Genomic DNA, 57,671 nt, shown 5'->3' on the forward strand with positions numbered 1-57,671 from the left:
TCTTAAGTACCTTTATTCAACCGATTGTCACATTTATTTCTCTTGCCTTTAACTTCACACTTACTTAGCATTGCGTTGTTGATTAGTTGGGCTATTTATATAATCACATTGAGGTTAATGTTGTGAAATAGTTAATTTAACTATGTTTAATATGTTCTGCTTAAAAAAGTGAGTGAGAGCTTAGTTTTATTTGTTATGAGTTTTTTTGCTATTTTTTAGCGTTAAGTTAATTAAGCGTTACTTATTTTCTGTTTTATTTTTCATTTACTTGTGATTTTTAAAAGCGTGTTTAATTCTCGTTTTTATAGCGTGATACGCAATATTTCTAGCCTTCCCAGATTGACCTCACATAAATATTAAATACATCAATATTCAATTCTTCAGCAAAAGAATTGAAGTTTACCTAATGGAAATATACGCGATGCTTAGAAAAACAACCGTTGCAATCGCTTTAGCCTCTTTATTTTGTGCTACAGGCGCCAGCGCAGTCGCATTACAACAAAGTGATAATGGCGATTATATTCGCCTTTATGGTGAAGTGGGGGTTGGAGGACATTTTGCGACCAATCCAGATTACAACCATGATGAATTTTACGATACCAAAGGTTTTGTCGATGACAGCTTTGCCACTATGGGGGTTAAAGGTGAGCGCAGTAACTTTATTTATCGTTTAGAGCTTGATTACCAACGTCGTAATTGGCTTGGTGGTGACGGTGAGTTTGAACTTGCCATTGACAAAATGTACTTAGGTTATCGCTTTGATGAATATCAATGGGTTCAATTTGGGTTAACCGATACTGCATTTGACCGATACGACCATTATGGCGACTTCACCTTCAACAAAGCGGTTGAAACAGGCGAAGCGGGCGATCAAGAAAACACCATTAAATATGAAGCAAAGTTCAATAACGTGTTTTATGGCGTTTCATATTCTTATGACGGTAAGCACAAAAGTGGCGCCGCCCAAGGTGACATCGTTAATGGTTATGTTGGCTGGAAAGCCGATATGTTTTCAGGTGTATTCGGACTTGAAAGCCGTGCTGGTTCTGATGGTATATCTAAATATGGTGAGCAAAAGTTAATGGGTTTTGGTGTACGTGTAGAAGTGATGCCAAAACTGACTCTTGGATTTAATGCCTTTCTTGAAGATGAAGATCTCGCCACTCGTAAAAGTGGTGATGTTTATCTTGCCTATGAAACCTTTCGCAATGTGGGTGCGACCTTAAGCGCCAAATATGACTACAGCCAGTCTACACAAGTGATTGCTTCAATTAACCACGAAGAATATGAAAGCTGGGATATTGAAGGGCCTAATTTTGATTATACCCAACTGCCTTATGCATTTGGTAAAGAGCGCCGCTGGGCCAGTCTAGGTGCTAATTACTACCCAGCTAAAGGTATCGTTTTGTCAATTGAAGGTCGTGTTGGTGAGGCGCCAGAAGCCGCATATGCCTATGCACGCATGTACTTCTAGCCCCTTTGCAAGTTAACTAAATAACGAGTTTACGATGAAGAAAACTTTATTATCACTGGCACTGGCCAGTATGTTCAGCACAACGGCTTATGCGGGTGTTGACGATCTAATTTTTACCGAAATGGTACAAGCAAGCACTCAAAATGTAGACAATGCGATTGCGCTAGGTTCGGTTGAGATAACTAACACCCATGCAACGGAATCTTTTACTTTTACCGATGATACGGCGCTGTATATTTTAGGTAGTGGTAGGCATGAAAATAAGTTGTCGACCGCTAACGGTGCCCCTTTATTAACCGGGCTGACCATTGCTCCTGGCAAGTCTTTAGTTGTGTTGAACACTGGCGCTACTGATGAATATAAAGACACGATTACTGCCAATGGTGGTGATTTTGTTATCGGTGAAGGTTCAGCTAGGTACACGAACTTTTTCATTAATGGTGATGACGGTGTTTATCTAAAACACAATGGTAGTGTTATCGATCGCATTGGTACTGTAGGCAATAGCAGTTATTGGGCGGTTGATACCACATTGCGCCGTCGCCTAGACAGTGAAGGAAATATTCCAGTACAAGCTGCTACCTTTGATGCGTCACAATGGGAAGTCACTAGCCCGTTAGATACTTCAACGGTTGGTAAAGCAAATTATGCTGAAGCGTTTACGCCTTTTGTATGTGAAAACTTAACGACTATTGGTGAGATCCAAGGTCCGGGCAGTGTTTCTCCATTGGTTGGCCAAAGCGTTGCTGTAGAAGGTGTGGTGTCAGCGGTAGTGAGTCTGCCTGCTAGTGGCTTTTATATCCGTGACTTAGTACCCGACGGTAACCCACTCACCTCTGATGGTATTTTTGTTAAAAGTGGTAGCGCCAATACCAATATGGTTGGTCAAACCGTCTGTTTAGGCAGTGTGGTTGCAGAAAGTTACGATCAGACTCAACTTGATGCTGAAGTTTGGGAAGTCACTGATACAAGCTATACCCCAACATTAGCCACTGATATTGAAGTGTTAGAGTCAGACGGTGGTTTGTTTGCGACAACGCTTGAGCGCTATGAAGGTATGTTAGTCAATCTTCCTCAGGATATAAATCCACTAGAAGATGGCGATCAAAACATGCGCGTCTCGCGTAGCTTCAGTTTTAACTATGATAGCTATCGTAACAATATTACCTTGGCATATAAGCGTCCTAACTTACAGCCTAATCAAAAATTCATCGCCGGCTCTCCAGAGTCTGCTGCTGCAGCAGCGCAAAATGATGATTATCGCTTAGTGGTTGAAAGTGCGACTAAAGCCGCTAATGGTGTGATTCCATATTATCCAGATTTCCTTAATTCACCCCATACCGATTACATTCGTATCGATGACAGTGTTGTCGGTATGGAAGGGGTAATCAGTTACAGTTATGGTGATTATGCGTTAACTGTTACCAATGAACTGAAAAGTCATAACTTTATCAAAAACATACCGCGTACTGACAGTCCCGATCTTGATGAGACAACAGCAGCGGATCGTTTCGCTATCCGTATTGCGGCACAAAACTTATTTAACTATTTCAACTCACCATTTGGTGGCGCGCAAAACCAGTTTGGTCAAAGCCGCGGCGCTGATACTCATCACGAGTTTATCCAACAAAAAACCAAACTTGTTGCAGCTATCCGTGCCTTAGATGCTGACGTTGTTGGCCTAATGGAAATGGAAAACAATGGCTTTGGATTAACCAGTGCCATTGCTGATTTAGTCAATGAAGTTAACGTTTATTACAACGACGAATGGGCGAATAACCACGACAAGCCTTACTCAACTGAAAACCGTTATGTGTTTGTGGGATTTGACCACAACGGTAACCAAATTCTTGATGAGCTTGATGCCTTAGGTTCTGACGCTATTGCAACCGGTATTATTTATCGTCCTAGCAAGTTAAGTATTGAACGTACTCGCGTTGTGACGATGCCACAACAAAAAGCGCCAACCATTGTTAATGACAACAACGAAGTGATTAAAGATGGTAAAGACGAGATCTTAGAAAGCGGCCAAAACTATCACCGTGATGCATTAGTGACTACCTTCCTTGTTAACCAAACCGGTAAGCGTTTAACGTTAGCGGTGAACCACTTTAAGTCAAAAGGTTCAACCTGTTGGGAAGATTGGCAAGGGGTTGAGTTTGGTGACGCAGTTAAATGGACTAGCAGTGCCCCCGATCTTGATAAACAAGGTTCATGTGCTGAGTTCCGTGTTTCAGGAGCGGTGCAATTAGCTGAAGAAATGGAGAAAATCGACGGTGATAAAATCATCTTAGGTGACCTTAACTCTTATGCTAAAGAAGATGCCATTTTGGTATTGACTGAAAACCCACGCAATAAAACGCTAACGACAGCAAGCCATACCTTTATTGGCACTAAACCACAATTTAACCTTGATGGTTCGCCAGTGAACATTAATAAGACATACGGCTATGTCGACATTTTGTCTAAAGTGTTTGAACAAAAAGGCAAGACTGCTTGGAGTTATTCATATAACGATGAATTAGGTTCTCTTGACCATATTCTTATCTCTCCCTCACTAGAAGAGCGTGTTCTTGATGCAACCGATTGGCACATTAATGCTGCTGAGTCGAGCTTGTATGACTACAACATGGAATACAAATGTGATGACGATGAAGATAGTGAAACCGATAATAAATGTGATGACAATAATTTAGTGAATAAATTCTATGCACCGGATCACTTCCGTTCATCAGATCATGATCCTGCATTGGTGTCATTAAGTTACTTACCCGGTGAAACTGACGCTGGCCGCTCTATGTACCTCACTAAATTGAACAAGTTAGTGAAAGTGCCATACAGCATTCCAGAAGCGGCAGGCGCACTGGCAGGTGACGTTGCTACCATCAAGATCACACCTCAAAACGATGACGACAGACTCGACTTAGGGCAATTAGTCGAGCCTAACGTGGTACTGACAAAAGACGGCACAACATTAGTCAACTTTGAAGTATTCGGTGCACCTTCTGCTGAATACAGCGCCAAAGTTGAGCTACTACGTGATGGCGAAGTGGTTCCTGGTTCAGGTTTAACATTTGACCTTGAAATTGCTAACCGTGACACCTTAGTTGCTGAAATTAAGCAAGAAGAAAAAGATAACTCAGGTGGAAGCATGGGCTTCATTAGTTTGCTTTCGTTATTGGGATTATCGGCTCTTCGTCGCCGTAATCGTAAATAAAGCCATTAAATGACTCTGCGCGTTAGCCCTAAAGCGGCGCGCTTTGCATTAACAACTTAAAAAGATACGACTATGAAAAATAAAATAACTGCAGCTGCAAAAGCGGTCACCTTGTTATTGGCCACGGCATCAACTGCTGCACAGGCTAACTTGGTCATTACTGAGTACATTGAAGGTTCAAGCAGTAATAAAGCGGTAGAAATTTCAAACTTAGGCACGAGTACTGTAGATTTAGATGCTGCTCAATACGCGATTACACTTTACTCGAATGGTTCAACTGAAGCGGGTAACTCGTCAATTCTAACCGGTACATTAGCTGCTGGCAGCAGTATTGTTTACCACAATGGCAGTGCCGATGACGCTTTTAAAGTGGGTATTGAATCAACTGTAACCTACTTTAATGGTGACGATGCGTTATTGCTAACAAAAGACGGTGCCATTATTGACCGTTTTGGCAAGCTTGGCGAAGACCCAGGTTCTGAATGGACCGATGCAAACGATGCTAACTTTTCGACTAAAGATAAAACGTTAAGACGCAAAGCCAGTATCACTGCAGGTGATACCAATGCCTCGGCTGATTTCCCTGGTACTGATAACCAGTGGCTAGTATTCGATAAAGACACCAGTGATGGCTTAGGTTGTCCTGGTGAAGGGGCTTGTACTGCTGAACCTGGTGTATTAATCATTACCGAATACGTAGAAGGTGGTGGCAATAATAAAGCTGTTGAATTATCTAACGTAGGTGGCAGTGCAATTGATTTAGATGCTGCTGTATACACGTTAAGTTTATATGGCAATGGCAGCACTGATGCGGGTAATACCGAAACATTAACGGGTATGCTGGCTGCTGGTGAAAGCATTGTTTTCCATAACAGCAGTGCCGATGATGCATTCAAAGTTGGCACAGCTTCAACTGTTACTTATTTTAATGGTGATGATGCGCTGGTTCTTTATAAAGATGATGTAGTTATCGACCGTTTAGGTAAGTTAGGTGAAGATCCTGGTTCCGAATGGACGGATCCGAACGATGCAAACTTTTCGACAAAAGACAAAACGCTACGTCGCAAAAACAGTGTCACCGCTGGTGATACTGATGCAACAGCAGCATTCCCTGGGGATAACAATCAGTGGGTGACATTTGATATTGACACTGCTGATGGCCTAGGTTGTGCTGGGGAAAGTGCATGTGGCGAAACGCCAGTTGAGCCAGACCCAGATACGCCTTGCTCAGGTTGTGAAGAGTTAACTCCTGTTGCAGACCCCACCACCTTTGACGGTAACGTTTATTATACTAACGTGCTGACGGGGAATTTCGATGATGCTGAAGCAATGAAAAATGCTATTTCTGTTGCTATTACAGCAGGTCATCAACAGCTAACTTACAAGCAAGTTTGGACAGCACTGTCTTATTCTGATGAAGATCCTGCTAACAGCAGTAATGTTATTGAGCTTTACACAGGCCTATCTGTGTCTAAGCAAAATAATGGCGGCAATACCGGTGACTGGAACCGTGAACACGTTTGGGCTAAAAGCCATGGCTTCCCAAGTGAGTCGCAATTAGGTTACACCGATGCGCACCATTTACGTCCAACGAATGTAAAGGTTAACTCAACTCGCAGTAACTATGACTTTAATGAGTGTAGCGATACTGGAACTGAGGTGGCAGAAGCACCAGGCAATTACGTTGATACTGCGGCACGTTGTTTTGAGCCTCGCGATCAAGTTAAAGGTGATGTCGCACGTATGATCCTTTACATGGATACACGTTACCAAGGCAATGACAGTAACATGCCTGACTTGGTTGCAGTGGATCGCATTACAACGGCTGATGAAATCAGTAATAACGACCCTTTGCATGGCAAGTTATGTACACTTTATGCTTGGCATCAACAAGATCCAGTTGATGCTGCTGATACACAGCGTAATGATGCCGTGTATAAGTATCAAGGAAACCGTAACCCGTACATTGATTACCCTGAGTGGGTTCAACAAGTTTATGGTGACCAATGTGGTGATCCAGCTAAGCCGAGCTTAGATGTTGACGTAATTATCGATGCACCAGAGCAAGTGAATGAAGCTGAAACACTGGTTATTGATGCATCAGCTACGGTTGCTGAAGATGGTTCAGAGCTTAGTTTCAGCTGGGAACAAACAGCTGGACCAGAGTTAACCTTTGATGGCTCTAAGGCTATATTATCTGTAACCGCACCAGAAGTGACAGCAGATACAGCAATAGCATTTACTTTAACGGTCAGTGACGGTGTACTGGATAAAACTCAAGTGGTTAATGTGTCTGTTATCAATGTGCCATTAGCTTTTGATGTTAGCTTTAGTGGTAACACTGAACTAAATGAAGGTGAAAGCACGGTTATCACTGCTGAGATTGCTAATGAGCCAGCTGGATTAACTTACACTTGGCAACAAGTCTCTGGCGCTGAAGCTAACTATAGTGCTCAAGGATTAGCGCTATCGGTCACGGCTCCTGATGTTTCAGTTGACCAAGATATCGTATTTGAGTTGGTTATTAGTGATGGTGTAGAACAAACATCAACTATGGTTAGCATTAATGTTAAAAACACCGTAGAAAGTGGTTGGACTAAACCAGATGGTGCAGGCAGCTTAGGTCTTGGCCTATTTATGTTATTGCCGCTTGCGGCATGGCGTCGCCGTCAAAACAAGTAACCGCTTGTGTATTGTTATCGATAGATGAAGTCCAGTAGTGCCTGAGGGTACTACTGGCTTTTTTGTTTCACATATAGATTCAACAACCTGATTTAGCTAAACACACAAACTGAATAAATGGATCAAAGGCTCAATATCGCCTTATGTCACCAAGCTTTATTGTTGTTGAATAGACTTTTTATTGGATGCCTTATGAAATACACATTTAAATCCTTCAGCGGACTTTCAATGACACTATTAACTGCCATGTTTGCACTTAATGGTTGCTCAAGTGATGAGCCGCAATTTGAAAATTGCCAGCAAGCTGGGGATGCTTGTGTCCGTTTTACTTTATTGCACACCAACGATCACCATGGACGATTTTGGCAAAGTGATAAAGGCGAATATGGCATGGCTGCGAGAAAAACCTTAATTGATGAGATTCGCCAACAAGTAAAAGCCGAAGGTGGTCAGGTATTATTACTTTCTGGCGGCGACATTAACACCGGCGTTCCTGAGTCTGACTTACAAAGCGCTGAACCTGATTTTATGGGGATGAACCTGCTTGAATATGATGCCATGGCAGTAGGGAATCATGAGTTTGATAACCCATTGGCCACGTTAGATAAGCAGCGTGAATGGGCAAATTTCCCGATGTTATCAGCCAATATTTATCGCGAGGTTGAAGGGCAGTGGCAGCCGTACTTTGAACCTTACAAAATATTTGATGTAGGGCCGTTAAAATTAGCTATTGTAGGGCTGACAACAGAGCAAACTGCACAAATAGGTAATCCTAAGTACGTTAAGTCATTACGATTTACGTCGCCGCAAATAGCGATGAAAAATACCCTAACCATGCTTAAACACAATGAAAAACCTGACTTAGTGTTTGCATTAACTCACATGGGGCATTATCCAGACGGGCAGCACGGTAGTAACACCCCCGGCGATGTATTACTGGCTAGAAGTCTACGCAAAGGCCAGTTAGATGGCATTATTGGTGGTCATTCACAAAACCCTGTGTGTATGGGTGAACAAAATACTTACGTCAAAGATTTTCAACCCGGTGATGAGTGTCGCCCAGATCAACAACAAGGCACCTGGATAATGCAGGCGCATGAATGGGGTAAATATGTTGGCCGTGCTGATTTTGAATATCTTAATGGTCAATTGCATTTAGCTAATTATCAGCTTATTCCTGTCAATCTTCATTCTGAACATCATGCGATTGAAACCATTACACAAAATGAGCAAATGCTTGAATTACTTGAGCCATATCAGCAAAAAGGCCAAGCGGTGCTTAATGAGGTAATTAGTGATGCAAGCGCTAAATGGCAAGGCGGCAGAAGTGTTGTTCGTCATCAAATTAATGAAATGGGCGTGATGATTGCTAAAGCGCAAAGTCAAGGCGTTGCTGCTGACTTTGGGATTATTAACTCTGGTGGTATTCGCGCTTCTATCGAGAAAGGGCCAATTCGTTATCGCGATGTATTAACGGTTCAGCCTTTTGCTAACTTAGTCACGATGACTAAAATGCGCGGCGATGCTCTGACTAATTACTTGGCCACCGTTGCCACTCAAAGCAGAGGTTCTGGCGGTTTTGCTCATTTTAGTGATATTGATATGGTGGTTGATTGCCAAGCCCAAAAGGTATCGATTAATAGCATTAATGGCCAAGCCTTTAATCCAAATCAACAATACCGATTTTCTTTACCTGGTTACAATGCCGCTGGGGGAAATGGTTATCCGATTCTGGCTGATGCACTTGATACCGGGCTAGTTGATGCTGATGTATTACTTGAATATATAAAACAACATCAACCACTTGACCCTAATAATCCGATATACCAACATCAGGTTAAATTTATTGGCGCGAGCACTGCGTTAGGTTGTGATGGTTAATCAATTGAAGTAAATTGAGGGGTTTGGGAGCAACTAAGCCCTTTAATTCATCGCGTTAATTAAGCCGTCTGCGTTTATATTTCTCTGTCTATATCAGTGCGATATTGTTGATAACGGCTTTAAAACCTAAGCGAGTTTACTTTGAGTTCAACCACATTATTCACCACAGATAACCTTGTTATCATGCCATTGCAAGCCACACATTTGTCGATGTTATTGGAATATGAGCAGCATAATAAGGCACATTTAAGCCGTTGGGAACCCAAAAGATCGGCGGATTATTTTACGCAAGAAGCCACATTATCAAGATTAAATCAGGCCGTTACAGATACGATGTCTGGTAAGTCGGTGTCGCTTGTTGGGTTAAACCCACAACAAAGCCGAATTGTTTGTCGATGTCAGTTTAGTAATATTGTTCATGGCGTATTTCAGGCGTGCAATTTAGGCTACAGCATTAGTGAGCAAGACCAAGGCAAAGGGTTGATGTTTGAAATGCTTAATGTCGCCATTGATTATATGTTTAATACATACCAACTGCACCGGATTATGGCCAATTATATGCCGGTAAATGGCCGCTCACAAAAGTTATTAAATCGCTTAGGCTTTGAACAAGAAGGTGTGGCAAAAGCGTATTTATATATTGCTGGTTCGTGGGAAGACCATGTATTAACAGCCAAAATTAATCGGTAATTGTAAGCGGTGTTTAGGTGTATTAGTTTAGGCGTGATAGATGCGCTTAACATAAACGTAAATAGGTTGATTACTGGCGCGGCTGCTTAATGAAAACGTGTTTATCATCGTAGCTATTCTTGTTGTTATATTGCTAGTAAAGCTTGTTCACTATTACTTGCTAACGTGCTTGCTAAACCATAAAAGCCTGCAACAGCAGGCTTTTTTGTGGGCATGAATTAATAACGCATTATTGGCGCGCTAAACGCACACTTTCTGGTGTATGCTCAAAATCACTTCTAAATGGATTAATGTCCAAGCCACCTCGGCGTGTATAGCGTGCATAAACGGTTAGTTTAGTGCATTGACAATAGCGTTTTAAGTCGATGAATATCCGCTCGACACATTGTTCGTGAAATTCATTATGTTGGCGAAAAGAAATTAAGTAACGCAGTAATTTTTCACGGTCAATTTTGGGCCCCTGATAACGGATCATTACGCTACCCCAGTCAGGTTGCGAAGTGATAAGGCAGTTTGACTTCAGCAAGTTAGAGGTCAAGGTTTCGGCCACATTTTTGCTTTCTGTGCTGTCTTGTAAGTGGGCAGGGTTAAATTGATAGTCGTTAACTTCAATATCTAAATCATCAATACAGGTGCCGGGTAACTCCACAATGCGTTGGCTAGCAAAGTGTTTAGGTTCGGTGACTTTTACTACCACGTCGCCTTGAGCACAATGGTGTAAATCAGCACTTAAGGTTGCCTGCACTTGTTCAACGCTATCAAACTTAGTTTGATTAAAGCTGTTTAAGTACAATTTAAATGATTTTGACTCAATCAGGTTTTCACTTTTAACATCAAGTTGTAAATCCAAAATCGCGACAACAGGTTTGCCTTTAGCGTTTAACCAAGACAATTCATAGCCAGTCCAAATATCCGCGCCGTGAAAAGGCAGTTCTGCAGTGAGATTAATGGCATCGCGATTAAGTTTACGTGGCACACCTTGTAGCAAAGAAGCATCATATTGCTCTTGGTATCCTGTTGATTTGCCCAGTGTCAATTCGGCAAGTTCAGGCGCTTGACTATAAGGGTCGTGATTTTGTGTCATCTAATTGGTTTCCGTGTCAAAATATGGCTTTATTATAAACCACGAGTAGCTTAAGTGTCTTGTTCATCTGCCTTTGATATTTTTATTGATTTATATTTAAAAACTTACCAAACCTCTTTGTCCGAGTTGCCGCGTTATTACCCATTGGGAGAAGCATCTCCTTGTGTAGAAGCACAAGTGGCTGAGCTTGATAATGTGGTTTATTGGCAACCGCATAAACGTCAATCAGCGGGCAATTTTGACAACGTTGCCACGGCATTAGAGGTAACATTACATCCTGATATAGACGCGTTTTTTGGTCGTTATTACGCTGCGCCGCTTAACTTTATTTCACCATGGGGTGATGGGGAGTTATTGCAAGCGTGGAATCAACAAGACTATGAATATTTACAACAAAATATGATTGGTCATTTGATGATGAAGAAAAAGCTTAAACAACCGGCAACTTGGTTTATTGGGGTATTGGGCGAAGGCGATCAAATGCTAACGGTTAATAATGAAGATGGCAGTGTGTGGATTGAAATTCCAGGTGAAGTACCTACACAACAACTTGCACCATCGTTAGCTGAGTTTATTGAGCAACTACAAGTACTCGTAAAGCCGCCAGTTGAACCTGTTGAAGAGGTCGATGAAGTGGTCTCTCATCCTGGGATTTGGCATCGTCTTAAAGTTATGTGGGGTAATTTAATGGGGCACAGTAATAAGTAGTACTCAATTGCCCTAAATGGATTAATTGCTTAAGCCAATCAAAATCCGGCCTTGCAGCGGGTATTAGTATTACCAAGCATAAAAAAACCACCTTAAGGGTGGCTTAGTTGTTGTCACTAACACTAATGGTGATTAAGAAAGTAATGTCTGGTACTACTTTGTCGCTATCTCCGTTTGGGGTTTATTGATGATCCCATGAGATATTTGACACGATGCGACAAGATTGGCATTGGAAATGAAACAAATCGAGTAATGGTTCATCAAGTTTCCATTCGGTTGAGCCACATTTAGGGCACGCTCTGTTCATTTCTTGCGCCAAACTTTCACCGCCAACACGATACAAATAATAATATGTTGGGATGTGTGTTAAATATTCAATCCGCCCGCGTAAATCCCAGCCGCGTCTAAATAAATCACTGTCAACACTGACCATCTCATTAAGCGCTGCGTATTCGGCTTTTGTGGCTGCGGCCATTTGTAACTCATCACACGCTTGCCATTCTGACTGCCATTTTATAATGCGTTTATGGTCGCCATTAAAGGTGGCAGGGATTTGATACAAAGGAATAGGCAATAAGTTATCGCCAGAACGAAGTGGTGAACACATGTGAACAAAACTGGTATATAGCACTTGCCAACTTGGCGTCTCAATTGTTGAGGCTTCTGAGTTTATATCTTGGCCGATATATTTTTCTCTTGGGGCTAATAATTTGGCTTCAGTAAGCTGTTCAAGCGCTTTATTCCCCCAAGGGCTGTTATGGCGTTTATGGATACTGGTTTGTTCGGGGAGCAGTAGACGCACTTTAAATTCACCATCATTAAAGGCCACGGCAAATTCACGCCCTAATACTTGACCGTTTGCTCGATACGCTTCAAGTAGGTTGTTAATGGCTTTTTCCGCTGCTGTGATGGTGGTGTCGGCAAAGCATTCAAATCGCAATTCATAAACAAACATCGTTAGTGGTTATCCTTTATGTTCATTTGCTTGAGACTCTAAAGCGTCAATACGTTGCTGCAATTGGTTTATTTGTTGTTGCATTAGGCTCATTTGTTGAACTAATTGGTCGATGTCAGGTTGCGTTTCAGGTGCGCTTGTTGCTTGTGGCTCAACATCATTAATTTGTTGTACTTGCTCTTCAGACATGGCTTTAAATTGTTTAAGCCCTTGAATAAGTACGGGCATTGGAATGTGATTGCCCACACGCGCTTTAATTAAAGCAAGGCATGGGGTATGCCCTTTTTGTGCAATGGCTTTTGCGGCCGATAGCACTTGGTCAATTGAACTCATGTGTGGTGAATTTCCTTAAATTTTGGTTATTCTTAAAATATGATAATGACAAGTATTAATTTTATTTTTATAAAACAACAGCTTATATAGTTGGCATGCATATCGCTATTAACAAAGCGTCTCAATGTATTTTAACAAAAAGGAAGTCAGATGAAATCAAAACTATTAGTAACATTAATGATGATACTTACCATTGTTTCTTTAAGTGGTTGTGTTCTCAATATTGGCGATCATGAATCAAAGAAAAATACGGATTATTGGAAAGTACAACAAGAGAAAAATCGAACCAATTTAACCACATTAACTATGGGAATGAGCAAAGACCAAGTGCTGTTGATTATGGGGACGGCAGATTTTACTGAAGCACATTTAAGTCAAGCGCCTCAAACTGAACAGCAAGAAGTTGAAGTGTATTTTTATCGCACTCAATGGACTAAAGGTGATGGACGTACCACGAAAGATGAATGCACCCCAGTGGTTTTGCGTAATAAGGTGTTAGTGGGATGGGGAGAAAGCGCTTACAAGTCGATGTAAATCTCAATAAGTTGTTTTTACTTAGCACGTTATAAAAATGCCCTGATAACGATATCAGGGCATTTTAGTTTTTGATAAATAACAATTGTTTCTCATTTGTTAAATTGCTAAGTTGTTGGTTGATATATGAGCAGCTAATAGGTTCTCAACCATGGAAACATTCACACTAGAGCAGTTACGTGCGGTGTATTTAACCGCAGAAGACCTTAGGGTGGCGGCGTCAATTCTGTATAACGCTTACCATGATGACCCATTTTTTATTGAGGTCTTAGGTCAGGAAGATACATCGTTATATGAACAAAAACTGCGTGCGGCTATTCGTGAAGAATTAAATGAGTTATGGCAACAAGATCAACCGTTAATTGGTTTGTTTGATGGTGAACGTTTGTTAGGTGTCGCTTGTGTAATAACCCAACAAGTGCCACTTGGTGAAACCCGGTACTGGCATTGGCGCTTAAAGATGGTTTTAGGCACGGGGTGGAAATCCACCCAGAGTTTAATTCAAAAAGAAGTAAAAATATTAGCCCAATTACCGTCAACCAAATGCGGGGTATTACAATTTATTGCCTTAACACCGATTGAGCAAAACAAAGGTTTGGGGACTCGACTTATTCAAGCAGTACAAAGTTGGTGTGATGAACAGCCTGAATTAGACGGTGTAGGAGTGTTTGTAAATGACTCAAGACACCAACATATTTTCCTCAAGCAAGAGTTCACTCATATGGCTGATGTGAGTATCGGCAATGTTGAAGGCAGTGTGCTTTTTTATAAAAAACCCAATGGATAATAATATGCAAAAACCTGCTTCAGAATTTGATAATAACGATTCAAGTTCAACTATGACCAATAATAAAAAACGTTACCGTAGCTTTGCTGAGTTTTATCCTTTTTACCTTTCTCAGCATCAAAATGCAGTTTGTAGAAAGCTACATTTTGTTGGTTCTGCTTTAATTTTAATGGTATTAGTTGCCATTTTGGTCAGCCAACAATGGTGGTATTTACTCATCTTACCTGTTATTGGTTACGGTTTTGCTTGGGTGGGACACTTCTTTTTTGAACATAATCGTCCAGCTACCTTTACTTATCCTTTGTACAGTTTTTATGGTGATTGGGTCATGTTTTATCAAATGCTGACGCAAAAACGCCAATGACGTTGAACAGCTTGGAAATTGATGTTAAAACATGTAAGCCATATCTTACTTTACTGTAGGTAAAACAGATAAGCAGCTATTAGTCATGGTGTTTTTTATTTTAACCACTTGGTTTATTAGGATTATTTTTTGTTTTGGTTTTTTGAGTATCAGCATCGCCTTTTATCGACTCCTTGAAGGATTATTTTGTTAAACCCTATTTGAGGTAATATTAATACATACAGTTTTGATGAATTTAATAGATGAATTCAATGCTGTGTGAAATAAACCTCAAGGATGAAACAGGACACGCTCAAGGATAGGGTCGTGCTCGGTTAACGGATAACCGAAAAAGGGATGAGAGAACAAATGCAGGACGCATTAGGATAAGCCAATGGCGCTGAGAGCTCAGTACATGGATGACTGTTCAATGGATTGATACTCAATGTTGTTATTTACAAGGATTATTGAGTTAAAAAGACAAGGACACGCTAGGAAAGTGATAACGCAAGGATGGTGCAGGGAGCACATATTTAGCAGGAACGCTAACAAGAAAATAATAGGCACAACCGTTAAGGTTGTGCCTTTTTTTATTTGCAGATTGAACATTTGCCCACTTCGGGGGCGATTCGTTACTCGCTAGCAGCAATGATTAAATGACGCTTAATCATATAATCAACAGTTGTGAGATTATATTTGTAAGAGATCTCGCACATGATGTGTAGGATATAAATAGTACTTATAGGTTACTATTGCACCAGAGTGATAGTTAAAGTATTGAAATATATTGATTTTACAATAAAAGGTGTTGTTACTATCATGTTATTGTTTGTTTTCGTGTCTGTGAATTTGGTTTCAATCGGTTAATATATTTATATCCAAGGAGCTGGATAAGACAGGATCAGGTGACAGGAAGTACACCAAGGGATGATGGCTTTGCCAGTTATGGATAACGTTGATGTCATGGATTGAGATCAAACCAAAATTACAGTGAAGTAATTTTGCTGGATGTTTTATGTTGTCAGGATGACAACATTGGCTAGGATAGCCTTAACAATCAAACGGGATGTGCGATTGAATTAAATGGACTTTCACGGATGATAAAAGGACACGCTTAGGATGAGCAGGCTCGGTAAAGGGATAATCGAGTAAGAGGGAAGTACGAAAGTACATGGAAATCATGGAATGAACATGGAAAGTGCATGGAGCAAAAATACGCATGGATGGTGCAGGGAGCATACAAATAGCTGGATAGCTTAACATGAGATCAAAAGGCCGCGGTGGTAACATCGCGGCCTTTCTTTATTTGCTATTACAACCAAATTAGGTTGCTGCAATTTGTCGACATTCAGATAATATTACAAATCTGCCTCTATAGGTTGCAGTACTCACTTTGCAATAACAACACTTACCACACCATTGCCACTTCAGGTATTTATCATCTACTGACTTTGTCATGACTTTATTTAGCCATGAAAGCGGCAAATATTTCTCATGCCATTAATCTCTATTGGCATGAGAATACGCTTTGCATGCGCAATTGGTTATGTAAGAGATAATGCTAACGCTAGATTTGTTGTTCAAACTCACCAAGTACATCCCGTAATGCATTTACAAATGACACCAGTTCACTTCCCATTAAGGCAAAGTCGGCATCAATGCGCGCGAGAGGATCTTCACTGCCAATGTCATCATTTCCGGCTCTAAATTCTTCTGAGAATTTAATTCGTTTAATGCTGGCGTCTGACTGGATAACACAAGCGACAGACTGCGCATAGTGAACGGCCAATTTATGCACTTGCTTACCGGTTTCAATGTGAGCTAATACTTCGTCTTCTTGTAATACTTGTTGCTTGAATTTTACAATGCCACCTTCATCAGAGTCAGACTTTAACTCTGCTTCATCTTGCATTTCAAATGGTAATGGTGACTCACCCGCTTGTAACCATTGGGTCAAGGTAGATTCAATTGGGGTGGCAAAACTTAATGGAATAACCGGTAAGCTGCCAAGCGCTTTACGTAATAAAGCTAAGAGTTCTTCTGCTTTTGCAGCGCTTGAGCTGTCGATTAAAATCATTTCCAACTCAGGCATGATTAATGCGCGAGTTTGGCTACGACGTGAAAATGCGCGAGGCAATAATGTCGTAGTGATTTCATCTTTCATGGAATCTTTTTCTTTTTTAGTGACTTTACGGTTTTCTGCCGTTTCTATTTCCGCCACTTTTTCATCTAACGCTTCTTTAATCACTTGTCCCGGTAGAATTTTTTCTTCTTTCGTGACACAGATTAAATGACGATTTTCAGCACTATGGACTAATGCGTCACCTTTTTTACCTAATGCGTTACTAAAGCCAAACTTACTGATGTCTTGGCTACTACAAGGTGAAAAAGTGAAGTCTTCAAGTGCTGTCTCTAATGACTCTGTATCCGTATTAAACGGTTTATTAAAACGATAAAGGGTTAAATTCTTAAACCACATATAAGGCTACCTTAGAAGTAAAAACTGCACGAAGTGTACGGGATCAGTTGGCAGGGGTAAACCATCAATTGATTTGCGATATAGGGCGTTTAAATATTATCCAAGCAGGTTTAATAAAACTGTCATATTAAATTTGTTCTTGATCAAGTGGTTGTTATCAAAGGTTTTTCGTTGGCTGGTTACATTTATATTACCGAATTGAATGATAATAAGCGATTGCTGAAATAAATCTGCAACATTATCCATGCAAACTTGCGGCCGTTCAAAACATAAAAACCGACGAATAAGCGTCAAAAAGGATGAAATGATGAAAGCGTTATCTAAAACTATTATTGCTACTGCTGTTACTGTTGCAACCATGTCAACTGCCTACGCTGCTGAGCCTCTTACTGTTTATGGCAAATTAAATGTCACGGCTCAATCTAATGATGTTGCTGATGAGAGTGAAACGACTATCCAAAGTAATGCATCACGTTTTGGTGTAAAAGGCGGTTTTGAACTTAATGACGCCTTAGAAGCATTTTATACGGTTGAATATCAAGTCGACACGGGTAAGGACAGTTCAAGTAACTTTACTGCTCGTAACCAGTTTGTTGGTTTAAAAGGGCAATTTGGTTCAATTTCAGTGGGTCGTAATGACACGCTACTTAAAAAGTCACAAGGTAAAGTTGATTTATTTAATGACCTAGAAGGTGACTTAAAAACGGTTTTTGCTGGTGAAAACCGCTTAGCGCAAACAGCAACTTACTTAACACCATCATTTAGCAACTTCACCGCTGGTGTGACTTACGTTGCAGACGGTGATGTTAAACAAAGTGATAACGGCTTTAGTTTAGCGGCCATGTATGGTGACTCAGGATTAAAGAAATCTCCTGTTTATGCTGCAATTGCTTATGACTCTAAAGTTAACGGTTACGATATTGTCCGTGCAACGCTTCAAGGTAAAATTGTTGGAATTAAGCTAGGTGCAATGTACCAACAACAAGAAGAACTCGACACAGATGTTGAAGATAAAGGCTTCTTAGTTAGTGCGTCTTATGGCATTGAAGACATTACGTTAAAAGCGCAATATCAAGACATGGATAACGCGGGAGATTCATGGTCAATTGGCGCAGATTATAAGTTGGGCAAACCAACTAAATTATTCGCTTTTTACACCACCAATACACCCGAGTCAGGTGATGACGAAGAAAACTATCTCGGCTTAGGTTTAGAACATAAATTCTAAATTTAAACACTTTGTTACAATAAAGGAGCTTCGGCTCCTTTTTTTGTGTCCAGGTTAAATAAATATGACAAATAAGGTTGCTCAAGTCGTAAAATGAACTCTAGTATCATAAATCTGTAATAAAAATAACAAATAATATGCATGTAGACATTCAATAACAGAACGCAATTATGACAGCTAAGATATTAATAGTAGAAGATGAAGCGGCTATCCGTGAGATGCTAACGTTTGTTATGGAACAGCATGGATTTAGCACCATGGTGGCTGAAGATTTTGACTCTGCAAAAGAGTTACTTAATGAGCCTTATCCCGATTTAATTTTACTTGATTGGATGTTCCCTGGTGGCAGTGGGATTCAATTAGCTAAAAAAATCAAACAAGATGAATTTACTCGTCAGATCCCCATCATAATGTTAACTGCACGTGGTGAAGAAGAAGATAAAGTTAAAGGCCTTGAAGTGGGGGCTGATGACTACATCACTAAACCTTTTTCTCCAAAAGAACTGGTGGCACGTATAAAAGCGGTGCTAAGACGCAGCGCCCCGACACGACTTGAAGAAGTCATTGATGTCCAAGGTCTATCGCTTGACCCAGTCAGCCATCGAGTCAGTTTTGGTGAAAGCGCATTAGACATGGGACCAACAGAGTTTCGTTTATTGCATTTCTTTATGACTCACCCTGAGCGAGTCTATAGCCGTGAGCAATTGCTTGATAATGTATGGGGCACCAATGTATACGTGGAAGACCGTACCGTTGATGTGCATATTCGACGTCTGCGCAAAGCGGTTGAAGTTGGTGGTCACGATAAGCTAATCCAAACCGTTCGTGGAGCAGGTTATCGGTTTTCAACCCGTTTATAGCAAACTGGTCATCTTTAGGTAGATATTGCAGTATTATCACTGGCAATATTTACCTTATTATATTGATAAGGGCTAACATTTCCCCTTTATTTAGGTTTGCTTATGTTTGAATCATATTCTGGGTTTCGGTTACTACTGCGACTCAGTTTCATTATTGGGGCATTTTTCCTCATCGGGCTTGCCATCGGACAAGTCGCATTGGTTGTTATTGTGGGATGCTGCGCATTACTTACATGGCATTACTGGCAAATTTCCAGGCTTAACTTTTGGCTTTGGAAAGATAAACGCTTAACGCCTCCGCAAGGCAGTGGCAGTTGGGAAGGGGTCTTTAATGGTATTTACCGTTTACAAGGGAAAAACCGCCGCCGAGTCGGGCAGCTTGCGGCATTACTGGGGCGCTTTCGCCAAGGCGCAGAAGCATTACCTGATGCTGCAGTAGTCTTAGATGCCAACCTGAATATTTTATGGTGTAACAAGCTTGCACAATTGGTATTAGGTTTTGTATGGCCACAAGATAATGGCCAACGTATCGATAACCTGATCCGCCATCCAGATTTTTCCAATTACCTTAAAAATGCGGCATTTAATGAGCCGCTTGAGCTTGCTTCTCCCGTTTCAGATAACCGCTTATTAGAAATTCGAATTATGAGCTATGGTGATCGCCAGTTATTACTTATTGCTCGTGATATCACTCGTTTAAATCAATTAGAAAGCATGCGCAAAGATTTTGTTGCCAACGTCTCACATGAGTTAAAAACCCCATTAACCGTACTGCAAGGCTATTTAGAAATCATGCAAACCATGGAAGGGGAAGATTCAATTAACCAAAAGCCGTTAGCATTAATGCAGCAGCAAACGACCCGAATGCAGTCAATGGTTGAGCAATTATTAGCACTGTCGCGGATTGAAGATGCCGAGAATGTCGATCTTTCCCAAGTGATCAATATGCCATTGATGCTTGATATTTTAAAAGAAGAAGCCATGGCGCTTGCCCTTGACGATTACTATGTGGAGTTTGAGTGTGACCCACAACTCAACGTTCACGGCGTTGAATTACAGCTAAGAAGTGCATGCTCAAACCTTATCTCTAATGCTATTCGCTATACCTCACCTGGCGGTAAAATATCGGTGTCATGGCAACGGGTGCCAACAGGCGCTAAGTTTTCAGTCACCGATACCGGAGTGGGAATTGCATCGCAACATATTAATCGCTTAACGGAGCGCTTTTATCGTGTCGATAATGCCCGTTCAAGTAAAACGGGCGGTACAGGGCTCGGGCTTGCGATTGTCAAACACGCATTAAGCAATCATCACAGCGAGTTAATGGTAAGCAGTACCTTAGGTCAAGGCAGTACCTTTAGTTTTGTTATTCCTACGCACCTAATTGAAAAGTAATCAGTTTGATGCAACAGATGTTCAATGCAATGTGAGTGTTGGCATAAAGGCTATTTATGCAGGGTTTGCTAGGTAAACAAAATGTTGTGAAAATGTGATGTGTAATACAACTGTCATCTAGCAGTAATAGACTTGTCATCATTGAAATTAATACTGACTGTGTTTTAAAAACTGAGTTCGCTTAATTTGGAGCATTACAATGAAACTGAACAAACTTGTCGGCGCAATGACCTTGACTGCCGCTAGTGTATTCTCTACAGGTGCAATGGCTGAAATTGATCAAACACTGCCAACATATGAAAAAACCAGTGGTGTTTCTGGCAACCTTTCATCGGTTGGTTCAGATACGTTAGCTAATATGATGACACTGTGGGCAGAAGACTTTAAACACATCTATCCGAATGTAAATATTCAAATCCAAGCGGCAGGTTCATCGACTGCGCCGCCATCATTGACCGAAGGGACTTCGCAGTTTGGGCCAATGAGTCGTAAAATGAAGCCAAATGAGTTAGAAGCATTTGAAAAACACTTTGGTTACCAACCGACTGCTATTCGTGTTGCTATTGATGCTTTAGCCGTATTTGTTCATAAAGATAACCCAATTAAAGGGCTTAGCATTGAGCAGATTGACAGCATTTTTTCATCTACCAATAAATGTGGTGGTAATGAAGTAAAACGTTGGGGCGATGTTGGCTTAAGTGGTAATTGGCAAGCTAAAGATATCCAGCTTTATGGCCGTAATTCAGTATCAGGGACTTATGGTTACTTTAAAAAGAAAGCCCTTTGTAAAGGTGATTTTAGACCCAATGTGAACGAACAACCTGGCTCTGCGTCAGTTGTGCAGTCGGTTTCACAATCGTTAAATGCCATTGGTTATTCTGGTATTGGTTATAAGACCGCCGGCGTAAAAGCCATTGCAGTATCAAAGAAAGGGGATAAATTTGTTGCGGCCACACATGAAAATGCCGCTAATGGCCGCTATCCGCTTTCGCGTTATTTATACGTTTATATCAACAAGCATCCGAATAAAGACTTATCGCCAATGGATCGTGAATTCATTCGTTATATGTTGTCTAAACAGGGGCAGCAGATTGTTGAAAAAGACGGTTATGTTCCGCTACCGCGTACAGTGGTAGCTAAAGATTTAGCCAAAGCAGGCATTATACTTTAAGCAGATAATCTGGTAAGAGACCTCATTTGAGGTCTTTTTTTTGGATTAAATCTAACATGGAATATTTCGCTGTTTTTGTTTGAATGATAGCGAAACAAAAAACATAAACTGATGACCTATTTAGAAAGTAAATAGAAGAAGTGAAGGCAAAAAAAAGCAACCTACTTTGAGGTTGCTGCTATTGCAAAGGCAATATGTGTGATAACGACGTTATCTAATGGGATGATGAGGAAGAACAATGAAATTAAACGATGGGTTTCACTTCACTTATTAAATAAGACTGGCGTATTTCAAAAGAGTTCAATTGCCATTGATATTTTTTTATAAAATTAACATTGTCGTGTTAAAAGGCTTACCAGCACACGATACTTTAGTGAGCCGTGAGCCGTGAGCCGTGAGCAGTAAGCGAAGGGCGAGTTGAAAAACGTAGGCAAAAAAAAGCAACCTACTTTGAGGTTGCTGCTACTGCAAATGCAATATGTGTGATAACGACGTTATCCAATGGGATGATGAAGAACAATAAAATTAAACAATGAAATTAAACGATGGGCTTCACTTCACTTATTAAATAAGACTGGCGTATTTCAAAAGAGTTCAATTGCCATTGATATTTTTTTATAAAATTAACATTGTCGTGTTAAAAGGCTTACCAGCACACGATACTTTAGTGAGCAGTGAGCAGTGAGCAGTGAGCAGTGAGCAGTGAGCAGTGAGCAGTGAGCAGTAAGCGAAGGGAGAGTTGAAAAACGTAGGCAAAAAAAAGCAACCTACTTTGAGGTTGCTGCTACTGCAAAGGCAATATGTGTGATAACGACGTTATCCAATGGGATGATGATGAAGAACAATGAAATTAAACGATGGGTTTCACTTCACTTATTAAATAAGACTGGCGTATTGCGAAACAGTTCAATTTAAATCGTCGTTTTTTATATATTTACGCCAATAATGGCTTTTTTTCTTAATAGAATCAAAGTAAGTGTTTGATTATGTTTAATATATTTTTTTCCAGTCATTATAAAACTCATGTTTATGTTTGCTGTTAATTGGGTTTTACTATTGTTATTCATTTGCAGGCACAAGACTTGTACTCTAATAGCACTTTGTGTAGAGCAATGTCATAACGTGCAAAATTGCCAAGATAATCAGCTTGAGTAAGCAAGAGAGCAATCTACCCACCAACGGCCATCGACAACTATTGGCGGCAAAATAGCCTTAAGTCATCACAGTACATTGTCATGCTCAGTGACATCTCACCGATAAAATGATGTTTGCAACAAAAAAACGTCGATTTTGTAAACAATAAACCAAACCCATCCTCAACATGTGTTTACAGATAGCAACGCAAATAAGCTGTGGCGTAAACTTACAATGTAAATAACTCTCATTCGTATTGATCTGCATGGAATGCTCACAATATAATGCTGCGAATAATAACTATTCTCATTAAGGTGATGTATGAAAACGGCTGTAATCTATTCATATTTAACAACAAGTATCCTCACTGCACTCTACGCCTCTAGCGTGATTGCAAGTGATGACTTACCCACACTTGCTGAAACAGAAGTGCAATCTCAAAACCAGGAACAGAGCGAACACCTTGTGCTTGACCATGAGCACATTCAGCAAACACCTGTTGCCAACAATAGTCTCTCGCAACTACTAAAAACCCAACCGGGCATTGCAATTAATGACGGCACAGGTTCTGTTCGCGGTGGAGATATTGCTCCTGAAGAGATTTCTATCGCCAATGCACGCACCCATCAAACTAACTACATGATTGGTGGCGTATCGACAAATAATGTGTCAACGTTCGCTGATCGCGATACCGCTGGTGGGCTTGGCGGACATACGTCAGGCTACTTCTTTGACACCACTCTGCTGGACTCTGTTGAAGTCATGGACCGGAATATTAGCGCTGAATACGGCGGTTTTACCGGGGGGGTTGTGAATGCACAACTGCGTAAACCGACCAAAGACTTCACCGCTGACTATCAATTTAAAATGACCGACAGTGATTGGAATGAAGACCCTAAAATTGATGAAGACAACAGTGACTTAGAAAGCCCAATTTGGGGCGACGGTCGCTATCAAGACCGTTACCAAAAACGTTTCCATAACTTGTTCGTTGGCGGGGCGATTAATGACAACCACCAACTCGGTTTTGGTATGAGCATTAATGAATCAGACATTCCGCTTATTTATAATGGTGAGCGTAAAGACCAAACACAAACCAATACCAACTTATTCCTCAATCATAACGCTCAACTTGGCGAGTGGGAGCTGAGTAATGAACTGCGTTATTCCCAATTTACAGAAGATCGTTTTTTAAACGATACCTTTGATGACAGCACCGCCGAGTTAAGTGATTATCAAAATAGTCACAGTGGCATGGGCATCACGGTTAAATTAGACCGTCAATTCAGTCAAGGTATGTGGCGGAACAGCGTTGCATTTGACCAACTTAAAGATGAACGCAGCGCGGATGTTGATTACTTTAAAACCCACCTAGATTTTCGTGACGGTTTTAACTTTAACTCGTCAGGGTCATACGGCAATTTAGACCAAACACAAAATAGCACTCAAATTAAAACGGCATTCGACTTTGACAGCATTTATACCGGTGACGTTCGTCAGCAAATATCAATTGGTGCACAGGCAACATTAATTTCAGCAACAGGTCGTTTCCATAATGACTTCCATACATTTACTCAAACCAGTAATGCTAATGACACCGTTAAGCTAACTAGCTGGACAACCACGCAAGCAGGTAATTATGACGCAGAGTCTAATCAATATGCGCTGTTTGTTACCAATCAGCTTGATTGGCAACAGCTTAACGTCAACTTAGGTTTGCGAGCAGAACATATTGAGTTATTTGACCAAACGGTACTCGCACCAAGAGTGAGTGCGAGTTGGGACTTTGATAATCAACAACTTAACCGTGTTACGGCGGGTGTCTCACGTTATTACAGTGGCAGCTTACTGGGCTGGGCGTTAAAAGCTCAAAAGCGCGGCATGCAAGTTAATCGTCAAAACTGTATGGGAACGGGCGGTGGAAATGACATTAGTCTGAATCCAAATGATTACACTTGTGAATCAGAAACCCAGTATCAAGTTAGCGACATGAACCAAGCTGATACGCCTTACTCTGATGAGTTTGCTTTAAATTATGACCGACAAGTCAGTAATGTTGAAATGAACCTAGGTTATCTATTTCGCAGCCAACGAGATGGTTTATCGGTTATTTACAATAGCGACTTAAGCCGTGATGAACTGCATAACAACATGCAAAGCGACAGCAATATTTATACGTTAAGACTCAGTAATGTCGAAAACTATAAAGTATTAGGCGCTGAAGTCGGTGGCTACATTAATGTCGGTTATACCGATGCCACAGGTTCAGGTAGCACCAGTGCTGTATATGACGATCAAAACGACCTTAATGGCGGCAGCGGTACAGAGTGGGTGATGCTTGATGGTGAGCTTATGCGCCGCACTGACATGGATACAGGCAGCTATAACAGTGACTTAACCGCAGCATTTGGATTAAATACCGCGTGGCCACAATATGGCGTGGTATGGAATAACTTACTTAACTACGAAGGTGGCCGCACCTTGACTTTATTGCAAGGTCAACAATCAGAAGAAATCAACGGTGAACCAACAAGCGTAGCGGTATTGTCTAGTGCTGAAATGCAAAGCCTATTGACTTGGGACAGCAAATTGACATGGACACCACACATTGCCAATGAGCACTTAACACTCGGTGTCAGCGTCACCAACTTGCTAAATGAACAAGTAAAAATTGCCACTTCAGGTATTGCCGATAACAGTGCCTTTACTGATGACTATTACAGTAAAGGGCGCGAGTTTTGGCTAACTGTTGGGGTGAAAATGTAATGTTAGTTGGCAACGCAATCGCTAATTAATCGTAACAATGGCGAGGTAACTCGCCACTGTTTTGCTTCATCTGTCGATATTCATCGCACTTTCCTAGCCTAATTCATAAAGAAATACCATGATTCAAATGTTAAAAACGTTGTGTATTCAGCATTTTGCCTAACAAAAACAGAAAAAATGAGCGGGTGGTCATACTAATGATAATCAATATCATTTAGATCTTTATTTGTGAATGGTTATCTTTCATTATACTGCCACTTAGCAGTGACTCATCACAGTAATGAGAATGGAAATAGAAATGGAACAAATATCCCACCTTAAAGTGTTATCCGTCAGTATATTACTTGCCTTGTACGGTCAATCAGCATATGCAGAACAGGCATTGCCATCGTTACCTGAAACTCAAGCCATGCAGGCAGAAGTTCAAGCACATAGCACAATAGATAGAGAGCAAATTAACAATACGCCAATGACCAATACTGATTTATCTTCATTGTTAAAAAATCAGTCAGGAGTGGGGATTGACAGTGGGGTGTCAAGTTTACGTGGTGGAGACTTAACTCCTGAACAAATTTCTATTGCCGGTGCGCGGCCGCATCAAACTCAATACATGATAGGGGGAGTAAGCACTAACAACATCGCGACCGCATCTGACAATGCAGATGCGCAAACCTTAGGGACAGGACATACGTCTGGTTACTTTGTTGATACCGCGTTGATGGAACAAGTTGAAGTATTAGATCGCAATGTTGGCCCACAATACGGTGGCTTTACAGGTGGTGTTGTAAACGTTGAACTGCGTAAGCCCCAAGATACATTTCAGGCGGAATACCAATACCGAATGACTGACAGTGATTGGAATGCAGAACCGGTTACATCGAGTAAAAATAACGACTTTGGTGATGCTAGCTTTGGTGATGGTCGCTATCAACCTGATTATCAAAAACGCTTCCATAGCTTACACCTTAGTGGTGCATTAACTGACACCCAAAAGTTAGCCGTTAATTATAGTAAAAAAGATTCTGAAATCCCGCTCAATAATAATGGTGAAAAGGCCGATTATGGTCAATCAATCGACAACCTATTTGTGACTCACCAATTAGATCTTGGGTTATGGCAATTACAATCAGACCTTCGATATTCAAACTTTACCAACAAAGAGTTTTTAAACATTGTTGGGACGGATGCCGACGGTGATGCGCGCCCGTATAGCGACTCTACGAATAAGCATCAAGGTATTGGTGCAACCGTTAAATTAACCGGAGAATTTGACAGCGGCACTTGGGATACGAGCTTAACCTATGACCAATTAGAAGATGAGCGTTTATCTGAGGTTGACTACTATAGCGTAAGAACAACCATCGTAACGGGGAGCCCAATTAGCCAAGAAAATACCGGTGGGTATGGGAATTTACGTCAGCAACAAGACACATGGCAACTAAAGTCTGTGTATAACCTTGCCCCTGTCTACCTTGGCGAGCAACGCCACAAGTTTATGTTAGGTACAGAAATCGTTAGCCAACAAGCAGAGCAAAGCCGTCAATCAGACTTTAATGCGCTTAACTTTTTAAACCTCAACGGCAAAGAATCTATTTCTACATGGAATTACTACCACCAAGGCTCCGTCGCGGTTGATAGTCAGCGTTATGCATTATTTGCCAATGATGAAATCAGCTGGGATCAACTAACGGTGAATGTGGGCGCGCGTGCTGAACATATGTCACAGTTTGATAAGCTGGTTATCGCGCCAAGATTGAGCGCAAGTTGGGACTTTAATAGTGATAACGTTAACCGGATTACATTTGGCCTAAACCGTTATTACTCTAATGACCAACTTGGGTGGGAACTGCGTGAAGCTGCTAAAGGGTTAAAAACCGTCTTTAGTAGTTGCACCGCAAATAACGGTGATTACACCAGTACTGATATCAATGATTACACTTGTGCCAATCAAACCGACGGTATTGCAGCATCGCTAGATACGGCAGAGGTGCCATACTCAGACGAACTGAGCTTAGGTTGGCAATATGAAACGGCAGGCATCAGCTTTAACCCAAGTTATTTATTGCGCGAGCAAAAAGATGGCCTAGCACTGTCAAGTAATGGTCAGCTTAATAACAATATTCAAAGCAAAAGCCACATATTGGGTTTAAATATCCATAACATCCAACGTTGGTCACTAATGGGGGGAGCACTGACAAGTTACCTTGATGTGACTTATGAAGACCGCACTGGCAGCGGTAATTTATCTACTTTATATGACAACAGTAACGACTTAAATTCTAGCTATGATGATGACTGGGTGTATTTTGACGGCAAACTCATACGCAGTTCAGACATGGACTCATCAGGGTTTAATTCACCATTAGAAGGGCGTTTAGGTGCGGTCATGACTTGGGAGAATATCGGCCTGAGTTGGAGCAACGTATTGAACTATCAAGATGGTCGAAACTTGACGCATTTTGCGGGGACGCATTCAGCTGAAATTGACGGAGAGACCACCAACGTCAAGGCGATTAACACCGCGAAAATGGACAGCTTGACCACATGGGATTCTAGCATTCGTTGGACCCCTCAAACGCTAGTTAAGCATCACGCAAGCGTAGAACTTAGCGTGACTAACCTACTAAATAGACATGTTGAAGTTGCAACTTACGGAACCGATGTTGGGGGCGGGAGTGCATTTACTGACACATTTTTCAATAAAGGCCGTGAGTTCTGGCTAAGTTTCACTCTTCGTAATTAATTTATCACTATATAAAGTCTAACTGACTAATAGCATTTTAGTCGGTTGGCCTTTTTTGGACAAAAAATGAAAAAAACACCGTTAGTTATCCTCATGAGCAGCTTGATGTTTACAGGTTGTTCGACACAAACCCTTTTAGGCCAAACCAGTGCAACTGAGCAAGCAACACAGCAAGTTGCCGCTAAAAATGTATTAGCTGAGCGTCCAGGAATTGAACATGGCATGTTAGCAAACGGCATGAAATATATGTTTGTTAAAAATACCCAGTCTGGTGAAAGGGTATCACTGCAATTGATTGTTCATTCTGGTTCGCTTGATGAAGATGATGATCAACAGGGAATCGCGCATTTAGTTGAGCACATGGCATTTAATGGCACAACAGATTTCCCACATAACAAAATTATTGAACATCAAGAATCATTAGGCTTGGTATTTGGTCGAGACGTCAACGCCATGACTGAATTTAATATAACGTCTTATTTTTTACACTTATCAAATAACACCGACAGCATGTTAGATGAGGCATTTCATATGTTGTCTCAGCAAGCATCTGCTGTGGTATTTGATAATGATGAGCTTGATAAAGAGCGCCCAGTTGTTGAAGAAGAATGGCGTGGTGGCCGCACATTAATGGGGCGTTTAGGCCAAGCTAATCGGATGTTACTGCTTAAAGGCAGTCGTTATGGCGAACGTAATCCCATTGGCGACATGGACCTTGTGCGTCATGTTGACGCCAGCAGAATTAAAGCATTTTGGGAAACATGGTATCACCCAAATAATATGACCATGCTTGTGGTCGGTGACACCGATAAAGCCAGCGTGGAAGCCAAGTTAAACAAATACTTTGCTGATCTGCCTAAGGTTGAATTACCAAAACGGGCTGATACGGCTTTGCCACTACCAAAAGAAATGGCGTTATCAATTTTACAAGACCCTGAAGTGACAACTGAAGTGGCCTCTATTAGCTTACGAGCTAAGCAAGCGATTGTCACCGATGAAGCAACATTACGCCAAGATATCCTTAACCAAATGGCGATGATGATGTTCTCTCAACGAATGAATGAAAAGTATCAAGTTGAAAGTCCACAAATTAGTCGTATCGCAGCATCATCGCAACCATTAATGCCTGGCTACAATAACAACCGCATTCTTGCCGTACTGCAAAATCAGCACTACCAACAAGCTTATCAAGAGCTATTTGACAACCTCAGTGCTTATGGCGCACATGGTTTTAAGCAAGCCGATTTAACCATGGCGGCCTCAAATGTCTTAATGCGCTACAAAAAAGTCGCTGATGGCCAACAAAATGCCACTAACAGTCGGTTAATGTCAGCGATATTCTCGCAAGTGCGCTTGTTACAACCATTAACTGACCCTGCCGCAAGAGCAACTGCGGCTGAAAAAGTACTCGCGACGATTACGCTAAAAGATGTCAATGAGCACTTTCGTGACATGCTAAAAACTCGATCACCGATTGTCACACTGCAAATTAACCCTAAGCATATCGACCAAGTCCCCACAAGCGCTGAAATAAAACAGTGGTGGTCAACGGCGATGGCAAATCCTTCTCGCGTTGACAACACCAGCGCAGAGGTTGCGCCATTATTTAGCAAGGCGCCCGTCGCAGCAAAAGTGTTAAGTCACCAACACATTGCAGGAACCCACATTTGGAAATTTGCTAATGGTGCCAGTGTGTGGTTCACCCCAAGTGATGAAACAAAAAACCAACTATTGGTTAAATGGCAAGGGCTCGGTGGCACACAAGCGTTACCACTTAACCTGCAACGTGCTGGGCAATTATCTGCGCGCACCATGGGCGAATTTGGTTATGGTGGTCTAAATAGCATTGAATTGACTCAAATTAATGCGGGTCAAGAATTGCGTCAAATGCCGTTTATTTCGGCTCAAGAGCACGGTGTTTCAGGTCGAACTGACCTTGCATCATTGGAACATTGGTTACAAAACCTCAATAAACGCATCACCGCGCCACAAGTAGACGCCACGCTTTGGCAGTCGCGTAAACAAAGTTTAGAGCGCGGTGTATTCCATCGTTCAACATCTCCAAATGGCATGTTTAATCAGGCGATCGATAAGTTGCGTTATAAAAATGACCCAATGAGTCAACCGATCACTAAAGATGAAATTGCCGCGATTAAAGCTGATGATCTACTTCAAGCGTGGGAGCAATTATTCTCTAATGCAGCCGATCATCAATTAGTGATAGTGGGGCCTGCAACCCCTGAGCAAGTGATTGATTTAGCATCACGCTATATTGGCAACTTACCCAAAGGCAAAAGTCTCACTCCAACGGTGTTACCTAAGCTTAACGATGGTCAACACAAAGTGCGTATTGAAGTCGGCACAGAACCTGTCGCGGTTAGTACCCAATTGTTCAATGTGGATTTTCCATACAGTGAAGATGCTGAAAACCAAGCTGAATTGCTCAGCCGTATGCTATCTGTGCGTTTACGTGAAAAATTACGTGAAGAAAGCGGTGGGGTATATAGCTTACGTTTTGGTATTCGTTTAGATAAAGAGCGTCAACAGGCATTTGGCATGTTGAGTTACAGCCATGAACCTGTTCGTGGGGATGAGTTAAAAGAGCAAGCTGACAAGGTCATTGCAACGTTCCTTAAAAATGGCGTCACTGACGCTGAGCTTGAACAACTTAAAAAACAACAACGCTTAGCCTACGCAGAAGAAGCCATCAGTGATCGTAACCGCTTTGCATGGGCCAGCCATGCAGCGATGACGAATAACGTTATTGACGAGCGCACCTCTTACCTAAATTGGTTGAGCTTAGTGACAACATCGGAAATCAACGCATTAGGCCACGCTATTTTAAGCAAGCCAAACACCATTGATGCACGACTTCTTCCAGAAAAATCTTAACTGTAAAAAATGGCCCGGTGCATTGCACTGGGCCGGAGTGAAATAAGCATGCAACTGTTGAAACAGTTTTGGCTGTTAGCCAAACCGTATTGGATAAATCGGGCCCATTGGTTTACTTGGGTTTTATTAGCATTAAGTATTGGCGCCTTACTCAGTGTTGTTGAGGCCAGCGTATGGTTAAACACTTGGAATAAAGAGTTTTACGACGCACTGGTTGATTTGGAATTTGATAAAATTCAACCCCTTATGTTCGAGTTTTGCGTCATCATCGCTATCATAGTCGTGCTAATGGTATATGGACAATGGTTACAACAGTTAGTGATTATTCGCTGGAGAACGTGGTTTACAGAGCAACTTATCAGTCAGTGGATGACGGATAAAACCTATTACCGCATGACGTTAGGCGACGAGCCTGATAACCCTGATCAACGTATTGCTGAAGACGCAAGGTTATTGACATCTGACACCATTAGTTTGTTTGTTGGTGGAATTCAAGCTGTCGCTGTGCTGTTCGCTTTTACACGTATTTTATGGGACTTATCAGGCCAGTTATCGTTTGAATGGAATAATGAAACCTTCCAAATTGCGGGGTATTTATTTTGGGTCGCTTTAGTTTATTCCATTGTGGGGACATTAGTGACGCACTATTTTGGTCACCCGCTGCATAAATTAAACTTTGCCCAACAACGTAAAGAAGCCGATTTTCGTGCGCGCTTACTACGTCGTCGTGACAGCGCAGAACAAATTGCGTTATTAAAAGGTGAAGCGACTGAGCAACGCCAGCTTAAAAACAGTTTTCAGTTCATTGCCAGTAACTGGTATTCATTGATGAACCGAGAAAAGAAACTCGGCTTAGTGGTGAACAGTTACCATCGAGTAGCAATGATGGTGCCGTTGTTTGCCGGTATTCCAGCATTAATGGCAAAAAGCATTACCATTGGTGGTTTATTTCAAGTACGGATGGCCTTTATGAAGGTGTATGCCGGCTTTAGTTGGTTTGTGCATAACTACGCCAAATTAACCAGTTGGAGTGCCACGGTTGAGCGTTTGGGTACATTTACTGATGCAATGCAGCAGCAACACCAAGCACAAAATATTGATTGCCAGACAAGCATGCAATGGCGTGAACTCACGGTTCAGCGTCCAGACGGTAAGCCATTACTTGAAGGCATGAACATTGAACTCAATGCCGGCTCTCATCTGTTAGTGTCAGGTGCAAGTGGCTTAGGTAAATCAACATTATTACGTACCATTGCAGGCATTTGGCCATTTTATGAAGGTCAAATATTCCAGCAACAAGGGGAAACCATGTTGCTGCCTCAACGTCCTTACCTGCCAAGCGGCACCTTACATGACTGCTTAAATTACCCCGCGACTCAAACCGTGTCTAATGAGCAATTACAGCAGGTGTTGCAGTTAGTTGGCTTAGATGAGTTAGCTAAAGACGTTGAGCAAACCGGTGAGTGGCAACAAGTGTTGTCAGGTGGTGAGCAGCAAAAGTTCAGTTTAGCGCGTGCTCTGCTCGCCCAACCTGACACCTTAATTCTAGATGAAGCAACCAGCAGTTTAGATGAAGCCACAGCCATTGCTTTAATTGAGCTCATTAAACAGCAACTGCCGCAAACTACGTTAATGATGGTGTCACATCAAGCGGTGTTAAAACCGTTATTTGAGCGTCATTTAGATTTAATGCCTTATGGCGCAGCTAAAGCATGATAGGGAGAGTAACGATGAAATTTACATGGCTGTTAATCATGCTTTTACCTTGTGCTGCGTTGGCAACGCCGCTAAGTCTTGAGCGCACCGATCAGCTTATGGCTGGGAAAATGGCCACTGACAAAGCGCTAGCTAGCTTGAAACTTAGCTGGCAACAAGAAGCGCAGCACTTAACTCAGTTAACCCAAAGCTACCAAGCTGAAAAAACATTATTGCAAAGCAAGCTGGACTCGGCAGACACTGAAAGTGATCAAGCCAGTGTCAAGCGTGAAGTGCTGGGGGCACAACAAGCTGAGGCCGAACAAACCACTGAGCAATATCAACAATTATTGACGCAGGGACTTGAGGTATTAAGGCTAACGTGGTCACAGCTGCCAGCGCCGCTGCAGCGCGCGCAATTAAAAGAGTATCGTCAACTTAATAACGACAGTGCAGAGCTCACGCAGCGTTTAACTGCATTGGTGAATATTATGGCGGCGATAAAAGACTTTAATCAACTGTTTACACTTGATAAACAATTGCTGAATTTAAATGGCCAACAATGGCAGGCTGACGTGTTATATATCGGCTTGTCGGTCGCACTATTTAAACTGCCTGACGGCTCTGCAGCTGGAGTGGGGCATCCAAGTGACAAACAGTGGCATTGGCAGCCAAAGCCTGAAATGAAAAGTGAAATTAATCAAGCGTTTGCTGTGTACTTAAAACAGCAAAAACCGCAATTGGTTGACCTGCCAGTGTTAGTGAATTTGGAGGCGATGCAATGAAACTGCTGACATTAATCATGCTGACACTTTTACTGAGCTTTTCAGGTCATGCTAGCACGATGCAACAGTACGAGGCACAATTGTCTGCTGAGCTAAAACAAGCCCAGCAGCAATATCAGCAACAGGTTGATAAAGTCTCACGTCAACGTCAACCCATGCTCACTAAGTTAACGGTATTAGAAGCGGACTTACTGGCATTACGCCAACAACTCATTGGGCAAACGCGCTCTAAAGATGATGCCTATTTAAGTGTTCAGGCAATGGAGCAACGCTTAACGCAATGGCAAGACCAAAATCGTTATATTCATAACCTGTTAAGTCATCATGCTGGTAACCGTGAAGGTGATGCCATAAAACTGATTGAACAAGAAATGTCATCAATTGGAGACAAGTTATCGCCTAAGTGGCATCCATCACAAGCGATTGCTAAAAATGGCGCACTTGAACAAGGTGAGCTATTGCGTTTAGGGCCGCTGGGTTTCTTGCATCATAACGGTCAACTGAGCTTGTTAGACATACAAGTCACTGAGCAAAACAATGTGCCAAAAATTAGCCTCACAATTGACTCAGCCCGTCCTTCACAAGTCTTACCGATTGATATTACCGGCAATCGAGTGATCACCATTGAAGCAAACCACAAAAGTATTATTGATCAAATTAAACAGGGCGGTTTTTGGGTTTATCCCATTTTGCTGATGGGGGCGATTGCGTTAGTGATGGCATTAATCAAAGCACTGCAATTACACCAACAACCTAAAGCCGATTGCGGTTTAGTTGCACGTTACCTGCAATCGGGTGTCATCCCTGCAACCAAAGGCTGGCAAGTTGAGTTACTGCAACAAGCACAGCAACATCGTGGTTGTGGCAGTGAAGCCATGGGCGATTATCTCCACCAATACCTATTAGGCGTAAAAAATAAGCAAGATAAAGGCATGGCAATGATTGCTGCTACCGCCGCTGTTGCGCCATTAATGGGGTTATTAGGTACGGTAAGCGGCATGATCCAAACATTTGAAATGATGAACCTATTTGGTAATCAAGACTCATCAGTGCTTTCTGGTGGTATCTCAGAAGCGTTAGTCACAACCGAACTTGGTTTAGTTGTCGCCATCCCATCGCTATTACTGCATGCCTGGTTAAGTCGTCGTCATCAAGGGATGTTAAGTCAATTAGAAGCCGATGCTGGTGTGTTGTGCCAACTAGGAGATAACACTGGTGCTTGAAGCCCTGTTAATGCCATTTAGTACGCTGGCGCTACCGGACTGGTTATTTGATGGTGGGCCAATTCTGTGGATTATTTTTGTGTTTGCCGCCATTTTATATTGGCAATTGGCCGATCTACTCGGGCAATTGCAATGTAGTGGCAGTCACTCTTGTTGGCTGTGTCGTCATCATAAATGTGAGCAGCTCGTTGCATGGGTGAGCGCCGCACCATTGCTGGGGCTACTTGGCACAGTGCATGGCTTATTAAATAGTTTTGAAGTGTTAGCCACCGAGCATTCAACCTCCATTAGTCAAGGTATTGCTCAAGCCTTAATTACCACTGAAGTGGGGTTAATTGTGGCTATTCCTGCATGGATATTATTGTTATTAGGTCAGCAGCGCTGCCAAAGTAAGTTGGAGCAAAGCCAATGAGAAAATACCGAAATATACTAAGCCAGCAGTCACAAAAGCAGCTTGCAGTGGATATTTCTCCGTTGCTTGATGTGGTCTTTATCTTGTTAATCTTTTTTATTGTGTCAGCGGTTTTTGTCAAAGAAACCGGGGTGAATATTGAGCGCCCACAAGCCATTAGCGCCACCCAAGCGGCACAGAGCAGTGTCTTGATTGCATTAACCGAAACCGGAGAAGTTTGGTATGGCGGCGCGCAAATTGGTTTAGCAGGTGTGGCGCCGTTAATAAGGCAAATGCCTAATAAACCGATTGTAATACAGGCCGATAAACGGGCTGAAACAGGGCTGTTAGTGGCATTAATTGATGCATGCAAATTGGCCACTAAATCCAGCGTCAGTATTGCCACTAAAAAAGGATAAGCCACAATGATGAATTTGTTATTGTTTAAATCCTTTCCCAAACCGGTGTTTAATACATTGGTGAGTGTTGGCATGTTAGTCATCATTGTATTGGTGTTACAAATGAAGCGTAACCCTAATAACGCACCAGAAACATTGATGATGCGTGAGGTGGATATTGCACCATTAACCATACCGCCGCCTCCGCCACCGTCAACGCAACCATCGCCAACACAAAATAATACCCCGCAGTTAGTACTTGCTACCAATAGCAGTGGTGCAAGTTTAAAGGTGAGCACGATGGATGTGCCTTTGCCGATGATTATCGCACCGCAAATATCAGACCCAAATCAATCAAATTTACAGGTTGAATTTAACGCGCCTACAACCGATACCATTGCAGAAATTCAAACATTTGGCCTTGAACAACTCGATCAATATCCGCGGTTATTAACTCAAATCACCGCGCGTTTACCCAGTGAGATAGCCGCAAAAAAGATTAAAAAATTAAAAATAACCTTACACATTATCATTCATGAAAATGGCCGTGTTGAATTAAAAGGTACTAAAGATTTGCCTTACCCTCAATTAGTTAGCGTGGCTGAAAAGATTGTACGCCAAGCCCGTTTTACTTCACCGACACGCCATGGTGAAAAAGTGAAAGCGGAGTTTTATTGGCCGGTTAATGTAAAAGCATAAGAAGATAACTGCATGAAATTAAACTTACCGTATAAAAAATTGACCACGCTATTATTGTCAGCGTGCTTGTATTCACCTGTTATGTTGTCGGCACAGCCTGTGTCAATTGCCTCGTTTGAAGTGCCGAAATTTGCCACTATGCCGGTGAGCCGATACGAGCCAACATTAAATAATGCTGCACACCAAACCTTAAAGCAGGTGCAAGACTTACTGAACAAGCAACAATATCAAGCTGCGATTACTGAGTTAACCTTAGGGCTTAAGAGTAATAATAGTGCCGCGTTATGGTACACCTTAGCGTCGGTACAGTTGCAGCAACGCCAAACCGATAAGGCCAAAATGGCATTAGAAAAAGCCCTTGATGTGCACGCAAATTTTACCCGTGCTCAAATTGTGTTAGCAGGTATTTACACTCAAGAGGGCCGTTATAATAAAGCAAGGCCGCTTATCCAAGCGGCAATTCGTCATGAGTCCACCGCAGGCTTATACAGTATGTTGGCTTATGGATATATACAGCAGCAACAATACATACCGGCAAAAGCCGCGTACCAACAAGCATTGTTACTTGATGGTAATAACAGCACTTACCTTAAAGGTTTGCTACAAGTCACCATGGCGCTAAATGAATTAACCGCAGCGCAAAATATCTTAACCTCGTTAATTGAACAATATGGCATGGACAGTCAGTTGTTGTTAATTAGGGCAAATTTAGCTCAGCGACAAGGCAATGATAACAGCGCGATAAATAGCTTACGTTTAGCGTTAACCCAAGATAAAGTGGCCAATGCTGGTGAGATAAAATGGCAATTGTCGCAGCTATATTTAAAAAATGACATGTTCAGCAATGCCGTGCCACTGCTTGATGAAATCATGGCGCATCAGACATTACCTGAGGCGAAGCAATTGGTGTCCGTTCTTAATTATTTGCTAGAGAAAGATCAATCCAAGCAAGTTGTGAGTTTGGTGAATAATCTGAATAAGCGTACTCAAGTGTCCTCTAAGCTAAAAAGTCAGTTGCTGGTGGTCAGTGGCAAGGCATTCGTTAATCAAGGGCGTCACCAACAAGCGAGTAAGGCTTTTACTCAAGCGGTTCATTTAGATAGCTTAAACGGTGAGGCGTTAATTGAGCAGGCGTTACTTCTGCAAACCACTCATCAACAACAAGCACAAATATTATTATCACGCGCGGCTGATATTAGCGGTTTTGAGGTAAGGGCGCTGACGCTACAGGCGCAAATGTTATTAGATACCCAAGCGTACCAACGCGCGCTACTACTGTTACAACGCGCTTATAAAATCGCGCCAATGACACCGGGATTATCTGCCAATATTGCCAGCGTGAGCCGCTTAGCAACGTTAAACCATCACCAGTAAATTGAACGGTATAAAAAAGCCCAGTCACGTATTAGTGACTGGGCTTGTTAGTTTACGATAGATTATTTTCGATTAATTATTGCGCGGTAAATAAAAAATATATCGGGATGATAAACCCTAAGCTCATTAAGATAATGGGCTTAGGTTGCTTAAGCCCATGTTTTCCTTTGACCATAAATAGCGCGGATAATGCTAGAAATATCAACATTGCGGCAAATAAATCAGAAAAATACACCCATGCGTTACGGGTTTCATTTAAGTGAAGCTTATTGAGCGCCTGCAACAATACGCGGGGCTCAACGTGTAAATAGCTCACCTGATGTGCCCGTCTGTTCCAAGACAGAGTTGAACCGCCCTCGAGAAAGACATCAAATTGATGTTTATTCTGCCAAAAGGTTGATTTGACCTCTTGGGTTAACTGATGGCGTTGTAACATTAATTGGGCAATGGCAGCGTCAGATAAATCCGTCCAACTATTGTCGTCCACTTCCAAGTTGACTTGGGTCATGGCGTAGTTAGGGTTCCAATCGGCCACATGGTTGACCGCAATGCCTGAAATGGCAAATATCAGCGTAAAACCGATACAGAAATAACCCACATCACGGTGTAAGTTACGGTTAAGCCGATACCAGTTAACCTGCTTTAATTGACTCAGTTGATTAATAAATCTGATTTTGGTTAACCAGTTAGTCAAGAATACTTACCCCAGTTGGCACTAATTGATACATGGTCATCGGCTCTGTTACGCTGGCAGGGTCAAAACTTTCCCCTTCTTCTTTGGCGTAATAGGCTTTAATTTCACGAGTGCGTTCAAGGTTAAATTTTAGTGCCTGCAATGTTCCCGTTGCTATCGCTTCGCGGCCTTTGGCACTGACTGGAAATACCATTACGCCATCTTTGACTTTAATTCTAAGCGTTTCAAAGCGTTTGTCAGAAGCAATGTTCATCCAGCAACCACGCTTAGTACAGACCTTAACAATGGTGCCTTTAATGGTGATAGGTTTATCAACATATTGCTGTGGTGAAGCCATAATGGTTGAAACCGGTGTGAGTAACTCAGGTTGAACCTGTGTACCAAAATTCAATTCTTTTGCGTGAGCGCAGTTAAATACAGAGCTTAACAACAGCGCGCCGAGCATGGCGGTTTTATAAGTCACATCTAATCCTTAAAGTGAGTTTTTTGAGTATGATAACGGGTTGGTTTTATGCGTGGATCATACTGTATTTACCGTACCGTTATCGTGAAGTAACACACGTTAATGATAACGGGATTAATTATCATTTACACTGAGTGGCTAAATCTTTACATTCTAAAGATTCAGCAACGAAACTCAGGTATGACGCCTATGGAGATAAAACTCAACGATATCAACATCAATAGCCGCAATGCATTGATTGACGTGATAAACGACTTAAATGCAGACTAATTCGGACTTGGCTGGGCTAAGGCGTGAATTTCACTATGGGTTAACTCACGCCACTGAGCGACGTCGACATCTAATTGCAAACTACCAATAGCCACACGGTGCAAACCATTAACCCGATTTCCCACGGCAGCAAACATGCGTTTAACTTGATGGTATTTACCTTCAGTGATGGTGAATAACACCTGTTTTGGGGTGAGCACTTCCACTGTTGCTGGACGGGTTAACTGCGACTCGTTTTGAAGTTGTACACCATGTGTCAATTTCAAGATAGCATCTTCAGTGATGGGGCTGCGTAAGCTGACGTGATAGGTTTTATTGCAATGGCGTAGCGGGCGAATAATGTCAAAAGACCATCTACCATCGTCAGTTAGCAGTAATAACCCACTGGTGTCAGCATCTAAGCGTCCGACAATATGTAAGTCGTCACGTTGGGGCACGTCAATCAGCCTTAATACGCTTGGGTATCGACCATCAACATTGGAACTTAGGGTATCAAGTGGTTTATGCAACATAAAATAGCGTGACGGACGGGCGGTAAGTCGGCCTTGTTGGTACATTACGGTGTTGTTTTCATGTACTTGAAACGCGGGATCTGTAATGACTTGTTTATTCACGCTGAGTTGACCTTGGCTGATGACATCGCGCGCGTTGGTTCGACTTAACGAGGTACTTTTACAAACAAATTTATCTAAACGCATTGTGAAATAATCAATGGCTAAAGGGCTTGCGTAGTGTAATTGAAACTGAAACTGTTTTCAGCGTGAGCTTACTATTATGACGCGGTTGTGTTGTTAATAGAGGTCTTTTTTGGATAACAGATAGGCGATTAAGGCAATAACACTGAGGTGTTAAATAACAGACAAAAAAAAGGCAACCTAATAAAGTTGCCGAAAGTATGTTTGCGAGATAAAGGGGATGAAGCTTTATCACTTTAGGGATGATGAAAATAGCGAGTGAGTCTGGGGAAACTCTTAATTCCAATATTGAAATTAGCTTGCTTATTAAATAAGACTAAGCGGTTGCTAAATAGTTCCCAATAAAGTGAAATTTATTTGTTTTATTTTTTGAGTTGATTGAAATGTGCTGATTGAACTCGGTAAATTGAATTTTTCAGGCATAAAAAAAGGCAACCACAAAGAGGTTGCCTATTGATCTACTTTTAGATCAAGGGGACTGCGCTAGAAGTCCCAGGGAGATGAAGAACAAAGTGATGAACAATGTTAATAGATTAGAGCGGCCAATCATTGGAAAGTTCCAATAACGATAGAAAAGTTTTAATTTATTTTTGAATAAATCATTAAACGATTAAATATCAGTATTTTACTAAAGATCCTTTGGAGCGTTTTTATTATTGGCGGCTAGATTAATGTTAATAGCAGCTAACGTAGTCAGCTTTTTACCCTAGTAAGGCTTGTATTTGCTCTCTGAGCGCTTCAGGTTTAGTGGTTGAGGCGTAACGCTGCATCACTTTACCTTGTTTGTTGACTAAGAACTTGGTGAAGTTCCATTTAATGGCTTCGCTACCTAATAGACCTTTGGCTGACTTTTTCAAATAGGCATACAAGGGATCGGTATTGGGACCATTCACTTCAATTTTACTTAATAGCGGAAATGTCACGCCAAAATTGAGCTCACAAAACTCGCTGATTTCCGATTCGCTACCTTGTTCTTGAGCACCAAACTGGTTACATGGAAACCCTAAAATCACCAATCCTTGCTGTTTAAACTCTTGATACAGTTCTTCTAATGCTTTGTATTGCGGTGTGAAACCACATTTACTTGCCGTATTGACGATAAGTAATACTTTATTTTCAAATTGTGCCATTGGCAGTGATTCACCGCGAATATCGGTAACCGAAAATTGATAGATTTCGTTGCTCATATGATTCTCCTTTAAGTAATGATGCAAATATAACCGCAAATTAAATTGTGCACAATCTAATTTGTCATTTTTTTGAATGTTTTTGCTAATAAGTTGTGATGAAGTGGTTGAGTTTTGGTGGGGTATTGATATGGGTGTGAGCATTTAAGGCGACTTTAACGAAGCAACCAATATAATTATCAGCAACTTTTACTAAATTAATAAATAACTTATGAAAAAATCGAGTTTAATTGCAATCGGGCTCTCTATTGGGCTTTTTAATGTGTCTGCTCAAGCTGGTGAAGTTGATCTTGGCTTAAGTGAGCATATGTTCTCTGTTAATTTATCTAATAATTTGAGTAAGCATGCCAATGTTGATTTAGGGTATGCCTATAACGAAGAAAAAGGTCATGTGATTGCATTTGCAGCCCACATGACCCATCAAAATGGTCCGCATCAATTTGCTGTCGGTCCTAAGTTTATCCGCTTATGGGGTGATGAATCACCTAATGGCAGTGTGGTTGCTGTTGGTGGTGAATATTCATTATATGTGAACAATAACTTGTCTGTTCATGCTTCATCTTATTACGCCCCTTCAGTGCTGACTTTTGCAAAAATGGATGGCTATTTTGAATATGAAGCTAAAGCGCAATATAACCTTAATAGCAACATGGGGTTATATGCTGGCTATCGCCATCAAGAGTTTCGTTTTGAAAGCGCGAGCAAACTAAATTTTGCTGACGGTTTTTATATCGGCGGCACACTTAAGTTTTAAGCAGGTCTTGTTTTTATAAACACGCTGCATTGTTGTCGATTCATCTTCAATGGCAAGTGGCGTGTTGTGTTATTGCTGCCAATTAACGCGCCATTTGAACGCTAAAACCATTAACACGCAAACGGTCAGATTTAATAGAGCATTGGCTTTATGCCTCAATGTAAATAAAGCGTATTTATGGACGGTTAATTAACGCCATCATCGTCATACACTAAATGATGGCGGCGTTGTTTATGTTGCCGCCTTAGCTTGCTCTGGTTAATTGTTGATTTTTTGGTTTGTTCATTTTGCCACGCTTCATCGTCATCAACACGTTTATGCTTTGCCTGTTTTGCCATTGGGATAGTCCTTATAAGGGGATCATAATGGTTGTTAATGGCAATTATTACAGCAATTGATGGCAGATTTATGACAACAAAACGGTTAACGAATCGGTGGAGTTTTGGTGCTGATCTCAACGCCAAAAAAGGCGCTTATTTCATCAATTCGGCTCATGGCATCTTGATAACCTAAGTCGATTAAGGCGTTGGTATAGGCACTTTCAAATAATAAATAAGACACAATACTGGAATCAGCCTGTTTATTAATACCAATTATTTTTAATAAGCTGCGAATAGCAAAGGGCATTTCTTCATAGTAGCGACTCGCAATGGCACTTAAATCTTCACTGGGCTTGAACACCAAGGTTTCAATTTTTCGTAGGTTAATTTGTTGTTGTTTTGCTGGTGGAATTAAATCTAAGGTGTTGTTGATGCGCTCAAGGCGTTCTAAGTCGCTATTTAACGTGTCAGAGAAAATCGTATCGAGTAAGTGGCCTGCAATGGTGGCGGCTTTGGGATGATGACTGGCAGATTGCGCCGCTGCAGTATGCGGGCTATCTAGGTTGATGACAAAAATCTTATTCGCGCCTAAGTGGATAGGGCTAGATAACGGTGCGATTTGATGTACAGAGCCGTCGCCAAAATACGCGCGATTTAAGTGGACAGACGGAAAAACCAATGGAATCGCTGAGCTGGCTAATAAGTGTTCGGTGTGAAGCTGAGTTTGTTTACCGCAACGACGTGCGCGTTGCCAGTCATCAATGGTTGGTTGTCCTTGAAAAAAGCTATAAGAATGAGAGTTGTTATAACAAGAGGCGTCAACACTTACGGCATTAAGTGCGCCAGTGGCAATGTTTCTATCAATACGTGCAAAATCAATCAGTTCGTTTAGTAGCTCTCGTAGCGGCTGATTATCAAATAAACTGCCAGCATCTGTGTTAACACGATCAAGCTGTAACCCTTTGATGGCCATGCTTGAAAGGTGCGATAACACCCCACTAATAGAGGCGCGATATACTTTATTGGTATGAAAATGGCGCCAAACCCAATCGAGCTTTTTTACCCCAAGATGAAAACAAGAAGCGTGAGTCGCCAATGATGTTGCGTTAATCGCCCCTGCTGAGGTGCCGCAAAGGATATTAAATGGAATATGGTGATTACGTGGATAAAACTGTACTAGGGCTTTTAACACCCCAATTTGGTAGGCTGCCCGCGCACCACCACCGCCTAATACTAATGCTATTTTATCGCTCAAGGCTGCTCCTGTTTTAAGCTAGGTTATTCTAATTATGGAATAAAATTGCTGTTAATACAGGTATATTCGTTGTTTTTATAAAATCTTATTTTACTTACGCTGCACGGTTAAGCGTGGATTAGAACTCTTGGTATTGGTTAACGTGACATAGCAGGCATAAAAAAACGCACAAAATGTGCGTTTTAAATCGGCTTAATCACAAGCTTAGTTGTGGTTGTTTTTTAAGAATGACACGATTTCTGCAAATGGCACTTCTTGTTTTTCACCGCTACGACGGTTTTTGTATTCAAAAACGCCAGCATCAATATTGCGATCGCCAATGACAACCACATGCGGTAAACCAATCAGTTCCATGTCATTAAACATTACGCCCGCGCGCTCTTTACGGTCGTCGAATAAGACTTCAAAGCCCGCTTCAACGAGGTCTGAATAAAGCTGCTCAGCCATTTCTTTCACGCGATGGGACTTGTGCATGTTCATTGGTAAAATACCAACCGTGAATGGGGCTAATTTTTCAGGCAGCATCATACCGCGATCGTCATGATTTTGCTCAATTGCAGCAGCCACAATACGGCTAACACCAATACCATAACAACCCATGTGCATTTCTTTGGCTTTGCCGTTTTCATCAAGTACGGTTGCGCCCATGACTTTTGAATAGTTAGTGCCAAGCTGGAAGATATGGCCCACTTCAATACCACGAGCAAAAGCGTAAGTGCCTTTACCGTCTGGAGTGGCTTCACCTTCAATCACATTACGTAGGTCCATGCTTTGTGCCATTGGCAAGTCACGTTCCCAGTTAATGCCAAAGAGGTGTTTACCTTCTTGGTTTGCGCCTGCGGCAAAGTCGCTCATTACTGCTACGTCATTATCAATAATGATTGGCATAGCAAGCTCAACCGGGCCAATTGAGCCAGGGCCTGCACCGACAGCGTCGCTAATTTCACCGTCGGTAGCAAATTCAAGCGGCGCTGCCACTAATTCATGCTTGTCGGCTTTCAATTCATTCAATTCATGGTCACCACGAACAACTAATGCCACTAAAGGTGCTTTTTCAGTTGCGCCGCGAACAATTAATGTTTTCACGGTTTTGGTGATGTCTAAATCAAACTGTTCAACTAATTCAGCAATGGTTTTAGCGTTAGGCGTATCAACTAAGCTCATCTGTTGTGACGCTGGTGCTAATGTTGTTGTTGGTTGTGGTGATTGCGCTTTTTCAATGTTAGCGGCATAGTCGCTAGCCGTTGAGTAAGCAATTAAGTCTTCACCGCTGTTAGCAAGCACATGGAATTCATGTGACGCGCTGCCACCAATTGAGCCTGTGTCTGCAATAACAGGGCGGAAAGCTAAGCCCATGCGGCTAAATATGTTGCTATAAGCGTGGTGCATTTTGGTGTAGGTTTCATCCATACACTCTTGGCTTAAATGGAAAGAGTATGCATCTTTCATTAAGAATTCGCGTGAACGCATCACCCCAAAACGTGGACGAACTTCATCACGAAATTTGGTTTGTACTTGATATAAGCTCAAAGGTAATTGCTTGTACGAACTAATTTCTTTACGCATTAAGTCTGTGATCACTTCTTCGTGGGTTGGACCCAGAACAAAATCGCGGTTATGACGGTCTTCAAAGCGTAATAATTCAGGGCCAAATTTGTCCCAACGGCCTGATTCAGTCCAAAGATCAGCTGGCTGTACAAGTGGCATTAAGATTTCAATTGCACCCGCTTTGTTCATTTCTTCGCGAACAATGGCTTCAACTTTACGCAATACGCGTAATCCATTGGGTAACCATGAGTAAAGACCTGAAGCATTACGGCGGATAAAGCCGGCACGTAACATTAATTGATGACTAACGACTTCTGCATTGGCAGGCGTTTCTTTTTGGGTTGAAAGCAGGTAGTTGCTTACGCGCATTTAGAATGTCCACTTGTATAACGATTAATGAGCGACATTTTAGCATTTGAACGGTTTATGTCACCCGATATTTATGCCTAAAGCGTTGCTATTAGCAACAGTTGTTAGCGTAATTTACCATGTAAAAGTATTTGCTGATTATTTGTTTCGCCGGTCACCAATAATTGTTGCAGGGTTTCCGCCCATAATGGCAAAGGCAGGAACGTCTTTGGTGACAATACAGCCCATGCCAATCACCGCTTGGTCACCAATGCTTACACCATCGACTAAACCTGCTTGTGCGCCAATCCAGACATCTTCACCAATATGGATCCCTTTTGACGTCACCGGTTGTTGATAAATGGCTTGTGCTTGGCTCATGCCGTGGTTAAAAGCATAAATTGTGACATTATTTGCAATACGGGTTTTGTTACCAATGTGAATACCTGCCTTGCCGCCATCTAGGCTACAACCGTGATTAATGGCAACTTCATTGCCTAGCGTTACAGGGCCATGAATAAAACAATCTGCAGCAATCATGCATTGGTTGCCCATTTTTACGTCGCGCCCGGGCTCAGCAAAAATAGAGGCTTCAGGGGCGATAAAACATTGCTCACCGATACTGACCGTTTCTACGGCCATTAAATGCGCTTGTATTTCATCTTGCCAAGGTTTCGCCCATACGAGGTGTTTGGGTTTTAACGAAAAATACAGCCAAGGCATCCAAGATAAACGTTTTTTGTGTTGAGTTTGGTAATCAATGCTCATGTTTATCCTTAAACTACCGTGGTAGGAACAATTTCAGTCACGAAAATGGTGTCATTATCGACATGCCAAAAGATATCACGGTCATAGAGCGCGACTTGGTAGCGTTTAGGATCGGCTTTGGCTTTTTTATATGCTGGGCGGGGGTCTTGAGCTAAAACCCCCTCAATGAGTTGTTCAAAGCCTGCTCTTTGCGGGTGATGTTGTTCATATTGGCTGATTTGAGCCAATGCCAATTCAGTAAAACTAACCGGCTTTAATATTGGGGCATCTTGTGCCATGCCACCTTGGGCGCTGTTAATGGCATCTGAAAAAGGAATATACGGTTTAATATCGATAATAGGGGTGTTATCGACTAAATCCATGCCCGATATTTCAAGCATTACTTTGCCATTTTTATAGATCACTTGGTGTAATTTCACCACCGACTGACCTAAACCGTTAGGGCGAAAGGTGGCACGAGTCGCAAAGACGCCTAATTTTTCATTACCACCTAACCGAGGCGGGCGTACGGTGGTTTTCCAGCCTTGGGCTAAATTCTCATGAAAACAAAATACCAACCATAAATGTGAATACTGTTCAATGCCACGTACGGTATCAAGATGATTAAATTGGCCAATAAGTTCGACAAAGCCTCTGGCGTCAACCAAACCAGGCTGGCGTGGAATACCAAACTTTTGTTTATAAGGGGTATGGCAAACGGCAACGGCTTCAATTTGAGTGCTAAATAAATCTTGAGTCATAGTTAATTTACAAACAGTTAAATTATAAAAGTTAAATCACATAAACGTGGCGCTATTAAAACAACGTGATTCAATAGCATTGAAGACATAAGGGAGTGATTAGAATATTGACACTTGTTGTCGGTTAGGGCTATTGGCGTTTCCCCATTGGTGACGCCTTAGCGCGATTATCTTTATGGATCAATTGAGCAATGATAACACCAAGGCGAAAGCTGTCATGTCTTTATTGATAAGTCATTAAGGTTGTACGGGTAATTGAATGGCTTTACCAACGCACATGGCTTGGGTATGACAAGTATTATCAGGTTCTTCAATAAGATGGCAGTTTTGAACAATCATCCCGTTAGCACCTAAATCAGCGGCTTTACGTCTGGCTTGGGTTCTCGCTTGTCTTTTTGTGGCGGGAACCTCGTTTTCGGTGTGTTGGCAAGATAAGCCTTCAACTAATCCAAGTATTTTATATTGCCCTTTTGGTAACTGACCATCAGTAAATAAAGTGACGTCGCCGGGTTTAAAGTATTCATTAATGGCATCACCGTCTAAATTACTCTTAAAGGCATAATCGCCAGCACAAGCACTTAACAATAATGTTGACGCTAAAGCAAGCAGCAATGTTTTACGGGTTGTATTCATGTTTGTACCAGTTAAGAACAAGATACATTAAGTTTACCTTGTAACTATTAACAGTCAAAGAAAGCCGACAATTAATTCAAAATTGATAATCTTTATTGCAAGTGTTATCACTGTGTGTAACTTAACAAGAACAAATCAACCGACAAGTAAAATAGACAACAGGAGTGTTGTTGCTTTAATCGCCATTAATATAACCCCAAAAATTATCTGGTGAAGTCGAAAAAAAAGGTTTATTTAATGCAGCTACCCATTTAGGGATAACGCACTAAATAAACCATTTAATGTTTATCAGGTTGATTTGAGCTTAGTGGCTCAAATTAAGACTCACTTATTCCATACCAGGAATTAAGAAGGTATCTATTGATTTACCCGCTTCAACTTCAGTTTTAAATACAGTAGGCATACGGCCTTGGCCAGTCCAAGTAATCAACTCGCCGTCTACAGTGATTTGGTATTTAGGTGGGCGTGGTGCGCGTTTTTTAGGTGCTGCTTTGGCAGTAGTAATATCGCCTAGGTCTTCAATTGACAGACCGTTTTGCTCAATTTGAGCCAAGATGTTCGCGATACGTTCATTACGTTCTGCATTGGCTGCAGCTTCTGCTTGCTCTTCAACTTCGCGGTCGTCAATAACTTTATTTAGTTTTGCCGCGACATCTTTCAACTCTTCTAAAGATAATTCTTTTACTGCAGCTTTAAAACGACGGCCGTGGGTTAGCACGTTAATGAATTCGTTCATTGATAAGTTTCCTGATAATTGGTGTTATTTAATCAAAGTAATTTAAGTTTTTATATTATTAATAATAAAACGGTTGCCTGAAAATAATATGAAAATAATCAATCAGCACAAGCATAATAACATTAATGAGAAATTAGGCCTCAAAATTGTACATTAACTTTGGGGTTCAATTTCTATTTTGCATAATAATAGAAACAAAAAAACTCACTGGCAAATATAAAAACAAAAATAAATGTAATTTATCGTTAATGAAGAATGTTCGTGAAGCTCATCAGCATTGTCAAAATAGATTGCCAATAAAATAGCTGATAAAAACTAAACAGGTGTTTGAGTTGCATTGACGTTAACGTTAACAGTAAGTAAAGTTGGCTTATCTTGCATTGGTTGTAACCAATGTGTCGTCCACATACATGATGGTGTAGGAAGGAAACCCTATGAAAGTATTGGTGCCAGTAAAGCGCGTAGTCGATGCCAATGTGAAGGTCAGGGTAAAAGCTGATAACACAAACGTTGATACCACTAATTTAAAAATGGCCTTAAACCCATTTTGTGAAATAGCAGTAGAAGAAGCCGTTCGCTTAAAAGAAGCTGGGATTGCGACAGAAATTGTGGTTGTCAGTGTCGGCACGAAAGCTGTACATGAGCAATTACGTACAGCCATGGCATTAGGCGCAGACAGAGCGATTCATATTGATAGTGATGATGAATTAGTGCCTCTTTCAATTGCTAAAATTTTGCATGCAGTGCAACTAAAAGAACAAGCCGATATTGTGTTGCTAGGTAAGCAATCTATTGACGGTGATAACAACCAAACAGGGCAAATGTTAGCGGCGTTGGCTGATTTACCACAAGCAACCTTTGCTTCTCAATTGAACGTTGACGGCACTAATCTTACCGTCACACGTGAAATTGACGGTGGGTTGCAAACACTTACCATGCCACTACCTGCAATTGTCACTGCAGATTTACGTTTAAATGAACCACGTTATGCATCATTACCTAATATTATGAAAGCAAAGCGTAAACCACTTGAGTCAATTTCACTGGCTGATTTAGGGGTGACATTAAAGTCGCACCAACAAATTGTGAAGGTAACCGCGCCACAAGAACGTCAAGCTGGGATCATGGTTGCTTCAGTAGAAGAATTAGTCGAAAAATTAAAGAACGAAGCGAAGGTGATTTAATATGACCATTTTAGTTTTAGCTGAACATGATAACCAACAACTAAAAGCAGATACGGCTAAAATCGTTAATGCTGCCGTGGCGATTGGGGGAGATATTCATGTGTTTGTTGTCGGTGAGAACTGCGCTGCGGTTGCCGATCAAGCCAAACAACTTGCTGGTGTTAAAAAAGTACGCGTAGCTGATGCCAGTGTTTATGGCGCTCAACTTGCAGAAAATGTCGCTAAGTTAATTACTGATATTAGCGCCGATTACTCGCATATTCTTGCTGCGGCATCTAGCGTGGGTAAGTCTGCACTTCCCCGTGTGGCTGCTTTGGCTGATGTCGCACAAATTTCAGAAGTGGTTGCAGTGGTCGATGCCGATACGTTTACACACCCAATTTATGCGGGTAACGCGTTAGAAACGGTAAAAAGTTTAGATGCCATTAAAGTGCTGACTGTTCGTCCTAGCGCTTTTGATGCGGTGTCTAATGACGGTAATGCAGAAGTTGAAAGCCTAACGCAAGTATTTGAAGCTCGAACTACGTTTGTGTCACAAACACTCACTGAGTCAGCGCGTCCTGAACTGGGTAATGCTGGCATTATTGTTTCTGGTGGTCGTGGCATGGGAAGTGGTGAAAACTTTGTCATGCTTGAGCAACTGGCTGATAAACTTGGCGCAGCTGTAGGGGCGTCTCGCGCCGCCGTTGACGCAGGTTTTGTCCCTAATGATTTACAAGTAGGCCAAACCGGTAAGATTGTTGCACCTGATTTGTACCTTGCTGTAGGTATCTCTGGAGCCATTCAACATCTTGCTGGCATGAAGGATTCAAAGGTGATTGTCGCAATCAATAAAGATCCTGAAGCGCCTATTTTTCAAGTGGCAGACTACGGATTAGAAGCGGATTTATTTGAAGCCATCCCAAGCCTTAATAGCTTGATTTAAACAGTGATCTAACTCACAATAAGTGGCCTTGGGGTAGCATTGCTAAAGCCACTTATGTTTTTATGTACTCACGTTTGCCTGCAAACGTCTTTTAGTAGAGGTGCATTAAATATCAGTAGTGGTGGTTAGGGTGATGCCTGTGATCTGTCACGAAAGGATTTAGTGCCGAAGTCGTGTGTTTTATCTAAAACCACTGCTGGTGTTGTTACCGAATAGGGACTGCACTGTCATAGTATTTTTTTGTCGGGATGACAAAATTAACTTTACTATGGAGCGCTACTGATAGGACAGGTAGTAACTCACCGTTATTTACCAGTTCAGTCGCCTCCATTCGTATTTACACGAAGAAAATAATAATGAATATAATAAGTTATTCTGACTCGGCATTATCTTTATTGCCGCCAGTCGTGGCGATTGTTTTAGCAATAGTAACCCGTAAAGTCCTATTATCATTAGGCTTAGGGATTGTTGTTGGCGCATTGCTTTTAAACGACTACTCCCTGACGCATTCCGCTCAATTTATTACTCATACCGCCACGGCGTTGGTTTGGGATGATGGTGCTTTAAATGCATGGAATTTATATTTGCTTGGGTTCTTAGTGATCCTCGGCATGATAACCGCATTAATTACCGTCAGCGGGAGCTCGCGGGCTTTTGCCGAATGGGCAAAACAGCATATCCGCAATAAGCGCGACGCGAAACTCATGACCATGTTTTTAGGTTGTGCGGTATTTATTGATGATTATTTCAATAGCTTAGTTGTAGGGTCTATCGCACGTCCTATTACAGACCGTTATCATATTTCTCGGGCAAAATTGGCCTACTTACTCGACTCTACCGCAGCTCCTGTGTGTGTTATATCGCCCATTTCAAGTTGGGGAGCTTATATTATTGCCTTAGTCGGCGGCATATTAACGGCACATGGTTTTGCTGATACGGGCCATTTGAGTATCTTTATTCAAATGATCCCAATGAACTTTTATGCCATTTTTGCCTTGTTATTATTGTTGTGTGTGGCTATGTTCACCCTTGATGTTGGCCCAATGCGCCAGCATGAGTTAAACGCTCAAAAAGGGGAGCTATTTGACGAATCAAAAGGCTTACCGCCTGGGGCAACTGCCGATTTACCAGAAGTCGATAACGGTAAAATTGCGGGCTTATTTGTGCCTATTTTGGCGCTAATTGTGTTCACGGTTTACTTTATGGTAGCAAGTGGCGCAGATGCCTTAGCAGCGGATAATCTGCCGTTTTCAGTGTTAGGTGCCTTTGAGAAAACAGATGTTGCTTCATCGTTGTTCTTTGGCGCAATCGTTGGCCTTGCAGTGACTTTGGTATTGACCATTATTCAAAAAGTACAATGGGATCTCATTGGTCAAGGCTTGTGGGTGGGTGCTAAATCAATGCTACCTGCCATTTATATTCTGTTATTTGCATGGTCAATTGCTGGCGTGATTGGACAACTTGAAACCGGTAAATATATGGCAAGCCTTGCAACGGGTAATATTCCATTTGCATTACTGCCAGCGGTACTGTTTTTATTAGCAGGTATTACCGCATTTTCTACCGGAACGAGCTGGGGTACATTCGGTATTATGTTACCAATAGCAGCCGATATGGCGATGGGCAGTGATACTGTCATGATGTTACCGATGTTGTCAGCGGTATTAGCTGGGGCAGTATTTGGCGACCATTGTTCACCAATTTCAGACACCACTATTTTGTCGTCAACCGGGGCAAGTTGTCATCATTTAGATCATGTAATGACTCAATTACCTTATACGTTAATTGTGGCGTTAATCAGTTTGGTCGGCTATATCGTCCTTGGCTTTACTGAGTCAGTGACCATGGGGCTAATCGCAGCGTCAGTTGTGTTTGTGATGAGTGTACTGGTGTTAAAAGTACGCACGAATCGTCACTTGAGTGCGCAGTAATGCTAATGGTTATTCACTAACAACCGCTAACGATTAGCCATTGATTAATAAAAATACCGCAACCAAGTTTGCGGTATTTTTTTGCTACTAATGCCATATAGGGGCCATTAGAGCCATTTTTCAGTGGTTTTTTATCATTTCTTTGCCTGAAAATGATCGGGCGCAATTCGCAACAGGTTTGGCTTTAGGTATAATCGGCGCAAATAATTAACTGAGTTTGCGTTTTGGCACAATTGTATTTCTATTATTCGGCAATGAATGCCGGTAAATCTACCTCTTTATTACAATCCTCTTATAACTACCGTGAGCGCGGAATGAACACCTTAGTTATGACAGCATCAATCGATGATCGTTATGGATTAGGTAAAGTGTCATCTCGGATCGGCATTCAAACTGACGCTAAAGTATTTAGTTCTGAAGACGATTTAACTCAATTAGTCAGTAAAGCGAAAGCAGAGCAGACACTGCATTGCATTTTAATTGATGAAAGCCAATTTTTGAGCAAACAGCAAGTTAAGCAGCTCACCTATGTCGTCGATAATTTCAATATTCCCGTGCTGTGTTATGGCCTGCGTACTGACTTTCAGGGCGAGCTATTCCTTGGAAGCCAATACTTGCTGGCCTGGGCTGATAAATTAGTTGAGTTAAAAACCATTTGTCATTGCGGCCGAAAAGCCAACATGGTGGTGCGCTTAGATGAAAATGGCAAACCAATGAAAGAAGGTGAGCAAGTTGCCATTGGCGGTAATGAGCGTTACGAGTCAGTTTGCCGGAAACACTTTAGAGAGTTTTTGTGGGATGCATAAGCATCACCAATGACTTATCAATTGGCATAATAAAAAACCACCTTCATTTGAAGGTGGTTTTTTATATTTAGCGATTAACATTGAGTAGTTGGTGTTGCCGCCAAAAGTCTAACGCGTGGGCTAATACTTTGTCAGGAGCTTCAACTTGTGGGTAATGCCCCACTTGAGGTAGCTCAATGGTGTCAGCTTGTGCGACCAGATGTTGATAACGCTGCACCATTTTTAAACCCGAAATAGGATCTTCAATCCCGTTAATAAGGCGCATAGGAATATTGGTGTGTTGTAGGGCTCCAGCCCAGCGCTGGCGATGAATTTTACGTTGCTTCATATAACGGATTAATAAATGAAAGACTTTCTTACCGTCATTGCATTGCATTAACTGCCAATAAACTTGCAGCTCAAGCAAGGGGATATCACGGGTGCATATTTTGTCGAAACTACGCCTAAAGGCATTAAATGACATTAGCTGAGATACCCCGTAACCTAGCGGGCTCATTAATAACTTCTGCACTAATATCGGCCGAGTGACTTCAGGAAAAATGCCGCCGTTTAATAACACACAACTGCTGATTTTCCCTTGTAATGTGCCCTCTAATTGACGTGCTAATAACTCTTGCGCCACCGTGTCGCCATAGTCATGGGCAAGAATATGAAACTCGGTCACATTTAAGTCTGCTAATACAGCTTCAAATAAATTGGCCTGATCAGCAAACAAATAGCTGCAATCAATGGGTTTATCAGACTGACCAAAACCCAACATATCGATGGTGATAAGGTTGAAATGTCGTGCAAGGTCGTGCCACACATGTACCCAGTCGTAGCTACTAGTAGGGAACCCATGGATTAACACAAGGTAGGGTTTATTCGGGTGAAATAATGAATGTTTGACAAATATTTTCTGTGCCGGCAACACGCTATTCGTTGCCGTTTTTGCCTCGGTAAAATCAAACCATTTGCTTGGCATCCAATGGGGTAAAGGTAACAAATTAACACCTTATATTATGTGATTATCACAAAGTGGCTGTTATACAGATAAGGAATAACAACCATGAATGATCTATTGATGACCATATCCCAACTCGCCGCGCCGGTTAGGGTATTTACACCGCATCTTTAGCCGTTGCGTTCTATAAATGTCATGTCACCTTATTGGCCATTTAATACTCTTATCAACATAACATCGCCCCTATAAGACTACGCGCTTAGTGCTTAATTATTTCTTAAATATTAATAAAAGATAAACAATTAGTTAAAATTTTTATGTCAATTAGATCGCGAATGAAATTCGGTTAAGCCATAAAATCAAATTTAAGCCAATTTTAAGGCATAAGGCGGCTTTTGTGAGTTTGATCGTAATAAAGCCATTGCATTAACCGCAAAAGCAAATGAGAATGTGTCGCATCTTCATTACGAGTTATCGGTGGTTTTACTATGTCACTTTCTAAGCAAAAAAGCCTAAACACGCTCAGTTTAGCGGTCTGTATAGCATTATTTGGCACTACTGCAGTACATGCCCAGCAGCAACAAGGTGATATGGAACGCATTCAAGTCACTGCGTCAGCACTGAAAATCAATACCCCAATGGCGGAAACTCCCGTATCTGTTGCTGTTGTCGGACGTGACGACTTAGATATTCGTAATGTCACTAAACTTGATGAAAGTTTTCGTTATACCGCAGGTGTATTGTCAGCCCCTTATGGCGCAGATAACGATACCGACTGGCTAAATGTCCGCGGCTTTGAAGCGGCAACATACCTTGATGGCAGCCGTTTATTTAAAGACGGTTTTTATGTTTGGATGCTTGAGCCTTATGGTTTAGAGCAAGTGGAAGTGTTAAAAGGTCCCGCGTCAATTTTATACGGCGAGGCACCTCCAGGTGGCGTTGTTAACGCTGTGCAGAAAAAGCCTACTTTAGATGATGGCGGTGAAGTTTCTGTACAAGTGGGTAATAAAGACACCAGTCGTGTGGCGTTTGATGTGTCTAATAGCATCAGCGATGACCAACGTTTTCGTATTGTGGGTAAATTTAGTCAAGCCGATGGCGAACTAGATGACACCGAAAACACCCGCTATTACTTAGCGCCAAGTTTTGCAATGGATTTATCTGAGGATACGTCGCTTACCTTTTTAGCGTCAGTCACACATGATGACGGCACGCCAACCAATGGTTTCTTCCCAGCGATTGGCACTCAAGTTGATGATCCACGAGGTAAAATTGACCCAACAACTAACTTTGGCGAGCCTGATCACGACGTTAACCGTCGCACGCAAGTCACTGCCGGTTACCAACTAGAACATATCATTGATGATACTTGGGATTTTAAACAAAACTTCAATTATGCCTACAGTGATTTGCTATTAAATAGCACTTACATTATGTCAACGCCGTACTGGCAAGACCCGTCAAAAGAAACCTATTCACGGGGCGTGACTTACCGTGAAGGTGATATACGCAGTTTAACCTTTGATAACCGCCTTGTGGGTAATTGGACAACCAATCGCACTGAACAAACCGTGTTATTAGGTGTTGATGTTCAAAATCACCGTAACGAAGGCAAAGAGTTAGACAATTACGCTTATGATGTGATTGACCCATTTAATTTCACACCGGGTAATGCTGCGCCAATTAATAGAAATGATGCGCTTGAGCGTCAAATAGATAAACGTCAAGCCAGTGCTTATGGTCAATACCAATTAACCCTTGATGATCATTGGATTGGTATTGTTGGTGGTCGTTTTGATTATGTTGATACCCAAAATAAAAACCAAACTGCCAATAAAAATTACGACCGTAATGACAATCAATTTTCATTGAATGCGGGCTTAATGTATCGCATGGACTCAGGTTTTACCCCGTATGTTAGTTACGCAGAGTCATTTGAAGTGATCAGCACGGTTGATCAAATTACTGGCGAGTTATACAAACCCTTAGAAGGCAAGCAAACCGAGGTTGGCTTTAAATACTCGCCAGATTATATGGACGGCTATATAAACCTTGCTTGGTATAACTTAAAGCAAAACAATGCGTTGGTGAGTACCAGTGCGCAAGATCCTGACGGAAATTGGCTATTTGGTGCAACCCAAACCGGCGAAATGGTGTCACAAGGGGTTGAGTTTGAAGCGGTAATGCAACTTAGTGACGCATTAAAACTGAATGCAGCCTACACCTACACTGACTCACACACCAATGACCATGATGGTAGCGGCGACAAACGTGCACCTATGATCCCACGTCATCAAGCATCAGCATACCTAGACTACCAAATACAGCCGCAATTACGTGTGGCAACCGGGGTTCGTTATGTTGGTTCATCAATGGATGCCAAAGACTCAACCGTGACGGTCGATACTATTAAAGTGCCATCATACTGGGTGTGGGATACCTCAGTTCAATACGATATTAACTCAAGCTGGCGTGCCCAGTTAACGGTTAATAATGTACTGGATAACGAATATGTTTCGGCATGTAATTGGTATTGTTATTATGGAGAATCGCGCAGTATTGTAGGTAGCATTAAATACATGTGGTAATGACCCAGTGAATAGGCGTCTTTTAAAATCTGGCAAATTTAGGTTTGTCAGATTTTCTATATTAATAAACAAGAGTGTTAGCGATGTTTAAACTGACCAATATCCGCGTCAACCGCGGCGGTCGAGATATTTTATCTATTGACGATTTATCTATTACCAGTAATGGCTTAACGGTTGTTTTAGGCCACAACGGATCAGGAAAATCGACCTTAGTTAACTTGTTGTCAGGCCAACAAAGCCCAGATAGCGGCACCGTGATGCTCGAGAATCAAGCCTTATCAAGCTTATCCCCTAAAAAGTTGGCGCAACAAATTGCTTACCTACCACAAAAGCTGCCTGATGTTGCCGGATTTAGTGTGTTTGAACTGATCAAATTAGGCCGTTTCCCATGGAGAGGAACATTTGGACGTTGGCAGGCACAAGACCAAGCCATTGTTGAGCAATGCATGGCACAAACTAATGTTAGCCAGTTTGCAGATGATATTGCCGACACCTTATCCGGCGGTGAGCGCCAACGGGCATGGGTTGCGATGTTATTGGCGCAGCAATCGCCAGTGCTTATTCTTGATGAACCCACCTCAGCATTAGATATTGGGCATCAATACCAATTAATGGCGTTATTGAGTGAGCTTAACCAGCAAAGTGGTCGCGGTATCATTGTGATTTTACATGATTTAAATTTAGCCCTGCGTTACGCCACCGACGTGGTGGCATTAAGCGCAGGCAAAGTGGCATTTTCAGGTAACGTCAATTTGCTTAATGATGAGCAGCGCATTAGTGAGTTATTTAAAACAGAGATTGCACTGGTTGATCACCCTCGCCGTGAGCATTCTCAATCAAGCAAAAAAATTGCCGTGGTATGTTAATGCTTTTAAACAATAAATTTAAAATGATGGCGCGGCTACTTACGCTACTTTGCAGTGTATTCCTCAGCCAAGCGAGTGTTGCTAAAACAGTGACCG

At 41.7% G+C, this 57,671-nt stretch carries 47 protein-coding genes and 1 riboswitch (1 of these 48 cut by a window edge); of the genes, 31 read left to right on the forward strand and 16 right to left on the reverse strand.

The genetic code is table 11. The features are described 5' to 3' along the window. Positions 1-421: 421 nt before the first annotated feature. The 5 genes from G3R48_RS05125 (at position 422) to G3R48_RS05145 (ending at position 9,944) form a co-directional block, all read left to right on the forward strand. Positions 422-1,474 (forward strand): porin, encoded by a 1,053-nt coding sequence (locus tag G3R48_RS05125; protein ID WP_153662559.1) that lies wholly within the window; start codon positions 422-424, stop codon positions 1,472-1,474. Positions 1,475-1,508: 34 nt separating this feature from the next. Then, positions 1,509-4,691 (forward strand): ExeM/NucH family extracellular endonuclease, encoded by a 3,183-nt coding sequence (locus G3R48_RS05130; RefSeq protein ID WP_153662557.1) that lies wholly within the window; start codon positions 1,509-1,511, stop codon positions 4,689-4,691. Between the two features lie 72 nt (positions 4,692-4,763). Further along, on the forward strand, positions 4,764-7,373 hold the full coding sequence (locus G3R48_RS05135) for an endonuclease (protein WP_153662555.1): 2,610 nt from the start codon (positions 4,764-4,766) through the stop codon (positions 7,371-7,373). 192 nt (positions 7,374-7,565) lie between these two features. Continuing rightward, entirely contained in the window at positions 7,566-9,254 is a 1,689-nt protein-coding gene (gene ushA, locus G3R48_RS05140; protein WP_153662553.1) for a bifunctional UDP-sugar hydrolase/5'-nucleotidase UshA, read from the forward strand. Between the two features lie 141 nt (positions 9,255-9,395). Further along, positions 9,396-9,944 carry a GNAT family N-acetyltransferase gene (locus G3R48_RS05145; RefSeq protein WP_228497330.1) on the forward strand — a complete coding sequence of 183 codons (549 nt, stop codon included), beginning with the start codon at positions 9,396-9,398 and terminating at the stop codon, positions 9,942-9,944. Positions 9,945-10,173: 229 nt separating this feature from the next. Here the strand turns inward: G3R48_RS05145 and queF are convergent, their stop codons facing one another. Further along, on the reverse strand, positions 10,174-11,028 hold the full coding sequence (queF, locus tag G3R48_RS05150) for an NADPH-dependent 7-cyano-7-deazaguanine reductase QueF (RefSeq protein WP_153662551.1): 855 nt from the start codon (positions 11,026-11,028) through the stop codon (positions 10,174-10,176). A 54-nt stretch (positions 11,029-11,082) separates the two neighbouring features. On the opposite strand from queF, the gene syd reads away from it, so the two are divergent. Beyond that, positions 11,083-11,736 carry a SecY-interacting protein gene (gene syd / locus G3R48_RS05155; protein WP_212593230.1) on the forward strand — a complete coding sequence of 218 codons (654 nt, stop codon included), beginning with the start codon at positions 11,083-11,085 and terminating at the stop codon, positions 11,734-11,736. A gap of 181 nt (positions 11,737-11,917) precedes the next feature. Here the strand turns inward: syd and G3R48_RS05160 are convergent, their stop codons facing one another. Together G3R48_RS05160 and G3R48_RS05165 are read right to left on the reverse strand one after the other, a co-directional pair. Then, the gene (locus tag G3R48_RS05160) at positions 11,918-12,691 is read right to left on the reverse strand and encodes a Zn-ribbon-containing protein (RefSeq protein WP_153662549.1); all 774 of its coding nucleotides are present in this window, start codon (positions 12,689-12,691) and stop codon (positions 11,918-11,920) included. Positions 12,692-12,700: 9 nt separating this feature from the next. After that, positions 12,701-13,024 carry a hypothetical protein gene (locus G3R48_RS05165; protein ID WP_153662547.1) on the reverse strand — a complete coding sequence of 108 codons (324 nt, stop codon included), beginning with the start codon at positions 13,022-13,024 and terminating at the stop codon, positions 12,701-12,703. A 150-nt stretch (positions 13,025-13,174) separates the two neighbouring features. Between G3R48_RS05165 and G3R48_RS05170 the strand changes: the two genes are divergently transcribed. The 3 genes from G3R48_RS05170 (at position 13,175) to G3R48_RS05180 (ending at position 14,709) form a co-directional block, all read left to right on the forward strand. After that, positions 13,175-13,558: a DUF3192 domain-containing protein gene (locus tag G3R48_RS05170; protein WP_153662545.1), complete on the forward strand. Its 384-nt coding sequence runs from the start codon at positions 13,175-13,177 to the stop codon at positions 13,556-13,558. A 151-nt stretch (positions 13,559-13,709) separates the two neighbouring features. Beyond that, entirely contained in the window at positions 13,710-14,345 is a 636-nt protein-coding gene (locus G3R48_RS05175; RefSeq protein ID WP_153662543.1) for a GNAT family N-acetyltransferase, read from the forward strand. 52 nt (positions 14,346-14,397) lie between these two features. Next, positions 14,398-14,709 carry an Mpo1-like protein gene (locus tag G3R48_RS05180; RefSeq protein ID WP_153662978.1) on the forward strand — a complete coding sequence of 104 codons (312 nt, stop codon included), beginning with the start codon at positions 14,398-14,400 and terminating at the stop codon, positions 14,707-14,709. 1,546 nt (positions 14,710-16,255) lie between these two features. Here G3R48_RS05180 and rdgC read toward each other — a convergent pair. Next, positions 16,256-17,167 (reverse strand): recombination-associated protein RdgC, encoded by a 912-nt coding sequence (gene rdgC / locus G3R48_RS05185; protein WP_153662541.1) that lies wholly within the window; start codon positions 17,165-17,167, stop codon positions 16,256-16,258. 304 nt (positions 17,168-17,471) lie between these two features. On the opposite strand from rdgC, the gene G3R48_RS05190 reads away from it, so the two are divergent. The 14 genes from G3R48_RS05190 (at position 17,472) to G3R48_RS05255 (ending at position 37,921) form a co-directional block, all read left to right on the forward strand. Beyond that, complete coding sequence (locus G3R48_RS05190; protein WP_153662539.1) at positions 17,472-18,395, forward strand: porin; 924 nt, start codon at positions 17,472-17,474, stop codon at positions 18,393-18,395. Positions 18,396-18,565: 170 nt separating this feature from the next. Then, positions 18,566-19,255 carry a phosphate regulon transcriptional regulator PhoB gene (phoB, locus tag G3R48_RS05195; protein ID WP_153662537.1) on the forward strand — a complete coding sequence of 230 codons (690 nt, stop codon included), beginning with the start codon at positions 18,566-18,568 and terminating at the stop codon, positions 19,253-19,255. 102 nt (positions 19,256-19,357) lie between these two features. Next, on the forward strand, positions 19,358-20,650 hold the full coding sequence (gene phoR / locus G3R48_RS05200; RefSeq protein WP_153662535.1) for a phosphate regulon sensor histidine kinase PhoR: 1,293 nt from the start codon (positions 19,358-19,360) through the stop codon (positions 20,648-20,650). Between the two features lie 199 nt (positions 20,651-20,849). Then, entirely contained in the window at positions 20,850-21,821 is a 972-nt protein-coding gene (locus tag G3R48_RS05205) for a PstS family phosphate ABC transporter substrate-binding protein (protein ID WP_153662533.1), read from the forward strand. A gap of 1,455 nt (positions 21,822-23,276) precedes the next feature. Next, positions 23,277-25,721 (forward strand): TonB-dependent receptor plug domain-containing protein, encoded by a 2,445-nt coding sequence (locus tag G3R48_RS05210; RefSeq protein ID WP_153662531.1) that lies wholly within the window; start codon positions 23,277-23,279, stop codon positions 25,719-25,721. Positions 25,722-26,019: 298 nt separating this feature from the next. After that, a complete protein-coding gene (locus tag G3R48_RS05215) occupies positions 26,020-28,464 on the forward strand; it encodes a TonB-dependent receptor plug domain-containing protein (RefSeq protein WP_194823851.1) in 2,445 nt (814 codons plus the stop codon). 66 nt (positions 28,465-28,530) lie between these two features. Continuing rightward, complete coding sequence (locus G3R48_RS05220) at positions 28,531-31,356, forward strand: M16 family metallopeptidase (RefSeq protein ID WP_153662527.1); 2,826 nt, start codon at positions 28,531-28,533, stop codon at positions 31,354-31,356. 48 nt (positions 31,357-31,404) lie between these two features. Beyond that, positions 31,405-33,072, forward strand: a complete 1,668-nt coding sequence (locus G3R48_RS05225) for an ABC transporter ATP-binding protein/permease (RefSeq protein ID WP_194823850.1) — start codon at positions 31,405-31,407, stop codon at positions 33,070-33,072. Positions 33,073-33,086: 14 nt separating this feature from the next. Then, a complete protein-coding gene (locus G3R48_RS05230) occupies positions 33,087-33,836 on the forward strand; it encodes a DUF3450 family protein (RefSeq protein WP_194823849.1) in 750 nt (249 codons plus the stop codon). Continuing rightward, positions 33,833-35,059: a MotA/TolQ/ExbB proton channel family protein gene (locus G3R48_RS05235; protein WP_153662521.1), complete on the forward strand. Its 1,227-nt coding sequence runs from the start codon at positions 33,833-33,835 to the stop codon at positions 35,057-35,059. The genes G3R48_RS05230 and G3R48_RS05235 overlap by 4 nt, the downstream gene beginning before the upstream one ends. Next, positions 35,052-35,471: a MotA/TolQ/ExbB proton channel family protein gene (locus G3R48_RS05240; RefSeq protein WP_153662519.1), complete on the forward strand. Its 420-nt coding sequence runs from the start codon at positions 35,052-35,054 to the stop codon at positions 35,469-35,471. Before G3R48_RS05235 ends, G3R48_RS05240 begins: the two co-directional genes overlap by 8 nt. Continuing rightward, positions 35,468-35,869, forward strand: a complete 402-nt coding sequence (locus G3R48_RS05245) for an ExbD/TolR family protein (RefSeq protein WP_153662517.1) — start codon at positions 35,468-35,470, stop codon at positions 35,867-35,869. Before G3R48_RS05240 ends, G3R48_RS05245 begins: the two co-directional genes overlap by 4 nt. Before the next feature lie 6 nt (positions 35,870-35,875). Continuing rightward, on the forward strand, positions 35,876-36,547 hold the full coding sequence (locus G3R48_RS05250) for an energy transducer TonB (protein ID WP_153662515.1): 672 nt from the start codon (positions 35,876-35,878) through the stop codon (positions 36,545-36,547). Positions 36,548-36,559: 12 nt separating this feature from the next. Continuing rightward, positions 36,560-37,921 carry a tetratricopeptide repeat protein gene (locus tag G3R48_RS05255; protein ID WP_153662513.1) on the forward strand — a complete coding sequence of 454 codons (1,362 nt, stop codon included), beginning with the start codon at positions 36,560-36,562 and terminating at the stop codon, positions 37,919-37,921. A gap of 76 nt (positions 37,922-37,997) precedes the next feature. Here G3R48_RS05255 and G3R48_RS05260 read toward each other — a convergent pair whose 3' ends face one another. From G3R48_RS05260 to G3R48_RS05275, 4 genes are all read right to left on the reverse strand, one after another. Next, positions 37,998-38,615, reverse strand: coding sequence for a PepSY-associated TM helix domain-containing protein (locus G3R48_RS05260; protein ID WP_153662511.1), 618 nt, complete (start codon positions 38,613-38,615; stop codon positions 37,998-38,000). Then, complete coding sequence (locus tag G3R48_RS05265; RefSeq protein ID WP_323741249.1) at positions 38,608-39,078, reverse strand: DUF4920 domain-containing protein; 471 nt, start codon at positions 39,076-39,078, stop codon at positions 38,608-38,610. The genes G3R48_RS05260 and G3R48_RS05265 overlap by 8 nt, the downstream gene beginning before the upstream one ends. A 266-nt stretch (positions 39,079-39,344) precedes the next feature. Next, positions 39,345-40,046, reverse strand: a complete 702-nt coding sequence (locus G3R48_RS05270; RefSeq protein WP_153662509.1) for a pseudouridine synthase — start codon at positions 40,044-40,046, stop codon at positions 39,345-39,347. 698 nt (positions 40,047-40,744) lie between these two features. After that, positions 40,745-41,230: a glutathione peroxidase gene (locus tag G3R48_RS05275; protein ID WP_153662507.1), complete on the reverse strand. Its 486-nt coding sequence runs from the start codon at positions 41,228-41,230 to the stop codon at positions 40,745-40,747. Positions 41,231-41,441: 211 nt separating this feature from the next. On the opposite strand from G3R48_RS05275, the gene G3R48_RS05280 reads away from it, so the two are divergent. Beyond that, positions 41,442-41,984: a YfaZ family outer membrane protein gene (locus tag G3R48_RS05280; protein WP_153662505.1), complete on the forward strand. Its 543-nt coding sequence runs from the start codon at positions 41,442-41,444 to the stop codon at positions 41,982-41,984. A 185-nt stretch (positions 41,985-42,169) separates the two neighbouring features. Here G3R48_RS05280 and G3R48_RS05285 read toward each other — a convergent pair whose 3' ends face one another. From G3R48_RS05285 to G3R48_RS05315, 7 genes are all read right to left on the reverse strand, one after another. Then, positions 42,170-42,322, reverse strand: a complete 153-nt coding sequence (locus G3R48_RS05285) for a hypothetical protein (RefSeq protein WP_153662503.1) — start codon at positions 42,320-42,322, stop codon at positions 42,170-42,172. Between the two features lie 85 nt (positions 42,323-42,407). Then, complete coding sequence (locus tag G3R48_RS05290; protein WP_153662501.1) at positions 42,408-43,559, reverse strand: patatin-like phospholipase family protein; 1,152 nt, start codon at positions 43,557-43,559, stop codon at positions 42,408-42,410. Between the two features lie 204 nt (positions 43,560-43,763). Beyond that, positions 43,764-45,476: a proline--tRNA ligase gene (locus G3R48_RS05295; RefSeq protein WP_153662499.1), complete on the reverse strand. Its 1,713-nt coding sequence runs from the start codon at positions 45,474-45,476 to the stop codon at positions 43,764-43,766. Positions 45,477-45,614: 138 nt separating this feature from the next. Further along, positions 45,615-46,223, reverse strand: a complete 609-nt coding sequence (locus G3R48_RS05300) for an acyltransferase (protein WP_153662497.1) — start codon at positions 46,221-46,223, stop codon at positions 45,615-45,617. A gap of 8 nt (positions 46,224-46,231) precedes the next feature. Beyond that, positions 46,232-46,963, reverse strand: a complete 732-nt coding sequence (gene tsaA, locus G3R48_RS05305; RefSeq protein ID WP_153662495.1) for a tRNA (N6-threonylcarbamoyladenosine(37)-N6)-methyltransferase TrmO — start codon at positions 46,961-46,963, stop codon at positions 46,232-46,234. 237 nt (positions 46,964-47,200) lie between these two features. Next, positions 47,201-47,596 (reverse strand): Rcs stress response system protein RcsF, encoded by a 396-nt coding sequence (gene rcsF, locus G3R48_RS05310; protein WP_153662493.1) that lies wholly within the window; start codon positions 47,594-47,596, stop codon positions 47,201-47,203. Between the two features lie 328 nt (positions 47,597-47,924). After that, the gene (locus tag G3R48_RS05315; RefSeq protein WP_153662491.1) at positions 47,925-48,332 is read right to left on the reverse strand and encodes an H-NS histone family protein; all 408 of its coding nucleotides are present in this window, start codon (positions 48,330-48,332) and stop codon (positions 47,925-47,927) included. 434 nt (positions 48,333-48,766) lie between these two features. Between G3R48_RS05315 and G3R48_RS05320 the strand changes: the two genes are divergently transcribed. The 4 genes from G3R48_RS05320 to G3R48_RS05335 all read left to right on the forward strand — a co-directional run bounded on the left by G3R48_RS05320 (position 48,767) and on the right by G3R48_RS05335 (position 53,178). Next, complete coding sequence (locus tag G3R48_RS05320) at positions 48,767-49,516, forward strand: electron transfer flavoprotein subunit beta/FixA family protein (RefSeq protein WP_153662489.1); 750 nt, start codon at positions 48,767-48,769, stop codon at positions 49,514-49,516. 1 nt (position 49,517) lies between these two features. Next, positions 49,518-50,441: an electron transfer flavoprotein subunit alpha/FixB family protein gene (locus G3R48_RS05325; RefSeq protein ID WP_153662487.1), complete on the forward strand. Its 924-nt coding sequence runs from the start codon at positions 49,518-49,520 to the stop codon at positions 50,439-50,441. 87 nt (positions 50,442-50,528) lie between these two features. Then, a riboswitch (Lysine riboswitch) is annotated at positions 50,529-50,728 on the forward strand. Positions 50,729-50,797: 69 nt separating this feature from the next. Continuing rightward, a complete protein-coding gene (locus G3R48_RS05330) occupies positions 50,798-52,372 on the forward strand; it encodes a Na+/H+ antiporter NhaC family protein (RefSeq protein WP_153662485.1) in 1,575 nt (524 codons plus the stop codon). A gap of 224 nt (positions 52,373-52,596) precedes the next feature. Next, complete coding sequence (locus tag G3R48_RS05335) at positions 52,597-53,178, forward strand: thymidine kinase (protein ID WP_153662483.1); 582 nt, start codon at positions 52,597-52,599, stop codon at positions 53,176-53,178. A gap of 67 nt (positions 53,179-53,245) precedes the next feature. Here the strand turns inward: G3R48_RS05335 and G3R48_RS05340 are convergent, their stop codons facing one another. Beyond that, positions 53,246-54,163, reverse strand: a complete 918-nt coding sequence (locus G3R48_RS05340; protein WP_153662481.1) for an alpha/beta fold hydrolase — start codon at positions 54,161-54,163, stop codon at positions 53,246-53,248. Between the two features lie 446 nt (positions 54,164-54,609). Here G3R48_RS05340 and G3R48_RS05345 point away from each other — a divergent pair, with 446 nt between their 5' ends. From G3R48_RS05345 to G3R48_RS05355, 3 genes are all read left to right on the forward strand, one after another. Continuing rightward, complete coding sequence (locus tag G3R48_RS05345) at positions 54,610-56,709, forward strand: TonB-dependent siderophore receptor (RefSeq protein ID WP_153662479.1); 2,100 nt, start codon at positions 54,610-54,612, stop codon at positions 56,707-56,709. Positions 56,710-56,792: 83 nt separating this feature from the next. Next, entirely contained in the window at positions 56,793-57,575 is a 783-nt protein-coding gene (locus G3R48_RS05350; protein WP_153662477.1) for an ABC transporter ATP-binding protein, read from the forward strand. After that, positions 57,575-57,671 carry the 5' portion of an ABC transporter substrate-binding protein gene (locus G3R48_RS05355; protein WP_153662475.1) on the forward strand. It continues 839 nt past the right edge of the window, so 97 of the gene's 936 nt are visible here — the first part of the coding sequence; it begins with the start codon at positions 57,575-57,577; the stop codon falls past the right edge of the window. Before G3R48_RS05350 ends, G3R48_RS05355 begins: the two co-directional genes overlap by 1 nt.

The organism is Shewanella intestini, from assembly GCF_018221465.1.
Lineage (GTDB): Bacteria > Pseudomonadota > Gammaproteobacteria > Enterobacterales > Shewanellaceae > Shewanella > Shewanella intestini.

Coding starts and splice junctions, on each gene's coding strand:
- G3R48_RS05125 (WP_153662559.1), top strand. CDS start 422: ATGCTTAGAAAAACAACCGTTGCAATCGCTTTAGCCTCTTTATTTTGT.
- G3R48_RS05130 (WP_153662557.1), top strand. CDS start 1,509: ATGAAGAAAACTTTATTATCACTGGCACTGGCCAGTATGTTCAGCACA.
- G3R48_RS05135 (WP_153662555.1), top strand. CDS start 4,764: ATGAAAAATAAAATAACTGCAGCTGCAAAAGCGGTCACCTTGTTATTG.
- ushA (WP_153662553.1), top strand. CDS start 7,566: ATGAAATACACATTTAAATCCTTCAGCGGACTTTCAATGACACTATTA.
- queF (WP_153662551.1), bottom strand. CDS start 11,028: ATGACACAAAATCACGACCCTTATAGTCAAGCGCCTGAACTTGCCGAA.
- G3R48_RS05160 (WP_153662549.1), bottom strand. CDS start 12,691: ATGTTTGTTTATGAATTGCGATTTGAATGCTTTGCCGACACCACCATC.
- G3R48_RS05165 (WP_153662547.1), bottom strand. CDS start 13,024: ATGAGTTCAATTGACCAAGTGCTATCGGCCGCAAAAGCCATTGCACAA.
- G3R48_RS05170 (WP_153662545.1), top strand. CDS start 13,175: ATGAAATCAAAACTATTAGTAACATTAATGATGATACTTACCATTGTT.
- G3R48_RS05175 (WP_153662543.1), top strand. CDS start 13,710: ATGGAAACATTCACACTAGAGCAGTTACGTGCGGTGTATTTAACCGCA.
- G3R48_RS05180 (WP_153662978.1), top strand. CDS start 14,398: ATGACCAATAATAAAAAACGTTACCGTAGCTTTGCTGAGTTTTATCCT.
- rdgC (WP_153662541.1), bottom strand. CDS start 17,167: ATGTGGTTTAAGAATTTAACCCTTTATCGTTTTAATAAACCGTTTAAT.
- G3R48_RS05190 (WP_153662539.1), top strand. CDS start 17,472: ATGATGAAAGCGTTATCTAAAACTATTATTGCTACTGCTGTTACTGTT.
- phoB (WP_153662537.1), top strand. CDS start 18,566: ATGACAGCTAAGATATTAATAGTAGAAGATGAAGCGGCTATCCGTGAG.
- phoR (WP_153662535.1), top strand. CDS start 19,358: ATGTTTGAATCATATTCTGGGTTTCGGTTACTACTGCGACTCAGTTTC.
- G3R48_RS05205 (WP_153662533.1), top strand. CDS start 20,850: ATGAAACTGAACAAACTTGTCGGCGCAATGACCTTGACTGCCGCTAGT.
- G3R48_RS05210 (WP_153662531.1), top strand. CDS start 23,277: ATGAAAACGGCTGTAATCTATTCATATTTAACAACAAGTATCCTCACT.
- G3R48_RS05215 (WP_194823851.1), top strand. CDS start 26,020: ATGGAACAAATATCCCACCTTAAAGTGTTATCCGTCAGTATATTACTT.
- G3R48_RS05220 (WP_153662527.1), top strand. CDS start 28,531: ATGAAAAAAACACCGTTAGTTATCCTCATGAGCAGCTTGATGTTTACA.
- G3R48_RS05225 (WP_194823850.1), top strand. CDS start 31,405: ATGCAACTGTTGAAACAGTTTTGGCTGTTAGCCAAACCGTATTGGATA.
- G3R48_RS05230 (WP_194823849.1), top strand. CDS start 33,087: ATGAAATTTACATGGCTGTTAATCATGCTTTTACCTTGTGCTGCGTTG.
- G3R48_RS05235 (WP_153662521.1), top strand. CDS start 33,833: ATGAAACTGCTGACATTAATCATGCTGACACTTTTACTGAGCTTTTCA.
- G3R48_RS05245 (WP_153662517.1), top strand. CDS start 35,468: ATGAGAAAATACCGAAATATACTAAGCCAGCAGTCACAAAAGCAGCTT.
- G3R48_RS05250 (WP_153662515.1), top strand. CDS start 35,876: ATGATGAATTTGTTATTGTTTAAATCCTTTCCCAAACCGGTGTTTAAT.
- G3R48_RS05255 (WP_153662513.1), top strand. CDS start 36,560: ATGAAATTAAACTTACCGTATAAAAAATTGACCACGCTATTATTGTCA.
- G3R48_RS05270 (WP_153662509.1), bottom strand. CDS start 40,046: ATGCGTTTAGATAAATTTGTTTGTAAAAGTACCTCGTTAAGTCGAACC.
- G3R48_RS05275 (WP_153662507.1), bottom strand. CDS start 41,230: ATGAGCAACGAAATCTATCAATTTTCGGTTACCGATATTCGCGGTGAA.
- G3R48_RS05280 (WP_153662505.1), top strand. CDS start 41,442: ATGAAAAAATCGAGTTTAATTGCAATCGGGCTCTCTATTGGGCTTTTT.
- G3R48_RS05285 (WP_153662503.1), bottom strand. CDS start 42,322: ATGGCAAAACAGGCAAAGCATAAACGTGTTGATGACGATGAAGCGTGG.
- G3R48_RS05295 (WP_153662499.1), bottom strand. CDS start 45,476: ATGCGCGTAAGCAACTACCTGCTTTCAACCCAAAAAGAAACGCCTGCC.
- G3R48_RS05300 (WP_153662497.1), bottom strand. CDS start 46,223: ATGAGCATTGATTACCAAACTCAACACAAAAAACGTTTATCTTGGATG.
- tsaA (WP_153662495.1), bottom strand. CDS start 46,963: ATGACTCAAGATTTATTTAGCACTCAAATTGAAGCCGTTGCCGTTTGC.
- rcsF (WP_153662493.1), bottom strand. CDS start 47,596: ATGAATACAACCCGTAAAACATTGCTGCTTGCTTTAGCGTCAACATTA.
- G3R48_RS05315 (WP_153662491.1), bottom strand. CDS start 48,332: ATGAACGAATTCATTAACGTGCTAACCCACGGCCGTCGTTTTAAAGCT.
- G3R48_RS05320 (WP_153662489.1), top strand. CDS start 48,767: ATGAAAGTATTGGTGCCAGTAAAGCGCGTAGTCGATGCCAATGTGAAG.
- G3R48_RS05325 (WP_153662487.1), top strand. CDS start 49,518: ATGACCATTTTAGTTTTAGCTGAACATGATAACCAACAACTAAAAGCA.
- G3R48_RS05330 (WP_153662485.1), top strand. CDS start 50,798: ATGAATATAATAAGTTATTCTGACTCGGCATTATCTTTATTGCCGCCA.
- G3R48_RS05345 (WP_153662479.1), top strand. CDS start 54,610: ATGTCACTTTCTAAGCAAAAAAGCCTAAACACGCTCAGTTTAGCGGTC.
- G3R48_RS05350 (WP_153662477.1), top strand. CDS start 56,793: ATGTTTAAACTGACCAATATCCGCGTCAACCGCGGCGGTCGAGATATT.